At 60.7% G+C, this 42,743-nt stretch carries 39 protein-coding genes; 27 read left to right on the top strand and 12 right to left on the bottom strand.

Going from position 1 to position 42,743, the window contains the following annotated elements; all coding sequences use genetic code 11:
• Positions 1-226: 226 nt before the first annotated feature.
• On the bottom strand, positions 227-1,114 hold the full coding sequence (locus ACPZMI_RS18180; protein ID WP_186670214.1) for a lysophospholipid acyltransferase: 888 nt from the start codon (positions 1,112-1,114) through the stop codon (positions 227-229).
• Positions 1,115-1,155: 41 nt separating this feature from the next.
• Complete coding sequence (locus ACPZMI_RS18175; protein WP_054893031.1) at positions 1,156-1,707, bottom strand: DNA-3-methyladenine glycosylase I; 552 nt, start codon at positions 1,705-1,707, stop codon at positions 1,156-1,158.
• A gap of 84 nt (positions 1,708-1,791) precedes the next feature.
• Here ACPZMI_RS18175 and glyQ point away from each other — a divergent pair, with 84 nt between their 5' ends.
• From glyQ to ACPZMI_RS18155, 4 genes are all read left to right on the top strand, one after another.
• On the top strand, positions 1,792-2,739 hold the full coding sequence (gene glyQ / locus ACPZMI_RS18170; protein WP_025337182.1) for a glycine--tRNA ligase subunit alpha: 948 nt from the start codon (positions 1,792-1,794) through the stop codon (positions 2,737-2,739).
• The gene (gene glyS / locus ACPZMI_RS18165) at positions 2,736-4,790 is read left to right on the top strand and encodes a glycine--tRNA ligase subunit beta (protein WP_186670212.1); all 2,055 of its coding nucleotides are present in this window, start codon (positions 2,736-2,738) and stop codon (positions 4,788-4,790) included. The genes glyQ and glyS overlap by 4 nt, the downstream gene beginning before the upstream one ends.
• 3 nt (positions 4,791-4,793) lie before the next feature.
• Positions 4,794-5,321, top strand: coding sequence for a D-glycero-beta-D-manno-heptose 1,7-bisphosphate 7-phosphatase (gene gmhB, locus ACPZMI_RS18160; RefSeq protein WP_186721127.1), 528 nt, complete (start codon positions 4,794-4,796; stop codon positions 5,319-5,321).
• A gap of 61 nt (positions 5,322-5,382) precedes the next feature.
• Positions 5,383-6,153: a lysophospholipid acyltransferase family protein gene (locus tag ACPZMI_RS18155; protein ID WP_186670208.1), complete on the top strand. Its 771-nt coding sequence runs from the start codon at positions 5,383-5,385 to the stop codon at positions 6,151-6,153.
• Positions 6,154-6,356: 203 nt separating this feature from the next.
• Here ACPZMI_RS18155 and ACPZMI_RS18150 read toward each other — a convergent pair whose 3' ends face one another.
• Together ACPZMI_RS18150 and ACPZMI_RS18145 are read right to left on the bottom strand one after the other, a co-directional pair.
• Positions 6,357-7,976: an MFS transporter gene (locus ACPZMI_RS18150; protein WP_426352762.1), complete on the bottom strand. Its 1,620-nt coding sequence runs from the start codon at positions 7,974-7,976 to the stop codon at positions 6,357-6,359.
• Between the two features lie 96 nt (positions 7,977-8,072).
• Positions 8,073-9,722 carry a GMC family oxidoreductase gene (locus ACPZMI_RS18145; RefSeq protein ID WP_186721129.1) on the bottom strand — a complete coding sequence of 550 codons (1,650 nt, stop codon included), beginning with the start codon at positions 9,720-9,722 and terminating at the stop codon, positions 8,073-8,075.
• A gap of 147 nt (positions 9,723-9,869) precedes the next feature.
• Here ACPZMI_RS18145 and ACPZMI_RS18140 point away from each other — a divergent pair, with 147 nt between their 5' ends.
• Positions 9,870-10,757, top strand: coding sequence for a LysR family transcriptional regulator (locus ACPZMI_RS18140; RefSeq protein WP_186670202.1), 888 nt, complete (start codon positions 9,870-9,872; stop codon positions 10,755-10,757).
• On the opposite strand, the gene ACPZMI_RS18135 is transcribed toward ACPZMI_RS18140, so the two are convergent.
• The 3 genes from ACPZMI_RS18135 to ACPZMI_RS18125 are packed head-to-tail and all read right to left on the bottom strand — an operon-like array spanning position 10,746 to position 13,765.
• The gene (locus ACPZMI_RS18135) at positions 10,746-11,564 is read right to left on the bottom strand and encodes a sulfite exporter TauE/SafE family protein (protein ID WP_186670200.1); all 819 of its coding nucleotides are present in this window, start codon (positions 11,562-11,564) and stop codon (positions 10,746-10,748) included. The genes ACPZMI_RS18140 and ACPZMI_RS18135 overlap by 12 nt on opposite strands.
• Positions 11,561-12,841 carry an NAD(P)/FAD-dependent oxidoreductase gene (locus tag ACPZMI_RS18130; protein WP_426352761.1) on the bottom strand — a complete coding sequence of 427 codons (1,281 nt, stop codon included), beginning with the start codon at positions 12,839-12,841 and terminating at the stop codon, positions 11,561-11,563. Before ACPZMI_RS18130 ends, ACPZMI_RS18135 begins: the two co-directional genes overlap by 4 nt.
• 39 nt (positions 12,842-12,880) lie before the next feature.
• On the bottom strand, positions 12,881-13,765 hold the full coding sequence (locus ACPZMI_RS18125) for an MBL fold metallo-hydrolase (protein WP_186670196.1): 885 nt from the start codon (positions 13,763-13,765) through the stop codon (positions 12,881-12,883).
• 225 nt (positions 13,766-13,990) lie between these two features.
• Here ACPZMI_RS18125 and ACPZMI_RS18120 point away from each other — a divergent pair, with 225 nt between their 5' ends.
• Positions 13,991-15,295: a sigma-54 interaction domain-containing protein gene (locus tag ACPZMI_RS18120; protein WP_426352760.1), complete on the top strand. Its 1,305-nt coding sequence runs from the start codon at positions 13,991-13,993 to the stop codon at positions 15,293-15,295.
• A gap of 102 nt (positions 15,296-15,397) precedes the next feature.
• Here the strand turns inward: ACPZMI_RS18120 and gyrB are convergent, their stop codons facing one another.
• The 4 genes from gyrB to dnaA are packed head-to-tail and all read right to left on the bottom strand — an operon-like array spanning position 15,398 to position 21,615.
• Positions 15,398-17,818, bottom strand: coding sequence for a DNA topoisomerase (ATP-hydrolyzing) subunit B (gyrB, locus tag ACPZMI_RS18115; protein WP_411383521.1), 2,421 nt, complete (start codon positions 17,816-17,818; stop codon positions 15,398-15,400).
• Between the two features lie 4 nt (positions 17,819-17,822).
• On the bottom strand, positions 17,823-18,926 hold the full coding sequence (recF, locus tag ACPZMI_RS18110) for a DNA replication/repair protein RecF (RefSeq protein ID WP_186709462.1): 1,104 nt from the start codon (positions 18,924-18,926) through the stop codon (positions 17,823-17,825).
• A 15-nt stretch (positions 18,927-18,941) separates the two neighbouring features.
• Positions 18,942-20,045, bottom strand: coding sequence for a DNA polymerase III subunit beta (gene dnaN, locus ACPZMI_RS18105; RefSeq protein ID WP_186709464.1), 1,104 nt, complete (start codon positions 20,043-20,045; stop codon positions 18,942-18,944).
• A 40-nt stretch (positions 20,046-20,085) separates the two neighbouring features.
• The gene (gene dnaA / locus ACPZMI_RS18100; RefSeq protein WP_186670186.1) at positions 20,086-21,615 is read right to left on the bottom strand and encodes a chromosomal replication initiator protein DnaA; all 1,530 of its coding nucleotides are present in this window, start codon (positions 21,613-21,615) and stop codon (positions 20,086-20,088) included.
• Positions 21,616-22,194: 579 nt separating this feature from the next.
• Here dnaA and rpmH point away from each other — a divergent pair.
• The 21 genes from rpmH (at position 22,195) to glmS (ending at position 42,417) form a co-directional block, all read left to right on the top strand.
• On the top strand, positions 22,195-22,329 hold the full coding sequence (gene rpmH / locus ACPZMI_RS18095; protein WP_003253163.1) for a 50S ribosomal protein L34: 135 nt from the start codon (positions 22,195-22,197) through the stop codon (positions 22,327-22,329).
• Between the two features lie 13 nt (positions 22,330-22,342).
• The gene (gene rnpA / locus ACPZMI_RS18090; RefSeq protein WP_411384517.1) at positions 22,343-22,747 is read left to right on the top strand and encodes a ribonuclease P protein component; all 405 of its coding nucleotides are present in this window, start codon (positions 22,343-22,345) and stop codon (positions 22,745-22,747) included.
• Positions 22,740-22,985 (top strand): membrane protein insertion efficiency factor YidD, encoded by a 246-nt coding sequence (yidD, locus tag ACPZMI_RS18085; RefSeq protein WP_011536514.1) that lies wholly within the window; start codon positions 22,740-22,742, stop codon positions 22,983-22,985. Before rnpA ends, yidD begins: the two co-directional genes overlap by 8 nt.
• Positions 22,986-22,987: 2 nt before the next feature.
• Positions 22,988-24,670: a membrane protein insertase YidC gene (yidC, locus tag ACPZMI_RS18080; RefSeq protein ID WP_426352759.1), complete on the top strand. Its 1,683-nt coding sequence runs from the start codon at positions 22,988-22,990 to the stop codon at positions 24,668-24,670.
• An 86-nt stretch (positions 24,671-24,756) separates the two neighbouring features.
• Positions 24,757-26,127 carry a tRNA uridine-5-carboxymethylaminomethyl(34) synthesis GTPase MnmE gene (gene mnmE / locus ACPZMI_RS18075; protein WP_186670182.1) on the top strand — a complete coding sequence of 457 codons (1,371 nt, stop codon included), beginning with the start codon at positions 24,757-24,759 and terminating at the stop codon, positions 26,125-26,127.
• 509 nt (positions 26,128-26,636) lie between these two features.
• Complete coding sequence (gene mnmG, locus ACPZMI_RS18070; RefSeq protein ID WP_065864648.1) at positions 26,637-28,529, top strand: tRNA uridine-5-carboxymethylaminomethyl(34) synthesis enzyme MnmG; 1,893 nt, start codon at positions 26,637-26,639, stop codon at positions 28,527-28,529.
• Positions 28,526-29,176, top strand: coding sequence for a 16S rRNA (guanine(527)-N(7))-methyltransferase RsmG (gene rsmG, locus ACPZMI_RS18065; RefSeq protein WP_186670178.1), 651 nt, complete (start codon positions 28,526-28,528; stop codon positions 29,174-29,176). Before mnmG ends, rsmG begins: the two co-directional genes overlap by 4 nt.
• A gap of 18 nt (positions 29,177-29,194) precedes the next feature.
• On the top strand, positions 29,195-29,986 hold the full coding sequence (locus tag ACPZMI_RS18060; RefSeq protein ID WP_063541904.1) for a ParA family protein: 792 nt from the start codon (positions 29,195-29,197) through the stop codon (positions 29,984-29,986).
• Positions 29,987-29,995: 9 nt separating this feature from the next.
• The gene (locus tag ACPZMI_RS18055; RefSeq protein ID WP_054893011.1) at positions 29,996-30,868 is read left to right on the top strand and encodes a ParB/RepB/Spo0J family partition protein; all 873 of its coding nucleotides are present in this window, start codon (positions 29,996-29,998) and stop codon (positions 30,866-30,868) included.
• A gap of 149 nt (positions 30,869-31,017) precedes the next feature.
• A complete protein-coding gene (locus ACPZMI_RS18050; protein WP_054893010.1) occupies positions 31,018-31,425 on the top strand; it encodes a F0F1 ATP synthase subunit I in 408 nt (135 codons plus the stop codon).
• A 16-nt stretch (positions 31,426-31,441) separates the two neighbouring features.
• Complete coding sequence (atpB, locus tag ACPZMI_RS18045) at positions 31,442-32,311, top strand: F0F1 ATP synthase subunit A (RefSeq protein WP_054893009.1); 870 nt, start codon at positions 31,442-31,444, stop codon at positions 32,309-32,311.
• Positions 32,312-32,454: 143 nt separating this feature from the next.
• Positions 32,455-32,712 (top strand): F0F1 ATP synthase subunit C, encoded by a 258-nt coding sequence (gene atpE, locus ACPZMI_RS18040; RefSeq protein WP_003097235.1) that lies wholly within the window; start codon positions 32,455-32,457, stop codon positions 32,710-32,712.
• A 57-nt stretch (positions 32,713-32,769) separates the two neighbouring features.
• The gene (locus ACPZMI_RS18035; RefSeq protein WP_054893008.1) at positions 32,770-33,240 is read left to right on the top strand and encodes a F0F1 ATP synthase subunit B; all 471 of its coding nucleotides are present in this window, start codon (positions 32,770-32,772) and stop codon (positions 33,238-33,240) included.
• Positions 33,241-33,252: 12 nt separating this feature from the next.
• Positions 33,253-33,789 (top strand): F0F1 ATP synthase subunit delta, encoded by a 537-nt coding sequence (locus tag ACPZMI_RS18030; protein WP_054893007.1) that lies wholly within the window; start codon positions 33,253-33,255, stop codon positions 33,787-33,789.
• Between the two features lie 21 nt (positions 33,790-33,810).
• The gene (gene atpA / locus ACPZMI_RS18025) at positions 33,811-35,355 is read left to right on the top strand and encodes a F0F1 ATP synthase subunit alpha (protein ID WP_054893006.1); all 1,545 of its coding nucleotides are present in this window, start codon (positions 33,811-33,813) and stop codon (positions 35,353-35,355) included.
• Positions 35,356-35,403: 48 nt separating this feature from the next.
• Positions 35,404-36,264 carry a F0F1 ATP synthase subunit gamma gene (atpG, locus tag ACPZMI_RS18020; protein WP_003253195.1) on the top strand — a complete coding sequence of 287 codons (861 nt, stop codon included), beginning with the start codon at positions 35,404-35,406 and terminating at the stop codon, positions 36,262-36,264.
• Positions 36,265-36,291: 27 nt separating this feature from the next.
• Positions 36,292-37,668 carry a F0F1 ATP synthase subunit beta gene (gene atpD / locus ACPZMI_RS18015; protein ID WP_186670175.1) on the top strand — a complete coding sequence of 459 codons (1,377 nt, stop codon included), beginning with the start codon at positions 36,292-36,294 and terminating at the stop codon, positions 37,666-37,668.
• Between the two features lie 44 nt (positions 37,669-37,712).
• Positions 37,713-38,132: a F0F1 ATP synthase subunit epsilon gene (locus tag ACPZMI_RS18010; RefSeq protein WP_054893003.1), complete on the top strand. Its 420-nt coding sequence runs from the start codon at positions 37,713-37,715 to the stop codon at positions 38,130-38,132.
• A 121-nt stretch (positions 38,133-38,253) separates the two neighbouring features.
• Positions 38,254-39,621: a bifunctional UDP-N-acetylglucosamine diphosphorylase/glucosamine-1-phosphate N-acetyltransferase GlmU gene (gene glmU / locus ACPZMI_RS18005; protein ID WP_186670173.1), complete on the top strand. Its 1,368-nt coding sequence runs from the start codon at positions 38,254-38,256 to the stop codon at positions 39,619-39,621.
• A 181-nt stretch (positions 39,622-39,802) separates the two neighbouring features.
• Positions 39,803-40,579, top strand: a complete 777-nt coding sequence (locus tag ACPZMI_RS18000; RefSeq protein ID WP_063541896.1) for a DeoR/GlpR family DNA-binding transcription regulator — start codon at positions 39,803-39,805, stop codon at positions 40,577-40,579.
• Between the two features lie 2 nt (positions 40,580-40,581).
• Positions 40,582-42,417 (top strand): glutamine--fructose-6-phosphate transaminase (isomerizing), encoded by a 1,836-nt coding sequence (glmS, locus tag ACPZMI_RS17995; protein WP_186670171.1) that lies wholly within the window; start codon positions 40,582-40,584, stop codon positions 42,415-42,417.
• A gap of 140 nt (positions 42,418-42,557) precedes the next feature.
• On the opposite strand, the gene ACPZMI_RS17990 is transcribed toward glmS, so the two are convergent.
• Positions 42,558-42,743, bottom strand: a 186-nt coding sequence (locus tag ACPZMI_RS17990) for a hypothetical protein (protein ID WP_426352758.1), incomplete at its 5' end; no start/stop codon positions are given.

The raw sequence follows: 42,743 nt of genomic DNA, 5'->3' as shown, positions 1-42,743 counted from the left end.
CAAGGCACATGCGGCATGCAGCTTGCCATTCACCGCTCTCACTCCAGATTCTAATCCCCTATCAAGACACAAGCGGCGGTTCGCCGCTGCGACTTGTCCCGCGATCGGGCGCGAAGCGGCCGCAAACTCGGCAACCGAGATTTTCCTGATAGATCTCGGCGTCTGGTTTTACGGCCGCTTCGCGCCCGATCGCGGGACAAGCCCGCTCCTACAGAGTGTGGATAACTCAGTACCAGCGCGGCTCGCCGGCCGGACGCTTCTTGAAGCGCTTCATGCTCCACATGTACTGACTCGGGTACTCGCGCACATAGCGCTCGACCACCTTGCTCATGGCTGCCGCAGCCACCGCCACATCCTCGCTGTACATCGCTTCGGGCGCCGCTTCGAGGAACACCTTGAACCCGGACCCGTCCGGCAGGCGCAGGGCATGCAGGAACACCCCCACCGCCTTGCCGCCAGCCAGCATGTTCGGCACGAACTTGCTGGTCAGCGCCTGGGTGCCGAGGAAAGGCACGAATACCCCCGCCGACTCGGCCGGCTCAGGGTCGGCAGGAATGCCCACCTGCCCGCCGCGACGCACTTCCTTGATCACGCTGAGAATGCCTTCCTTGGTCGAAGGCGCCACGCGGTTGCCCATCTGCACCCGCTGCTCGCGCAGCAGGTCATCCACCGCCTTCAGCTTGGGCGGACGGTAGAAGATGATCGGCTTGCACTGGTTGCAATAGAAGTGGTTCAGCACCTCCCAGTTGCCCAGGTGGCTGGTGATGCCGACCACCCCTTTGCCAGAGGCCAGGGCTTGCTCGAGCACTTCCAGGCCGTGCACTTCCTTGACCAGCTCCAGCGACTGCTGAGGCGGGCGGATCCAGGCCCAGGCGCTTTCGACGAAGGACTTGCCGATATCCTTCAGCGCACGCCCCACCAACTGCTCACGCTCGGCAGGGTTCATCTCGGGGAAGCACTTGGCGAGGTTGATGCGCACCACGTTGCGCGAACCGTTGGGGATTTTCCACATCAGCCAGCCGATACCGGCACCGACGCGCTGCACCGCGCCCCAGGGCAGTTTGGCGAACAGGCGCAGCACCCCGACCATCAGGGCGCCCTTGAACTTTTCCACAGGCCAATTCCTTATTTCTGCAAGGCGCGCATTGTAACGCCTCAGCGCACCAGCGCGGCGTAGCGATCGCAATCGGTGGTGTGGTCCATGACCATGCCGGTGGCCTGCATGAAGGCGTAGCAAATGGTCGGACCGACGAAGGTGAAGCCTTTTTTCTGCAGGGCCTTGCTCATCGCCTTGGCTTCATCGGTGATCGCCGGGATATCGGCGCGCCCCTGGTAATGGTTGATCTTCGGCTCGCCGCCGACGAACGACCACAGCCACTCGCCGGGGTTTTCCAGCGCCAGCCAGGCGCGCGCGTTGCGGCGCACGGCATTGAGCTTGAGGCGGTTGCGAATGATGCCGGGATCGAGCATCAGTTCTTCTATGCGCTCGTCGCTCATCTCGGCCAGTTGCACTGGGTCGAAGCCTTGCAGCACCTGGCGATAGCGCTCGCGTTTCTTCAGCACGGTGATCCACGAAAGGCCCGCCTGGAACCCTTCGAGCAAAAGCATCTCGAAGAGCAACGCCGGGTCGCGCTGCGGGGTTCCCCATTCCTGGTCATGGTAGGCCTGGTACAAGGGATCGTCGGTACACCAAAAGCAGCGTGGCATAAGGCTCCAATTACGTAGAGGGCGAGGCGAATCGGGTTATACTCCCGCTCTTTACATCCGCATCCCCAGATACAGGTGAATTTCGTGAGCCAGCCTACGCCAGCCGTGCGTACCTTCCAAGACCTGATCCTCGCCCTGCAGAACTACTGGGCCGAGCAAGGTTGTGTGGTACTTCAGCCCTACGATATGGAAGTAGGCGCCGGCACTTTCCACACCGCCACCTTCCTGCGCGCCGTCGGCCCGGAGACCTGGAACGCTGCCTACGTGCAGCCTAGCCGTCGCCCCGCCGACGGACGGTATGGCGAAAACCCCAACCGCCTGCAGCACTACTACCAGTTCCAGGTGGTACTCAAGCCGAACCCGGCCAACTTCCAGGAGCTGTACCTGGGCTCGCTGAAGGCCATCGGCCTGGACCCGCTGGTCCACGACATCCGCTTCGTCGAAGACAACTGGGAATCGCCGACCCTGGGTGCCTGGGGCCTGGGTTGGGAAATCTGGCTGAACGGCATGGAAGTGACCCAGTTCACCTACTTCCAGCAGGTCGGTGGCATCGAGTGCTATCCGGTCACCGGCGAGATCACCTATGGCCTGGAGCGTCTGGCCATGTACATCCAGGGTGTCGATTCGGTGTACGACCTGGTCTGGGCCGACGGCCCGTTCGGCAAGGTCACCTATGGCGATGTGTTCCACCAGAACGAAGTGGAGCAATCGACCTACAACTTCGAGCACGCCAACGTCGAGAAACTGTTCGAGCTGTTCGACTTCTACGAAAGCGAAGCCAACCGCCTGATCAAGCTGGACCTGCCGCTGCCGACCTACGAAATGGTCCTGAAGGCTTCGCACACCTTCAACCTGCTCGACGCCCGCCGCGCCATCTCGGTGACCGAGCGCCAGCGCTACATCCTGCGCGTGCGCACCCTGGCCCGCGACGTGGCGCAAAGCTATCTGCAAGCCCGCGCACGCCTGGGCTTCCCGATGGCCACCCCCGAACTGCGTGATGAAGTACTGGCCAAGCTGGAGGCTGCACAATGAGTGCGCAAGATTTCCTGGTTGAACTGGGCACCGAAGAGCTGCCCCCAAAAGCCCTGGCCTCGCTGGGCGACGCATTCCTGGCCGGTATCGAGAAAGGCCTGCAGGCCGCCGGCCTGAACTACGCCGGCAAGTCGGTCTATGCCGCGCCACGCCGCCTGGCCGTACTGATCCGCCAACTGGACGTACAGCAACCTGATCGCAGCATCAATATCGACGGCCCGCCCCGCCAGGCCGCATTCGATGCCGACGGCAATCCGACCCAGGCCGCCCTCGGCTTCGCCAAGAAGTGCGGCGTCGAGCTGTCCGAGATCGACCAGAGCGGTGCCAAGCTGCGCTTCTCCCAGCACATCCCGGGCAAAGCCACTGCCAGCCTGCTGCCAACCATCGTCGAAGACTCGCTCAACGACCTGCCGATCCCCAAGCGCATGCGCTGGGCGGCCAGCCGTGAAGAGTTCGTGCGCCCCACTCAGTGGCTGGTGATGCTGCTGGGCGACCAGGTCGTCGACTGCACCATCCTCTCGCAGAAAGCCGGTCGCGAATCGCGCGGGCACCGCTTCCACCACCCGGAAAACGTGCTGATCACCACCCCGGCCAACTACGTCGAGGACCTGCGCAAGGCCCACGTACTGGCCGACTTCGCCGAGCGCCGCGAGCTGATCGCCAAGCGCACCGCAGAGCTGGCCCTGCAGCAGGAAGGCAGCGCCATCGTACCGCCGGCGCTGCTGGACGAAGTGACTGCGCTGGTCGAATGGCCGGTGCCGCTGGTGTGCTCGTTCGAGGAGCGCTTCCTGGAAGTGCCGCAGGAAGCCCTGATCACCACCATGCAGGACAACCAGAAGTACTTCTGCCTGCTCGACAGCGAAGGCAAGTTGCTGCCGCGCTTCATCACCGTGGCCAACGTCGAGAGCCTCGATCCGAAGCAAATCGTCGAGGGTAACGAGAAGGTCGTGCGTCCGCGCCTGACCGACGCCGAGTTCTTCTTCAAGCAAGACAAGAAGCAGCCTCTGGAAACCTTCAACGAACGCCTGAAGAACGTGGTGTTCCAGGCCCAGCTGGGTACGGTGTTCGACAAGGCCGAGCGTGTCTCCAGGCTGGCCGCCTACATCGCCCCGTTCATCGGCGGCAGTGCAGCCAACGCCGGCCGCGCCGGCCTGCTGTCCAAGTGCGATTTGGCCACCGAAATGGTCGGCGAATTCCCTGAAATGCAGGGCATCGCGGGCTACTACTACGCCGTCAACGATGGCGAGCCACAAGATGTCGCCCTGGCACTCAACGAGCAGTACATGCCGCGCGGTGCTGGCGCTGAGTTGCCGGAAACCCTCACCGGCGCCGCCGTGGCCATCGCCGACAAGCTCGACACCCTGGTCGGCATCTTCGGCATCGGCATGCTGCCAACCGGCAGCAAGGATCCCTACGCCCTGCGTCGCGCCGCCCTCGGCGTGCTGCGCATCCTGATCGAGAAGCAGCTGGACCTGGACCTGACCGCTGCGGTCGAGTTCGCGGTCAAGCAGTACGGCGCCAAGGTCAAGGCTGCAGGCCTGGCTGACCAGGTGCTGGAGTTCATCTTCGATCGCCTGCGTGCACGCTACGAAGACGAAGGCGTCGATGTGGCCACCTACCTGTCGGTACGTGCCCTGAAGCCGGCTTCGGCCCTGGATTTCGATCAGCGCGTGCAGGCCGTGCAGGCCTTCCGCAAGCTGCCGGAAGCCGAGGCCCTGGCCGCGGTGAACAAGCGCGTTTCGAACCTGCTGAGCAAGGCCGAAGGCGCCATCGCCGACCAGGTCGAGCCGAAGTACTTCGACAACGCCAACGAGTTCTCCCTGTACTCGGCGATCCAGCAGGCCGACCAGGCTGTGCAGCCAATGGCTGCCGCACGCCAGTACAGCGAATCGCTGGCACGTCTGGCTGCGCTGCGCGATCCGGTCGATGCGTTCTTCGAGGCGGTCATGGTCAACGCCGAAGACGCCAAGGTACGCGCCAACCGTTATGCCCTGCTCAGCCGCCTGCGCGGTCTGTTCCTGGGCGTGGCCGACATCTCGCTGCTGGGGTAAGCCTTGAAACTGCTGATTCTCGATCGAGACGGGGTGATCAATCACGACTCCGACGCCTACATCAAGTCGCTGGAGGAGTGGATCCCCATTCCCGGCTCGATCGAGGCCATTGCGCAGTTGAGCAAGGCGGGCTGGACGGTGGCAGTGGCCACCAACCAGTCCGGCATTGCCCGTGGCTACTACCCGCTGTCCACGCTGGAGGCCATGCACGCGCGTCTGCGCGAGCTGGTCGCCGAGCAGGGCGGCGAGGTCGGGCATATCGTCTATTGCCCGCATGGGCCGGACGAAGGCTGCGAGTGCCGCAAGCCCAAGCCCGGAATGCTGCGGGCGATTGCCGAGTATTACCAAGTCGACCTGCGCGGTGTATGGTTCGTCGGCGATAGCACAGGTGACCTGGAGGCCGCCCTGGCCGTCGGAGCACAACCGGTGCTGGTGAAAACCGGCAAAGGGGAGAAGACCCTGAAAAAGGGCATCCCTGAAAACACATTGATTTTCGACGATCTGGCAGCCATCGCCAGAGAACTTATTTAAAGAGTGCGCCTGTTCGGCGCACTTCCTCAGGCGGGCGAGCCCCGCAACGGTACATGCCACTATGTCGATCCTGCAGGCGATCAGAATCTTTCTTTTTTACCTGCTGTTGGGCACCAGTTCGCTGCTGTGGTGCTCGCTTAGCTTCTTCATCGCGCCCTTCCTGTCGTTTCCGCGACGCTATCGCTTCATCAACGTCTACTGGTGCCGCTGTGCGGTGTTCCTGACACGGGTGATCCTGGGTATCGACTACAAGATCATCGGCGCCGAGAACGTGCCCAAAGAGCCCTGCGTGATACTGTCCAACCACCAGAGCACCTGGGAAACCTTCTTCCTCTCGGCATACTTCTCGCCCCTGAGCCAGGTGCTCAAGCGTGAGCTGTTGTACGTGCCGTTCTTCGGCTGGGCAATGGCGATGCTGCGGCCGATCGCCATCGACCGCAACAACCCCAAGGAAGCCCTGCGCCATGTGGCGAGCAAGGGCGACGAACTGCTCAAGCAGGGCGTCTGGGTGCTGATTTTCCCCGAGGGTACGCGCGTGCCCTATGGTCAGGTCGGCAAGTTCTCCCGCGGTGGCACCGCCCTGGCGGTGAACGCCGGCCTGCCGGTGCTGCCGATCGCGCACAACGCTGGCAAGTTCTGGCCAAAGACTGGCTGGGGCAAGCGCTCTGGCACCATCGAGGTGGTGATTGGCGAGCCGATGTACGCCAACGGCACCGGGCCACGTGCCATCGCCGAGCTCAACGATCGTGCCCAGGCGTGGAACGAGGCGACACAGCGGGCCATGGGGTCGCTGCCGCCGGCAGAAGAAAACGTCACCGAATCAATCGCCTGACGATCTGTGGATAACGTGTTAGCAATTTTTGGATTAATGCTTTCGGATCGTATCTAAGTAGTTGAATTAGCTATTTATTTCTCTGTATGACGTTTTTTCGAAAATCGTGCATAAGTTTTTTCGAGGCATAAAAAAACCGGCTTTTACGCCGGTTTTTTCATACCTGGGCAACGCAGGTGTCTGCGTCGCGGGTTAACCCGCTCCTACACCTTGTCGATGTCCACATCCTTGGTCTCTTTCAGGCAGAAGAGTCCCACCACCAGGCTGACGCCGGTGATCAATACCGGGTACCACAACCCATAGAAGATATCCCCGGTGTACACCACCAGCGCGAACGATACCGTCGGCAGGAAGCCACCGAACCAGCCGTTGCCGATGTGATAGGGCAGCGACATCGAGGTGTAGCGGATACGTGTGGGGAACAGCTCGACCATCACCGCTGCCAGTGGCCCGTAGGTCATGGTCGCGATCAGGATCATCGCCACGATCAGCACCACCACCATCACCTGGTTCACATGGGCAGGATCGGCCTTGGCCGGATAGCCCGCCTGCTCGATGGCCGTGCGCATCGCCACTTCATCGAAACCGTTGATGGTCTTGTCGCCGATGCTCACCGAAACGTCGCTGCCCGTCGCCGCAACCGAGCTGTAAGGCAGGCCCTGCTTGACCAGGAAGGTCTTGACCTTGTCACAAGGGCTGTCGAAGCGTGCCTTGCCCACCGGGTCGAACTGGAAGGTGCAGCCTTGCGGGTCGGCACTGACCACGATCGGCGACTGCCGGCTGGCGGCGTCGATCTGCGGATTGGCGTAGTGGCTGAGCGCCTTGAACATCGGGAAGTAGCACAGGGTCGCCAGCAGCAGGCCAATCATCAGGATCGGTTTGCGCCCCACGCGATCCGACAGCCAACCAAAGAACACGAAGAACGGCGCACCTATCACCACGCTGATGATCAGCAGGGTATTGGCCTGGGCCGGGTCCATCTTGAGCATCTGGGTCATGAAGAACAGCACGTAGAACTGCGCGGTGTAGAAGGTCACGGCCTGGCCGGCGTTGATGCTGAACAGGGCGGTGAGCACCACCTTGAGGTTGGGCCAGGAGGTGAACGACTCGCGGATCGGCGACTTGCTGATCTTGCCCTGGGCCTTCATTTTCACAAAGGCTGGCGACTCGTGCATGCTCATGCGAATCCAGGTGGAGATGCCCAACAGCACGATCGACAGCAGGAACGGCAGGCGCCAGCCCCAGGTCTCGAACTGGTCGCCACTGATGTACCGGCTGCCCAGCACCACGATCAGCGACAGTAGCAGACCGAGGGTGGCAGTGGACTGGATGAAGCCGGTGTGGAACCCGCGCTTGCCGGGCGGGGCATGCTCGGCCACGTAGGTGGCCGCCCCACCGTATTCGCCGCCCAAGGCCAAGCCCTGGAGCATGCGCAGGATCACCAGGATGATCGGTGCGGCGATGCCGATGCTGGCGTAGGTGGGCAACAGGCCGACCGCGAAGGTCGACAGGCCCATCAGCACAATGGTCACCAGGAAGGTGTACTTGCGCCCGATCATGTCGCCCAGGCGTCCGAATACCAATGCACCGAAAGGCCGCACGAGGAAGCCTGCGGCAAAGGCCATCAAGGCGAAGATGAAAGCGGTGGTGTCGTTGACGCCGGCAAAGAACTGCTTGCTGATCACCGCTGCCAGCGCGCCATAGAGAAAGAAGTCATACCACTCGAACACCGTCCCGAGGGATGACGCGAAAATGATCTTGCGTTCCTCACGTCGGCTGCCGCTGGTGGCCGCCGCGCCCTGCTCTTGAATGTAATCCGACATCGTTGCTGTCCTCGGCCCGCAGGCCACAGTGATTATTTTTCTTGTTCCACTGTCGGCAGCCATCGACCGCAAGCTGCCGGTGTTGCACGCACCCGGTCAGGGCGTCGGTATCGCGCTGGTATCGCTGAGGTTGCTGTGGCTTGGGGCCCCCTTGAGAATCAGTTGTGCCGCCTTCTCGGCGATCATCAATGTCGGTGAACAGGTATTGCCGGAGACGATCTGCGGCATGATCGAGGCATCGGCGACGCGCAGGCCAGGTATGCCATGGACGCGCAGCTGGTTATCCACAACGTCCAGCGGCCCATTGCCCATACGGCAGGTGCCGACCGGATGGAAGATGGTGGTGCCGATCTTGCCGGCGGCCTCGTGCAGTTGCTCCTCGGTTTGCAGCGCGGGGCCTGGCAGATACTCCTTGGGATCGAACGCAGCCAGGGCAGGGGCCTGGACGATGCGTCGGGTGATGCGGATAGCGTCAGCGGCGACCTGCAGGTCCTGTGGGTCGCTGAGGTAGTTGGGGTCGATCAGCGGCGCTGCGTTCATGTCTGCCGAGCGGATGTCGATGCGTCCACGGCTGGCCGGGCGCAGGTTGCACACCGAAGCCGTGAAGGCAGGGAAGCGGTGCAACGGTTCGCCGAAACGCTCGAGCGACAGCGGCTGCACGTGATACTGCAGGTTGGCGGTGGCCTGCTCCGGGCTCGAGCGCACGAATGCGCCCAACTGGCTCGGCGCCATGGCCAGCGGCCCGCTGCGGTCGTAGAGGTAGCGCAGGCCCATGCCCAGCTTGCCCCACAGGCTGTTAGCCATCTGGTTGAGCGTGCGGGTGTTCTGGATCTGGTAGATCAGGCGCAGTTGCAGGTGGTCCTGCAGATTGCCGCCCACGCCCGGTAATTCGTGACGCACCGTTATCCCCAGGTCTTCGAGCAGCTTGCGCGGCCCAATGCCTGAACGCTGCAGGATGCCAGGCGAACCGACGGAGCCTGCGCACAGGACGATCTCGCGGCGGGCACGAAACTCATGCCAGGCCCCTTGCCAGCGCGCCTTCACCGCAGTGGCACGGGCGTTGTCCAGCACGACCTGATCAACCTGCACATCGGTGAGCACGGTAAGGTTCGGGCGGGACTGGACGGGCCGCAAGAAGGCCTTCGAGGCATTCCAGCGCACACCGCTGCGCTGGTTGACCTGAAAGTATCCACAGCCCTGGTTGTCGCCGGTGTTGAAGTCTCCGACCTTGCCGATACCGCTCTGCTCGGCGGCATCGCGGAACGCATCGAGGATCGGCCAGCTGTAGCGTTGCTGCTCTACCCGCCACTCACCATCGGCGCCATGGCTTTGGCTGGCGCCAGCGAAGTGGTTTTCACTGGCCTTGAACAACGGCAGTACATCGTTCCAGCTCCAGCCGTCGTTGCCTTGTTCGGCCCAGCGGTCGTAGTCTGCGGCCTGGCCGCGCATGTAGATCATGCCGTTGATGGAGGAACAGCCGCCCAGCACCTTGCCCCGCGGATAGCCGAGGCTGCGACCATCCAGCCCAGGCTGGGCTTCGGTCTTGAAGCACCAGTCGGTGCGGGGGTTGCCGATGCAGTAGAGGTAACCGACGGGGACGTGAATCCACGGGTAGTTGTCGCGCCCGCCCGCCTCGAGCAGCAGGACGCGGCAGGCAGGGTCTGCGGACAATCGATTGGCCAGCAGGCATCCGGCGGGACCGGCCCCTACGACCACGTAGTCGAAGACAGAATCGGCTGATGGCATGTGCAACCTCGCGCCTGATTATTATTCTTGTCCCCACCCATCTTATTGATTAATTTCGCCGAGGAAACACGAGATTTTGCGCAGCCGTTGTGCGTTTTTTCACAACGGCTCCTGCACGGGCCGGAAAGGATATTCACAGGGATCAGCATGTTCGACTGGAACGATCTGCGGTTTTTCCTCGAGTTGCAGCGCAGCGGCCGTCTGCTCACGGCGGCCAAGCGCCTCAACACCACCCACAGCACCGTCGCCCGCCATATCGAGAATATCGAGAAGAACCTGGGCACCGCGCTGTTCGTCCAGCATGCCCAGGGGTACGAGCTGACACCTTCGGGCCAGGCGCTGCTCAAGCACGCCGAAGCCATGGAGAACGTCGCCCTGCTGGCGCAGGAGGAAATCACCCAGGCCATCACGCCATTGGGCAAGATCCGCCTGGGGGTCACCGAAGGCATCGGCATCATGTTCTTCACCCCGCGCCTGGGGGCCCTGTTCGAGCGCTACCCCGGGCTTGAAGTCGAACTGGTCGCGGTGCCGCGCTTCGTCAGCATCCTCAACCGCGAAGCCGAAATCAGCATTCACCTGGAACGCCCCAATGCCGACCTGCTGATCACCCGCAAACTCACCGACTACCGCCTGGCCCTCTACGCCAGCCAGGACTATCTCGACCGCGCACCGCCGCTGCGCAACCGCGACGATCTGGCCCGGCACAGCTGGATCGGCTACGTGGACGACCTGATCTTCAGCCAGGAGCTGTTGTTCCTCAACAGCTTCTGCCGCGCGCCGAACGTGATATTCCGCAGCACCAGCGTGATCGCCCAGCAGCAGGCCGCACGCGCGGGCCTGGGCATCGCCGTGTTGCCCAACTACATGGGCCGCCACGACCCGAGCCTGGTGCGCGTGCTGCCCAGCGAAACCATCCAGCGCAGCTACTGGATCTGTACGCGTCGCGAGCTGCACAAGTCGGTACGCCTGCGGGTGGTCTGGGACTACCTGCTCAAGCTCTGCGCCGAGCAGCAGCACGAGTTGCTAGCCGAGTAGCGCCTTGCCTGCCAGCGAGACCGCAGCCCCGATTCCCACCACCACGAACAGTTGCTGCAGGCGTGGCCCGGCCAGCTTGGCGGCCAGCGGGCGGGCCACCAGCAAGCCCAGCACCGCACCAAAGGCGAAGGGCGCGCCAACCTGCCAGTGCATGACTCCACCAAGGCTCGCACTCACCACACTGCCAGTGGAAACCAGTGCGATCACCGCCAGGGACGTGGCGACGATGCTTTTCATGTCCAGGTTGGTATAGCGGTTCAAGGCCGGGATGATGACGAAGCCGCCGCCGACGCCCAACAGGCCGGATAGCAGGCCGGACAACATGCCGGTGAACGCCAGCGCGCGGGCGCAGGGGAGGGTCCAGCGCAGACGTCCCTGCAAGGGATTGAGCACGCAGGGCATGATCTGCCGCTCACCGCATGGCGATTCGCCGCGTAGCTCGCGAGCTGCCTTGCGCCAGATGCGCAGGCAGGCATACACCAGCACGCAGGCGAAGACCAACGCCAGCGGTGTGTTCGGTAAACGGTGCGCCAGCATCAGACCGAAAGGTGCGCAGACGATACCGATTGCCGCAATGAACAATGCTGCGCGATAACGCACCAGCCCTTGCCGCAGGCCGAGCCCGGCGCCCACGGCAGCGGCCAGGCCGACCGCCAGCAACCCAATCGGCGCCGCCTCGACCATCGACAGCCCCAGGCCGAAAACCAGCAACGGCACCGCAAGGATCCCGCCTCCAGCCCCGGTCAGCGCCAGCACCGCACCAATGATCGCGCCCAGTCCGGCGCCAAGAAGCTGATGCTCGATCACTTCGACGCCTCGACGGCCATAGGCTGCGGCCGCGCCAGCCACTCCCGCCCCTTGAGCATCGCCTGCCAGTAAAGCGGCGGCAGTACCCGTGCCTTGAGCAACCAGGCCAGCCGCGTAGGCTTGCGTCCATCGAGCAACCAACGCGGAAAACTTGGTGCCAGCTTGCCGCCATAGGTGAACTCGGCCAGCACGATCTTGCCGCGCTCCACGGTCAGCGGGCAGGAGCCGTAGCCGTCGTAGGCGACCTGTGTCGGCAAGCGCCCGAGCGCCACCAGCACATTGTTGGCCACAACCGGTGCCTGCTTGCGTGCGGCCGCTGCGGTCTTGGCATTGCTGGTGTTGATCACGTCACCCAGGGCATGAACGTTGGCGAACTGACGGTGGCGCAAGCTGTGCGGATCGACATCCACCCAGCCGGCGGCATCTGCCAGCGGGCTCTGCCGGATGAAGTCCGGGGCAACCTGGGGCGGCACCACGTGCAGCATGTCGAACGCTTCGGTACGCGTTTCGCTGCTGCCGTCGGCGAGCGTACGCACGAAGGTCGCCTGTTGATTCGGGCCATCGACCGCCACCAGGCGCTGGCTGTAGTTGAGGTCGACACCGTACTTGTCGATGTAGCTCATCAGGGCCGGCACGTAGTCGGCAACACCGAACAGCACGGCACCGGCGTTGAAGAACGCGGGCTTTATCGCGCCCAGCCGGCCTTCACGCAGCCAGTGATCGCAGGACAGGTACAAGGCTTTCTGTGGGGCGCCGGCACATTTGATCGGCATCGGCGGTTGGCTGAACAGCGCGCGGCCCTGCTTGAGCGTCTGTACCAGCTTCCAGGTGTAGGGTGCCAGGTCGTAGCGGTAGTTGGAGGTCACGCCGTTGCGCCCAAGCGTATCTTCCAAGCCATCGATGGCTGCCCAGTCCAGCTTGAGGCCGGGGCAGACCACCAACTGCTCGTAGCTGATGGCGCGCCCGTCTTCGAGCATGACCAATTGGGCATGAGGCTCGAAACTCGTCACCCGTGCCTGAATCCAGCGCGCGCCGCTTGGCAGGGTCGCGGCTGTGGATCGCGCAGTTGAGGAGGCGCGAAACACCCCGGCGCCGACCATGGTCCAGCCGGGCTGGTAGTAATGAACGTCCGACGGATCGATCAGGGCGATGTCCAGCGACGGATCACGTTTGATCAGGCTGGATGCCGTGGCGATACCAGCGGCACCGGCGCCCACGATCAACACCTTGTGGTGTTCGGTACTGGGCGCAACGGCAGGGGACTGCAAGGCAGGCATGGTGTTTCCTTTGAATACTTATCAGGTGTGCTGAGCCGCTCAAATCGCGTTCAGCGGGATCTTCAGGTAGCGCACGCCATTGTCTTCCGGCTCGGGCAACTGCCCGCTGCGCATGTTGACTTGCACCGAAGGCAGGATCAGCACCGGCATGTCGAGGGTCTTGTCACGGGCTTCGCGCATCTCGACGAAGCTGTCTTCGCTGACACCCTGGTGAATATGGATATTGCTGGCGCGCTGCTCGGCCACCGTGGTCACGTAGCGCAACTCACGGCCACCGGGCAGGTAGTCATGGCACATGAACAGCCGGGTCTGGTCAGGGAAGGCCAGCAGGCGACGGATCGAGCGATACAGCGTGCGAGCGCTGGCGCCGGGGAAATCGCAACGGGCGGTGCCGTAGTCGGGCATGAACAACGTGTCGCCGACAAACACGGCTATCTCGCCCGCATCCTCGATCATGTAGCTCATGCACGCGGGGGTATGCCCTGGCGTGTGCAGCGCGCGGGCATGCAGGTTGCCGATACGGAAACCTTCCTCGTCCACGAACAGCACATCGAACTGACTACCATCCCGGGCAAAACCAGGCTCGGCGTTGAACAGCGAACCGAAGGTTTTCTGCACCTGGGTGATGTGGGCGCCAATGGCAATCTGGCCGCCCAGCCGTTGCTTGAGGTAGGCCGCTGCCGAGAGGTGGTCCGCATGCACGTGGGTTTCAAGAATCCACTGCACCTTGGCGCCCAATGCCTCGACCTGCGCGATCAGCCGGTCGGCAGAGGCGTGGCTGGTACGGCCTGACTTCGGATCGTAATCCAGCACGCTGTCGATCAATGCGCAGTGCTTTGTTTCGCGGTCCATGAGCAGGTAGCTGATGGTCGAGGTCGCCGGGTCGAACAGGGCTTCCACATGAAGGTTGTTGCCAATGATCATCACAGTCTCCAAAGCGCTGCCGCACCTGAATAGAGGCGGCGGCAGGAACAGACGCTTTATCAAGATGCATGCCAGGTCATTTCTCGCGGATATGTCCTGCATTTGCAGGTGTTGTATCAACACGATAGTTAAAGACTGCCAAGAAGACTGGCAGTCATCTGTCAGCTGCTGGCAGTGATTGGCAGTCCTTGTTAACCTCGCCGGGTAGTTTTTGCCGGTGCCCCCATGTCCGAGCTTCCTGCTGCAAACCATCCTGCCATCCTCGCGCTGGTGTCCTACCTCGAACACGATGTGTTGCCCGCCATCGTGCTCGATACCGACTACAACATTCTTGCGGCCAACGCGGCGTATCGACGCCAGTTCGCCACGCAGGATCGCGCCCCTCTGGGAGAAAAGTGTCACAGGGTTTCGCACCACTACGCCGTGCCCTGCGATCAGGCTGGGGAGCACTGTCCGCTGCGCAAGGCATGGGGCAGCAAGATGCCGGAGCGCGTGTTGCACATTCATCACACCCCGCGCGGGCCGGAACATGTGGACGTCGAACTGCGGCCGATCCTCGACGAGCAGGGCAGGGTGGTGGCATTCGTCGAACGGCTGACCAGCATCACCCTGGCGTCCGCACAACCGCAGCAGCAGGGGCTGGTCGGGCAGTCACCGGCGTTCAAGTCGGCACTCGCCAGCCTGCGACGGGCTGCTCCGGCTCAGATTCCGGTGCTGCTCCAAGGTGAGTCAGGAACAGGCAAGGAGCTGTTCGCCCGCGCCCTGCACCTGGGTAGCCCTCGGGCCAACGGCCCGCTGGTGGTGGTCGACTGCACCGGCCTCACCGAATCACTGTTCGAGAGTGAGCTGTTTGGTTACGAGAAAGGCGCGTTCACAGGCGCGACACAACGCAAGATCGGCTTGGCCGAGGCGGCGCATGGCGGCACCCTGTTCCTGGACGAGATCGGTGAAGTGCCGCTGGCCATGCAGGTCAAACTGCTGCGCCTGATCGAGACCGGCAGTTTTCGCCCGGTGGGCAGCCTGCGCACCGTGCACTCGGATTTCCGCCTGGTGTCGGCGACACACAAGCCGCTCAAGGCGATGGTCGCGCAGGGCGCCTTCCGTGAAGACCTGTATTACCGCATCAGTGGATTTCCGATTCGTCTGCCGGCGCTGCGTGAGCGTGTCGAAGATTTGCCGCTACTGATTGAAAGCCTGCTGCAACGTATCGCGGGCAAAGGCGCACCTCGAATCAGCCATGACGCACTCGAGCGTCTCAACCTGCATCCGTTTCCGGGAAATATTCGTGAGCTGCGGAACATGCTGGAGAGGGCCTGGCTGTTTGCCGATGATGGTTTGATTCGCAGTGAACATCTGGTCGAAGACACCGATCCGGACTCAGCGGCGAGACATCAGTCACGCGAGCAGCATGAACTGAAGGCGCTCGCTCAAGCACTGGACAGCTTCCAGGGATCGCGACGCGAGCTGGCCAAGCAGCTGGGGATGAGTGAACGCACCTTGTACAGAAGGCTCAAGGACCTCGAATCCTGACGCCCGTTGAACAGTGTTTCACGTGGAACATTCGTGTTTCGTGCTCCAGAAAACGAAAAAGCCAAGGTCTAGACCTTGGCTTTTCGTAGCTGAAGCTCGTAATCAGAAGTCCAGGTTGGACACCGACAACGCGTTGCTTTCGATGAAGTCACGACGCGGTTCTACCGCGTCACCCATCAAGGTGTTGAACAGCTGGTCGGCCGCAATCGCATCCTCGATGGTGACTTTGAGCATGCGGCGCACGGTCGGGTCCATGGTGGTTTCCCACAGCTGATCCGGGTTCATCTCACCCAGTCCTTTGTATCGCTGGATGGTGTGGCGCTTGGTGGTTTCGTTCATCAGCCAATCGAGGGCTTCTTTGAACTCGGTGACTGCCTTGCGACGCTCACCACGCTGAACATAGGCACCCTCGCCAAGCAGGGTCGCCAACTTGGCGCCCAGCACGACCACCGTACGGTAGTCGTTGCTGCCGAAGAACTCGCGGTTGAAGGTGACGTAACTGGCCAGACCGTGGGAAGTAACTTCGACTTCCGGCAACCAGATGTTGCGTTCCTTGTCTTCGCGCAGGCTGGCCCGGTAGGTCAGCCCAGACTTCTGGCTGTTGTTCAGGCGCTCCTGGAATTTGCCCAACCAGGCTTGCATGGTCGTGTGATCGGCCAACTGCGCCTGAGTGACTTCCGGCAAGTAGATGAAGTGCTCGGTCAGCTCTTCCGGGTACAGGCGCGACAGACGCTTGAGCGTCTTCATCACACCGCGGAACTCGTTGACCAGCGCCTCAAGCTGAACACCCGACACGGGAGGCGCCGATTCGTCCAGGTGCAGGCTGGCATCTTCCAGGGCCGACTGGGTCATGTACTCTTCCATGGCCTCGTCGTCCTTGATGTACTGCTCCTGCTTGCCTTTCTTCACTTTGTACAGCGGCGGCTGGGCAATGTAGATGTAACCGCGCTCGACCAGCTCCGGCAACTGACGGAAGAAGAAGGTCAGCAGCAGGGTACGGATGTGCGAACCGTCAACGTCAGCATCGGTCATGATGATGATGTTGTGATAGCGCAGCTTGTCGATGTTGTACTCTTCACGGCCGATGCCGCAGCCCAAGGCGGTAATCAGCGTGCCGACTTCCTGGGACGAGATCATCTTGTCGAAACGCGCTTTCTCGACGTTGAGGATCTTGCCCTTCAACGGCAGGATTGCCTGGGTGCGGCGGTTACGACCTTGCTTGGCCGAACCACCGGCGGAGTCACCCTCCACCAGGTACAGTTCGGAAAGGGCAGGGTCTTTTTCCTGGCAGTCGGCAAGCTTGCCCGGCAGACCAGCGATATCCAGAGCACCTTTGCGGCGGGTCATTTCCCGCGCCTTGCGCGCTGCTTCACGAGCACGCGCAGCGTCGATCATCTTGCCAACAACCGCCTTGGCTTCGTTGGGGTTTTCCAACAGGAAGTCGGCGAAGTACTTATTCATCTCCTGCTCCACGGCGGTCTTCACCTCCGAGGAAACCAGCTTGTCCTTGGTCTGCGAGCTGAACTTTGGATCCGGCACCTTCACCGAGATGATCGCGGTCAGGCCTTCACGGGCATCGTCGCCCGTGGTCGCGACCTTGTTCTTCTTGGCCAGGCCTTCTTGCTCGATGTAGCTGTTGAGGCTACGAGTCAGCGAGGAGCGGAAGCCCACCAGGTGAGTACCACCGTCGCGCTGCGGAATGTTGTTGGTGAAGCACAGCAGGTTTTCGTTGAAGCTGTCGTTCCATTGCAGGGCGACTTCGACACCCACGCCATCGTCACGCTGGACGTTGAAGTGGAAGACCTGGGAGTTCACCGGGGTCTTGTTGGTGTTGAGGTACTCGACGAAAGCACGCAGACCACCTTCATACTTGAAGAACTCTTCCTTGCCGGAGCGCTCGTCCTTCAGCAGGATGCCAACGCCCGAGTTGAGGAACGACAGCTCACGAATCCGCTTGGCCAGGATGTCCCAGCTGAAGTGGATATTCTTGAAGGTCTCGGCGGAAGGCTTGAAGTGAATGTGGGTACCGGTGGTTTCGCTTTCACCGACCACAGCCATCGGAGCTTGTGGCACACCGTGGACGTAGGTTTGTTCCCAGATTTTGCCGCTACGGCGAACGGTCAGAACCAGCTTCTCCGAGAGGGCGTTTACCACCGAGACGCCGACGCCGTGCAGACCGCCAGAAACCTTGTAGGAGTTGTCATCGAACTTACCGCCAGCGTGCAGTACGGTCATGATGACCTCGGCGGCGGAAACGCCTTCCTCTTTATGCACGTCGACGGGAATGCCACGACCGTTGTCGCGAACACTGATGGATTCGTCCGGATGGATGATGACGGTAATGTCATCGCAATGACCGGCGAGCGCTTCGTCGATCGAGTTGTCGACCACTTCGAAGACCATGTGGTGCAGGCCGCTACCATCATCGGTGTCGCCAATGTACATGCCGGGACGCTTGCGCACGGCATCCAGCCCTTTCAGCACCTTGATGCTGGAGGAGTCGTACGTTTGATTTTCGCTCATGCCTTCACTCCCGATGGTCGTGGGTCTGGGTGATACGGCCTTGTTCCACGTGGAACAAAGCAACTGGCGTATCCGTCTGCCAGCCTTCCCTCAGTAATTCGTGATCTACACAGGTGATAAAAACCTGGCAGTGTAATTCTTCAAGCAAGCGACACAGCGCGCGTCGATGCTGCTCGTCCAACTCGGACGGCAAGTCATCCACCAGATAAATACACTGACCGCGACGAACCTGACTGACGAGGTGCCCTTGGGCAATTCGCAGGGCACAAACGACCAGCTTTTGCTGACCACGAGACAGGATATCGGCCGCGTTATTGGCGCCCAATCTCAGGCGTAGGTCAGCACGCTGCGGACCGGCCTGGGTATGGCCCATCTGCTGATCGCGAAGGAGAGAGGTGGCGAGGACTTCACTGAGGTCCCGATCCTTGTCCCAGCCTCGATAGTAGCTAAGGGTCAATCCGTCCAGCTCGACCAGTTCGCTCAGGGTTCGCTCGAAGACGGGCTTCAAGGCCTTGATATAGTTGCGACGGTATTCATCTATTTCCGCGCTGGCGAGACACAGCTCCCGGTCCCAGGCGGCTTGCGAAGCAGCGTCAAGTGTACCATGTCGCAGCCATGAGTTCCGCTGCCGCAGGGCCTTCTGCAAGCGTTGCCAGGTCGCCATGAATCGAGGTTCCACGTGGAACACTCCCCAATCCAGGAACTGGCGACGCACCTTGGGAGCACCTTCGAGCAAACGGAAGCTGTCCGGGTTGATCAGCTGCAACGGCAGCATCTCCGCCAGTTGCGCAGCGCTGCGCGCATTCTGACCGTCAATGCGAATGGTGAAATCCCCTTGTCGCTCGCGCGAAACCCCAAGATTGCTCGTCGCACCATCGCTGATTTCAACCTGGCCGAACACCGTACAGGTTGGCTGTTCGTACTGGATGACGGGGTTCAATCGGGTACTGCGAAATGAGCGTGCCAGCCCCAGAAGATGCACGGCCTCGAGCACACTGGTCTTGCCGCTGCCGTTAGCGCCGTAGAGGATGTTGATACGAGGGGAGGGGGAGAGGGTCACCGGGTGCAGATTGCGCACCGCGGTGACCGAAAGACGTCGAAGGGACATTTGGCCTGCTACGGGTTACAGACGCATCGGCATGACAACGTAGGACGAGTCGTCATTGCCGGCTTCCTGCAGCAAGGCGCTGCTGTTGGAGTCGGCGAGAATCAGACGAACCTGCTCAGTGGTCATGACCCCCAGAACGTCCAGCAAGTAGCTGACGTTGAAGCCGATCTCCAGCGAACTGCCTTCGTAGTCAACGCTGATCTCTTCTTCAGCTTCTTCCTGCTCGGGGTTGTTGGCCTGAATTTTCAGCTGACCGGAGGCCAGTTGTAGACGAATGCCACGGTACTTCTCGTTGGACAGGATCGCAGTACGGCTGAACGCTTCACGCAGCGCCTGACGGTCACCGATCACCAGCTTGTCACCACCCTTGGGCAATACGCGCTCGTAATCCGGGAACTTGCCGTCGACCAGTTTCGAGGTAAAGGTGAACTCACCGGTGGTGGCGCGAATGTGGTGCTGGCCCAGGACAATGCTGACCATGCCTTCCGGATCGGTCAGCAGGCGCGCCAGTTCCAGGATACCTTTGCGCGGCACAATGACCTGGTGACGCTCGGCCTGGCCAATGGGCGCCTGCATGGCGCACAGTGCCAGACGGTGACCGTCAGTGGCGACAGCACGCAGCGTGTCGGTGGAGACCTCCAGCAGCATGCCGTTGAGGTAGTAGCGAACGTCCTGCTGGGCCATGGCGAAGCTGGTGCGCTCGATCAGGCGACGCAGCTTGCTCTGCTCCAGGTTGCAGGTGAGCGAACCTGGGCCTTCTTCCACAGTGGGGAAGTCGTTGGCCGGCAAGGTCGACAGGGTGAAGCGGCTACGACCAGCCTTGACCAGCAGCTTCTGCTCATCGACCTTGATATCGATCAGCACGTCGCTGGGCAGGCTCTTGCAGATGTCCATCAGCTTGCGCGCCGGGACGGTGATCTCGCCAGGCTCAGCCGGCTCTTCCAGTTGCACGCGGCCAACCAGTTCGACTTCCAGGTCGGTACCGGTCAACGACAGCTGCTGGCCTTGAACGACCAGCAGTACGTTGGACAGGACCGGCAAGGTCTGGCGGCGCTCGACGACGCCTGCGACCAGTTGCAGGGGTTTCAACAGGGCTTCGCGTTGAATGGTGAAATGCATGGTCTAGTCCCTTGCCTTCAAAGAGCTGCGCCGGCACCCATCAGGTGGTCAGCGTGCGCAGCAGGTTCTTGTAGTCCTCGCGGATGTCCGCGTCGGATTCCTTCAATTCGTTGATCTTGCGGCAAGCGTGCAGCACGGTGGTGTGGTCCCGACCGCCGAACATGTCGCCGATCTCCGGCAGACTGTGGTTGGTCAGCTCCTTGGACAACGCCATGGCCACCTGCCGCGGGCGCGCGACAGAGCGCGAGCGGCGCTTGGACAACAGATCGGAGATCTTGATCTTGTAGTACTCGGCGACCGTGCGCTGGATGTTATCCACACTGACCAGTTTGTCTTGCAGCGCCAGCAGATCCTTGAGCGATTCGCGAATCAACTCGATGGTGATATCTCGCCCCATGAAGTGCGAGTGAGCAATGACCCGCTTCAACGCACCTTCCAGTTCACGCACGTTGGAGCGGATGCGCTGGGCAATAAAGAACGCAGCATCGTGCGGCAGTTCGACTTTGGCCTGGTCGGCCTTCTTCATGAGGATCGCCACGCGGGTTTCAAGCTCCGGTGGCTCGACAGCCACCGTCAGGCCCCAACCGAAACGCGACTTCAGGCGCTCTTCCAGGCCTTCGATCTCTTTAGGGTAGCGGTCACTGGTGAGGATGACCTGCTGTCCACCCTCAAGCAGGGCATTGAAGGTGTGGAAGAACTCTTCTTGGGAACGCTCTTTGCGGGCGAAGAACTGGATATCGTCGATCAACAGCGCGTCCACCGAACGGTAGAAGCGCTTGAATTCGTTGATTGCGTTCAACTGCAACGCCTTGACCATATCGGCGACGAAGCGCTCCGAGTGCAGGTAGACGACCTTGGCATTCGGGTTCTTCTTCAGCAGGTGGTTACCCACAGCGTGCATCAAGTGCGTCTTACCCAGGCCCACGCCACCATAAAGGAAGAGCGGGTTGTAACCATGCTTGGGGTTGTCGGCAACCTGCCAGGCCGCAGCGCGCGCCAGCTGGTTGGACTTACCCTCCACGAAGGTCTCGAAGGTGAAGGTTCGGTTCAGGTAGCTGGTGTGCTTGAGCGCACCTTCGACCTGGACGGTCCGTTGCTCGGTACGGGTGGTTGCCGCAGGCGCAGGCGTCGAATCACCCACCCCATCGAAACCATCGTGGGACGTAGATTCCTGCACCTCACTGACCAACTCAGGCTCGAGCGCCGTGACCGGTGCACTGGCAACCGCTGTTGGCTGAACAGCCGGCTTGGCCTGGCTCTGGGCCAGGGATGCGGCGACCGCAGCACTGACCGGTGCGTTAGGTGCCGCTCGTGGAGCGGAGCTGCGGCGGCTGCCTATTAATAAGGAGAGGGCAGGTGCAAGGCCGTTTCCTTGTTCACCCAGCAGTTCGAGCAGGCGGCCGAGGTACTTTTCATTGACCCAATCGAGAACGAAACGGTTAGGCGCATAGACGCGCAACTCGTCGCCTTCGGCTTCGACCTGTAGCGGACGGATCCAGGTGTTGAATTGCTGGGCAGGCAGTTCGTCGCGCAGAAGCTCCACGCACTGCTGCCAAAGTTCCACTGACACGGATATCCCCTGAGTTGAAAGCCGGATGAGGCAAAAACAAACCGCCATTGTACCGGGCGAGCAGTCACTTATCCACATGTCGTGGTGTGTTGAGCTGTGCCAAATCAGTCATTTAGCGGCAAAAACGACCTTTCAAGCGGAAAATAAGCCCTGTGGATAACCGCACATGAGGGCTATGCACAACCCTGGGCTCAGCCCTGTGGATAATTCAGCTGTGGATAAATGCCTGTTCCATCCACAGCTTTTCCGCGGGTCCGGCACAGCCAGAGCACCTGTTACCGACATACTTATGATTCTCTGTACAGTCGATGGATTGTGGCCTGCAATAGGTTATCCACAGATACTTATCCACTTAAGATCTATAAGTTCTTCAAAAAAGCTTTCTATATGTCTCTCTTTTTTTACATGTTGAGCATCTGTTCCGTATGAATCAACCGGTCCTCAGGCTGGCAGAGGGGAAAGGCCGTCTATAAGGAATGCTGGTTGGAAATTGACCTATCGGCTTGCTTTCTCTAGAATCGCCGGTCTCTTAAAAAGGGGGCCATCCCGGCCCGTTGTCGACAACCCAGGTAACACGCCATGAAACGTACTTTCCAACCAAGCACCATCAAGCGCGCGCGCACCCACGGTTTCCGTGCCCGTATGGCCACCAAGAACGGCCGCGCTGTTCTGTCGCGTCGTCGTGCCAAAGGCCGTAAGCGTCTGGCAATTTGATTTTTCGGCACAGGTGGTGAGTCAGGACTTCAGTCGGGATAAGCGACTGCTTACACCCCGGCATTTCAAAGCAGTCTTCGACTCCCCAACCGGCAAGGTTCCAGGGAAAAGCCTGCTCATCCTTGCCCGCGAGAACGGCCTCGATCATCCACGCCTCGGCCTGGTGATCGGCAAGAAGAGCGTCAAGCTCGCCGTTCAACGCAACCGCCTTAAACGCCTGATGCGCGACTCATTCCGTCTGAACCAGCAAAGTCTGGCCGGGCTGGATATCGTGATCGTCGCGCGCAAGGGGTTGGGTGAGATAGAAAACCCAGAATTGCACCAACACTTTGGCAAACTCTGGAAGCGCCTGGCCCGCAGTCGGCCCTCTCCAGCGGTACCTGCCGATTCCGCACGGGTAGACAGTCACAATGCGTAAACTGGCCCTCGTTCCGATCCAGTTCTACCGTTACGCCATTAGTCCTCTGATGGCCAGTCACTGTCGTTTCTACCCCAGTTGCTCCTGTTACGCGTATGAAGCCATAGAAAACCATGGCCTCTTGCGTGGCGGGTGGCTTGCCGTTCGTCGCCTGGGTCGTTGTCATCCGTGGAATGATGGCGGTTTCGATCCCGTCCCGCCTGCTCCTTCCTCCCGAACTTCTTCGATAGCCGAGTAATCATGGATATTAAACGCACGATCCTGATCGTCGCCCTGGCAATCGTGTCCTACGTTCTGGTCCTCAAGTGGAACCAGGACTATGGTCAGGCAGCCCTGCCGACTCAGCATACTGCTGCCAGCAACGCTGCACCGGCTCTGCCGGACACCGTGCCGGCCGGCAATAACGGCGCCAGCGCCGATGTGCCGAGCGCCAATGCCGAAGCCAGCCCCGCTGAAATCGCGCCAGTCGCGCTCAGCAAGGACCTGATCCGGGTCAAGACCGATGTCCTGGACCTGGCTATCGACCCGGTCGGCGGTGACATCGTCCAGCTGACCTTGCCCAAGTACCCACGCCGTCAGGATCATCCGGACATCGCCTTCCAGTTGTTCGACAACGGCGGCGAGCGTGTCTATCTGGCGCAGAGCGGCCTGACCGGCGCGAATGGCCCGGACGCCCGTTCGAGCGGTCGTCCCCTGTACGCTGCCGACCAGAAGAGCTTCCAGCTGACCGACGGTCAGGACCAATTGGTGGTCGACCTCAAGTTCAGCGATAACGGCGTCAACTACATCAAGCGCTTCAGCTTCAAGCGCGGTGAGTACGACCTGACCGTCAGCTACCTGATCGACAACCAGAGCGGTGCAGCCTGGACCGGCAACATGTTTGCCCAGCTCAAGCGTGACGCCAGCTCCGATCCTTCCTCGAGCACCGCGACCGGTACCGCGACTTACCTGGGCGCTGCCCTGTGGACAAGTTCGGAGCCGTACAAGAAGGTGTCGATGAAGGACATCGACAAAGGTAATTTGAAAGAAAATGTGTCTGGCGGCTGGGTAGCATGGCTGCAGCACTACTTCGTGACCGCATGGATTCCGGCCAAGTCGGACAACAACGTGGTCCAGACCCGCAAGGACAGCCAGGGCAACTACATCATCGGCTACACCGGCCCGGCGCTGAACGTTCCTGCCGGCGGCAAGGTCGAGACCAGCGCCGTGCTGTATGCAGGTCCGAAGATCCAGTCCAAGCTCAAAGAGTTGTCCCCAGGCCTGGAGCTGACCGTCGACTACGGCTTCCTGTGGTTCATCGCTCAGCCGATCTTCTGGCTGCTGCAACATATCCACAGCCTGCTGGGTAACTGGGGCTGGTCGATCATCGTTCTGACCATGCTCATCAAGGGTCTGTTCTTCCCGCTGTCGGCTGCCAGCTACCGCTCGATGGCGCGCATGCGTGCCGTGGCGCCGAAACTGGCCCAGCTCAAGGAACGCTTCGGTGACGATCGCCAGAAGATGTCCCAGGCGATGATGGAGCTGTACAAGAAAGAGAAGATCAACCCGCTGGGCGGCTGCCTGCCGATCCTGGTGCAGATGCCGGTGTTCCTGGCCCTGTACTGGGTACTGCTGGAAAGCGTCGAGATGCGCCAGGCCCCTTGGATGCTGTGGATTACCGACCTGTCGATCAAGGATCCATTCTTCATCCTGCCGATCATCATGGGCGCCACCATGTTCATCCAGCAGCGTCTGAACCCGACCCCACCGGATCCGATGCAGGCGAAGGTCATGAAAATGATGCCAATCATCTTCACCTTCTTCTTCCTGTGGTTCCCGGCAGGTCTGGTGCTGTACTGGGTTGTGAACAACTGCCTGTCGATCACTCAGCAGTGGTACATCACCCGCCGTATCGAAGCAGCCACGAAAAAAGCGGCTGCTTGACAGGTTGACCCGTTAGCCTGTGAATAAAAACGCCCCTTCGTGGGGCGTTTTTGCTATCCGTCGTTTTGTCGTAGAGGCTGTCGAGCATGAACACCGTGCGTGAAACCATTGCCGCCATCGCCACCGCCCAGGGCCGCGGTGGCGTCGGTATCGTCCGCTTGTCCGGGCCACTGGCCAGCCAGGCCGGGCAGGCCATCACCGGCCGCACACTGACTCCGCGCCATGCCCACTACGGGCCATTTCGTGCCGACGGTGGTTTGGTCCTGGATGAAGGCATTGCGCTGTTCTTCCCTGGCCCCAACTCGTTCACTGGTGAAGACGTCCTGGAACTGCAGGGGCATGGAGGGCCGGTGGTGCTCGACATGCTGTTGCAGCGCTGTGTCGAGTTGGGTTGTCGTCTCGCCCGTCCTGGCGAGTTCAGCGAGCGGGCGTTCCTCAACGATAAACTCGACCTGGCCCAGGCCGAAGCGATCGCCGACCTGATCGAAGCCAGTTCCACCCAAGCCGCACGCAATGCGTTGCGCTCGCTGCAGGGGGCGTTTTCCAAGCGGGTGCATGCATTGACCGAAGCGCTGATCGCCCTGCGCATCTACGTTGAAGCGGCGATCGACTTCCCGGAGGAGGAAATCGACTTTCTCGCCGATGGCCATGTGCTGAAGATGCTGGAAGCCGTCCGGGACGACTTGTCCACAGTTCAGCGTGAGGCGGGGCAGGGGGCGTTGCTGCGTGACGGCATGACGGTGGTGATTGCAGGCCGTCCGAATGCCGGCAAGTCGAGCCTGCTGAACCAATTGGCCGGACGCGAGGCGGCGATCGTCACCGACATCGCTGGCACCACCCGGGACATCCTGCGCGAACATATCCACATCGATGGCATGCCGTTGCACGTGGTGGATACCGCAGGTCTGCGCGACACCGACGATCATGTGGAAAAGATTGGCGTGGAACGCGCACTCAAGGCGATTGGCGAGGCAGACCGGGTACTGCTGGTGGTGGATTCCACTGCGCCCGAGGCCAACGATCCGTTCGCCTTGTGGCCGGAGTTCCTCGATCAGCGGCCGGACCCTGCAAAAGTCACGCTGATTCGCAACAAGGCCGACCTGAGCGGCGAGAGCGTCGGTATCGAGCAGAGTGATGATGGCCACGTGACGATCACCCTCAGTGCGAAGGGCGACGCTACAGGCCTGGATCTGCTGCGTGATCACCTCAAGGCCTGCATGGGTTACGAACAGACTGCGGAAAGCAGCTTCAGTGCGCGCAGGCGGCATCTGGATGCACTGCGCCAGGCCAGCGCCCACCTCGATCATGGTCATGCCCAACTGACGCTCGCTGGTGCCGGTGAGTTGCTGGCAGAGGACCTGCGCCATGCTCAACAGGCCCTGGGAGAGATCACCGGCGCATTCAGCTCGGATGACTTGTTGGGAAGGATCTTCTCGAGCTTCTGTATCGGTAAATAATCCACAGCTCAGTAACACCAAGGCCGCTCCAGCCAGGAGCGGCTTTTTTTTGCCTGTCAGAAACGTGGGCTTGCCCGCGAATCGATTACCCACTGTAGATCTCATCCACAGACCGAAAACCATCACCAGAAGCCCTGTGGAAAACTGGCCTTCAGGTCCGTTGATAACCAGGCTTTTTTTCTGAGGACAATCCCGCCTGTGGGTAACACGTACTTTAATCCACAGGTTAAACGCCGTTATCCAGAACCCTCAACCCCCCTTCGACACAGGGTTATGATTCTCTGAAGGCGGCATGGATACTGGCCTCAATTCACTTATCCACATGTGGATAGCCGCCTAAGAATAAACATAAAAACAAAGCTTTTATAAATTTTTCCTTTTTGATTTCTATTGCCGCCATTCATCCACAGACTGGTCAAAATTTGCTCAGACGGTTTCACTAGAGCGGGTGAAGTCCCTATACTTGTCGGCTTACCTTCTCTATTCGCAAAACAGGCACGAGGTGCGTGGTGGATTTCCCTTCCCGTTTTGAAGTGATCGTCATCGGCGGCGGCCATGCCGGTACCGAGGCTGCGCTTGCGTCCGCACGCATGGGTGTGAAAACCCTGCTGCTGACCCATAACGTGGAAACCCTCGGTCACATGAGTTGCAACCCGGCCATCGGTGGTATCGGCAAGAGCCACCTGGTCAAGGAAATCGATGCACTCGGCGGCGCCATGGCGCTTGCCACCGACAAGAGCGGCATCCAGTTCCGCATCCTGAACAACCGCAAGGGCCCGGCTGTGCGCGCCACTCGTGCACAGGCCGACCGCGCCATCTACAAGGCCGTGGTCCGCGAGATCCTGGAAAACCAGCCGAACCTGTGGATATTCCAACAGTCCTGCGATGACCTGATCGTCGAGCAGGACCAGGTCAAGGGCGTGGTGACACAGATGGGCCTGCGCTTCTTCGCCGACTCTGTGGTGCTGACTACCGGCACCTTCCTCGGTGGACTTATCCACATCGGCCTGCAGAACTACTCCGGTGGTCGCGCCGGTGATCCTCCCGCCATTGCCCTGGCTCATCGTCTGCGTGAACTGCCGCTGCGCGTTGGCCGTTTGAAAACCGGCACGCCGCCCCGTATCGATGGCCGCTCGGTAGACTTCTCGGTGATGGGCGAACAACCCGGCGATACCCCGATCCCGGTGATGTCGTTCATGGGCAATGCGCAGATGCACCCGCGCCAGGTCAGCTGCTGGATTACCCACACCAACGCCCGCACCCACGAGATCATCGCCTCAAACCTCGACCGCTCGCCGATGTACTCCGGTGTGATCGAAGGCATCGGCCCGCGCTACTGCCCGTCGATCGAGGACAAGATCCATCGCTTCGCCGACAAGGAAAGCCATCAGGTATTCATCGAGCCGGAAGGCCTGAATACCCATGAGCTGTATCCCAACGGCATCTCGACTTCGCTGCCATTCGATGTGCAGTTGCAGATCGTCCGTTCGATCCGCGGCATGGAGAACGCGCACATCGTGCGTCCGGGTTACGCCATCGAGTACGACTACTTCGACCCGCGTGACCTCAAGTACAGTCTCGAGACCAAGGTCATCGGCGGCCTGTTCTTCGCTGGCCAGATCAACGGCACCACCGGCTACGAAGAAGCCGGCGCCCAGGGCCTGCTGGCCGGTACCAACGCCGCACTGCGTGCGCAGGGCCGCGAAAGCTGGTGCCCGCGCCGTGACGAGGCGTACATCGGCGTACTGGTCGACGACCTGATTACCCTGGGCACCCAGGAGCCTTACCGCATGTTCACCTCGCGTGCCGAATACCGGCTGATCCTGCGCGAAGACAACGCTGATCTGCGCCTGACCGAGAAAGGCCGCGAGCTGGGGTTGGTCGACGATGAGCGCTGGGCCGCCTTCACCGCCAAGCGCGAAGGCATCGAGCGCGAGGAACAGCGCATGAAGAGCACCTGGATCCGCCCGGGCACGCCGCAAGGCCAAGCCGTTGTGGATAAGTTCGGTACACCGCTGGCCCACGAGTACAACCTGCTCAACCTGCTGGCGCGCCCCGAGATCGACTACGCCGGGCTGATCGAAGCCACGGGCGGTGATGTCATCGATCCCCAGGTGGCCGAACAGGTCGAGATCAAGACCAAGTACGCCGGCTACATCGATCGCCAGCAGGACGAGATCGCCCGTCTGCGCGCCAGCGAAGACACTCGCCTGCCTGTGGATATCGACTACGCTGGCATTTCCGGGTTGTCCAAGGAAATCCAGAGCAAGCTCGGCCAGACCCGTCCGGAAACCCTCGGCCAGGCTTCCCGTATTCCCGGCGTTACCCCGGCGGCAATTTCTCTGTTGCTGATTCACCTGAAAAAACGCGGCGCTGGCCGCGAATTGGAGCAAAGCGCTTGAGTTCCCTGGTCACCCCGCAACATGCCGAAGAGTTGTCCACAGGTGCGCGCCAGCTCGGAGTCGAGCTGAGTGCGCAGCAGCACGAACTGCTGCTTGGGTACCTGGCCCTGTTGATCAAATGGAACAAGGCCTACAACCTGACCGCAGTGCGCGATCCGGACGAGATGGTATCGCGTCATCTGCTCGACAGCCTCAGCGTCATGCCGTTTATCCACAGCGACACGCAACGCTGGCTGGATGTTGGCAGCGGCGGCGGCATGCCGGGTATCCCGCTGGCTATCCTGCATCCGCACAAGCAGGTGACGGTACTGGACAGCAACGGCAAGAAGACCCGCTTCCTGACGCAGGTGAAGATGGAGCTGAAACTCGACAACCTGACGGTTATCCACAGCCGTGTGGAAGAGGTTCAGCCCGAGCAACCGTTCTGCGGCATCATCTCCCGGGCGTTCAGCAGCATGGAGAATTTCACCAACTGGACCCGCCATCTGGGTGACGCCCGTACGCAATGGCTTGCAATGAAGGGGCTGCATCCTGCCGATGAACTGGTAGCATTGCCCGCAGACTTCACAGTGGAAAGCGAGCAGGCCCTGACCGTTCCAGGTTGCCAGGGCCAGCGCCATCTGCTGATACTGCGCCGCAAGGCTTGACTGGGAACACACGCAACAATGGCTAAGGTATTCGCAATCGCGAACCAGAAGGGTGGTGTCGGCAAGACCACCACCTGCATCAATCTCGCCGCATCGCTGGCCGCGACCAAGCGTCGCGTGCTGCTGATCGACCTCGATCCACAGGGCAATGCCACCATGGGCAGCGGTGTGGACAAGCACGAGCTCGAGCACTCGGTGTACGACCTGTTGATCGGGGAATGCGACCTGGCCCAGGCCATGCAGTACTCCGAGCACGGCGGCTTCCAGCTGTTGCCCGCCAACCGTGACCTCACCGCCGCAGAGGTGGTGCTGCTGGAAATGCAGATGAAGGAGAGCCGCCTGCGCAACGCGCTGGCGCCTATCCGCGACAACTACGACTACATCCTCATCGACTGCCCGCCTTCGTTGTCGATGCTGACGCTGAACGCCTTGGTCGCTTCCGATGGCGTGATCATCCCCATGCAGTGCGAGTACTACGCGCTGGAAGGCCTGAGCGACCTTGTGGATAACATCAAGCGCATCGCTGCCCGGTTGAACCCGGAGCTGAAGATCGAAGGCCTGCTGCGGACCATGTACGACCCGCGCCTGAGCCTGAACAACGATGTTTCGGCCCAGCTCAAGGAGCATTTCGGCGATCAGCTCTACGACACCGTGATACCGCGCAACATTCGCCTGGCCGAGGCTCCGAGCTTCGGTATGCCGGCGCTGGCCTACGACAAGCAATCACGTGGTGCGCTCGCCTACCTGGCCCTGGCTGGGGAACTGGTGCGCCGTCAGCGCCGTCAATCCCGCACTGCACAAACAACTTAAGGAATCCGCATGGCCATCAAGAAACGCGGTCTCGGACGTGGGTTGGATGCACTGCTCAGTGGTCCTTCCGTCAGCGCGCTCGAAGAGCAGGCTGTCACGGTCGACCAGAAGGAACTGCAGCGCCTGCCGGTCGAACTGATCCAGCGTGGCAAGTACCAACCTCGCCGTGACATGGACCCGGAGGCGCTGGAGGAGCTGGCGCATTCGATCCGCAATCATGGCGTGATGCAGCCGATCGTGGTTCGCCCGATTGGCGAAGGCCGCTACGAAATCATCGCCGGTGAGCGTCGCTGGCGCGCCACCCAGCAGGCAGGCCTGGACACTATCCCGGCCATGGTCCGCGAGGTGCCGGACGAAGCCGCCATCGCCATGGCGCTGATCGAAAACATCCAGCGCGAGGATCTCAACCCGCTGGAAGAAGCCCTTGCCCTGCAGCGGTTGCAGCAGGAGTTCGAGCTGACCCAGCAACAGGTGGCCGATGCCGTGGGCAAGTCGCGTGTCACCGTGGCCAACCTGCTGCGCCTGATCAGCCTTCCTGAGGCGATCAAGACCATGCTCGCCCACGGCGACCTGGAAATGGGCCATGCGCGCGCCTTGCTGGGGCTCGAGGAGAGCCGGCAGGAAGAAGGGGCGCGACATGTTGTCGCACGAGGCCTCACCGTGCGCCAAACCGAGGCACTGGTCCGTCAGTGGCTCAACGGCAAGCCTGAGCCGGTGGAATCGAGCAAACCTGATCCGGATATCGCCCGGCTGGAACAGCGGCTGGCAGAGCGCCTGGGCTCATCGGTGCAGATTCGCCATGGCGACAAGGGCAAGGGCCAGCTGGTCATCCGCTACAACTCCCTCGACGAGCTTCAGGGTGTACTTGCTCACATCCGCTGAAACAATTCCCGTTGTAGCGCGCAGTCGGAAATCACTACCCAAGAGTTGAATAGGGGTTAATCCACCCCTATACTCTGCGCGCATTTTGTCGGCACAAATTATGCCAAGTCATAGCTGACTGGGCAGTCGACTTTCGAGGAGCAGTTTTGATGGAAATCCGCACGCCAAACCGCCTGCCTTTCCATCGCTGGGCGGTTTTCCCGGTACTGCTGGCTCAATTTGGGGTGTTATTGCTGGCAACGTTGGTGTTGTGGCAGTGGCAGGGCAAGGTCAGCGGTTATTCGGGCCTCTGTGGAGGTTTGATCGGCTGGCTGCCCAACGTGTATTTCGCCTGGAAGGCTTTTCGCTTCAGCGGAGCCCGGGCGGCGCAGGCCATCGTCAAGTCGTTCTACGCAGGCGAGGCAGGCAAATTGATTTTGACGGCAGTGCTGTTCGCACTGACCTTTGCAGGAGTGAAGCCACTGGCGCCGTTAGCAGTATTCGGCGTCTTCCTGCTGACTCTCACGGTCAGCTGGTTCGCGCCACTGCTGATGAATAAAAGACTTTCGAGACCTTAGGGCGTTTGAGGCAACCATGGCAGCAGAAACCGCTTCGGGCTATATCCAGCACCACTTGCAGAACCTGACCTACGGTCAACTACCAGACGGCAGCTGGGGCCTGGCCCATTCGGCTGCCGAAGCCAAGGCAATGGGCTTCTGGGCATTCCACCTGGACACCCTGGGCTGGTCCGTTGCACTGGGTCTGATCTTCCTGTTCATCTTCCGCATGGCGGCCAAGAAGGCGACCTCCGGTCAGCCCGGTGCCCTGCAGAACTTCGTCGAAGTACTGGTCGACTTCGTTCACGGCAGCGTGAAGGACTCGTTCCACGGTCGTAGCCCGGTCATCGCACCGCTGGCCCTGACCATCTTCGTCTGGGTGTTCCTGATGAACGCCATCGACCTGGTACCGGTCGACTGGATTCCGCAGCTGGCGATCCTGATCTCGGGCGATCCGCACATTCCGTTCCGTGCTGTATCGACCACCGACCCGAACGCCACCCTGGGCATGGCCCTGAGCGTGTTCGCGCTGATCATCTTCTACAGCATCAAGGTCAAGGGCATCGGCGGCTTCATCGGCGAGCTCACGCTCCACCCGTTCGGTAGCAAGAACATCTTCGTGCAGATCCTGCTGATCCCGGTGAACTTCCTGCTGGAATTCGTCACCCTGATCGCCAAACCGATCTCCCTGGCACTGCGACTGTTCGGCAACATGTATGCCGGCGAGCTGGTGTTCATCCTGATCGCCGTGATGTTCGGCACCGGCATCCTCTGGCTGAGCGGCCTGGGTGTGGTGCTGCAGTGGGCGTGGGCCGTGTTCCACATCCTGATCATCACTCTGCAAGCATTCATCTTCATGATGCTCACCATCGTCTACCTGTCGATGGCGCACGAAGATAACCATTAAGACCGCCTGGCGTGTCTGATAGTCTTCCCCGCCTGTTCGGGGGGAAGACTGAAAAAGTCCGCAAGGGCAGTTGTTTCAAACGATTTGTTTTACCGCTTCAATTAAAAAACCTAACCAATACGACGTAAAAGTCGGGAGGAAAGATGGAAACTGTAGTTGGTCTGACCGCTATCGCTGTTGCTCTGCTGATCGGCCTGGGTGCTCTGGGTACCGCCATTGGTTTCGGCCTGCTGGGCGGCAAGTTCCTGGAAGGCGCTGCTCGTCAGCCTGAGATGGTTCCGATGCTGCAGGTCAAAATGTTCATCGTTGCCGGTCTGCTCGACGCCGTAACCATGATCGGTGTTGGTATCGCTCTGTTCTTCACCTTCGCGAATCCCTTCGTTGGTCAGATCGCCGGCTAATCACTCGTTCCTACGAGTTGATTGGTGTGATGGACAAAGACCGAGCGAGGTGTTGGCGTGAACATTAATGCAACCCTGATTGGCCAATCCGTTGCTTTTCTGATTTTTGTGCTGTTCTGCATGAAGTATGTATGGCCTCCGGTCATCACTGCTCTGCACGAGCGCCAAAAGAAGATTGCCGACGGCTTGGACGCTGCCAACCGCGCAGCTCGCGACCTGGAGCTGGCCCAAGAGAAAGCGGGTCAGCAACTGCGTGAAGCAAAAGCACAGGCAGCCGAAATCATTGAGCAAAGCAAGAAACGCGCTGCTCAGCTTGTCGAGGAAGCCCGTGATCAGGCTCGCGTCGAAGCTGACCGTGTGAAGGCTCAGGCTCAAGCCGAGATCGAACAGGAACTCAACAGCATCAAAGACGCCCTGCGTGCCCAAGTGGGTGCCCTGGCCGTTGGCGGCGCTGAAAAGATCCTTGGCGCCACAATCGATCAAAACGCGCATGCGGAGCTGGTTAACAAACTGGCCGCTGAAATTTAAGCGAGGGCGATCATGGCAGAACTGACCACGTTGGCCCGACCTTACGCTAAGGCAGCTTTCGAGCACGCCCAGGCCCAGCAGCAACTGGCCAATTGGTCAGCCATGCTCGGCCTGGCTGCTGCGGTGTCGGAAGACGGCACCATGCAGCGCCTGCTCAAGGCCCCGCAACTGACTAGCGCAGAAAAGGCCGCCGCATTCATTGAAGTGTGCGGTGACAAGTTCGATGTACAGGCACAGAATTTCATTCATGTTGCCGCGGAAAACGACCGTCTCCTGCTTCTGCCGGAGATCGCCGCTCTGTTCGACCTGTACAAGGCCGAGCAAGAGAAATCCGTGGACGTGGAAGTCACCAGTGCTTTTGCGTTGAACCAAGAACAGCAAGACAAACTCGCCAAGGTTCTCAGTGCACGGCTCAGCCGGGAAGTGCGCCTGCACGCGTCGGAGGATGCCAGCCTGATCGGCGGCGTCGTCATCCGCGCCGGCGACCTGGTAATCGATGGCTCGGTTCGCGGCAAGATCGCGAAACTGGCCGAAGCATTGAAATCTTGAGTTTGAAGGGGCAGCAGAGCAATGCAGCAACTCAATCCTTCCGAAATTAGTGAAATCATCAAGGGTCGCATCGAGAAACTCGATGTCGGCTCCCAAGCCCGTAACGAAGGTACCGTTGTTTCGGTATCCGACGGTATCGTGCGGATCCACGGTCTGGCCGACGTCATGTACGGCGAAATGATCGAGTTCCCTGGCAGCGTATTCGGCATGGCACTGAACCTGGAGCAAGACTCCGTAGGTGCAGTGATCCTGGGTGCCTATGACACCCTCGCCGAAGGCATGAGCGCCAAGTGCACCGGCCGCATCCTGGAAGTTCCGGTTGGTAAGGAACTGCTGGGTCGCGTCGTTGACGCACTGGGCAACCCGATCGACGGTAAAGGTCCTCTGGGCAACACTCAGACCGACGCGGTCGAGAAAGTGGCTCCAGGCGTGATCTGGCGTAAGTCGGTAGACCAGCCTGTACAGACTGGCTACAAGTCCGTCGACGCCATGATCCCAGTCGGCCGTGGCCAGCGTGAGCTGATCATCGGTGACCGCCAGATCGGCAAGACCGCCATGGCCATCGACGCCATCATCAACCAGAAAGACTCCGGTATTTTCTGTGTTTATGTTGCTGTCGGCCAAAAGCGTTCCACCGTTGCCAACATCGTTCGCAAGCTGGAAGAAGCCGGCGCCCTGGCCAACACCATCGTGGTCGTTGCCAGTGCTTCGGAATCCGCCGCACTGCAGTTCCTGGCGCCATACGCCGGCTGCACCATGGGCGAGTTCTTCCGTGACCGCGGTGAAGACGCCCTGATCGTCTACGATGACCTGTCCAAGCAGGCTGTTGCCTACCGTCAGATCTCCCTGCTGCTGCGCCGTCCACCAGGACGTGAAGCGTACCCAGGCGACGTGTTCTATCTCCACTCCCGTCTGCTGGAGCGTGCATCGCGCGTTTCGGAAGAGTATGTCGAGAAGTTCACCAACGGCGCAGTGACTGGCAAGACCGGTTCCCTGACCGCCCTGCCGATCATCGAAACCCAGGCTGGCGACGTTTCCGCGTTCGTTCCGACCAACGTGATCTCGATCACCGACGGTCAGATCTTCCTGGAATCGGCCATGTTCAACTCGGGCATCCGTCCTGCAGTGAACGCCGGTGTTTCGGTATCCCGTGTAGGTGGTGCCGCTCAGACCAAGATCATCAAGAAGCTGTCCGGCGGTATCCGTACCGCACTGGCTCAGTACCGTGAACTGGCTGCATTCGCCCAGTTCGCTTCGGATCTGGACGAGGCTACCCGCAAGCAGCTGGAGCATGGTCAGCGCGTTACCGAGCTGATGAAGCAGAAGCAGTACGCGCCAATGTCGATCGCCGACATGGCCCTGTCGCTGTACGCCGCTGAGCGTGGTTTCCTGACTGACGTAGAAGTCTCCAAGGTCGGCAGCTTCGAGCAAGCGCTGATCGCCTACTTCCACCGTGATCACGCCGAGCTGTTGGCCAAGATCAACGTGAAAGGTGACTTCAACGACGAAATCGACGCTGGCATGAAAGCCGGTATCGAGAAGTTCAAGGCCACCCAGACCTGGTAAGCCGCAGCGGGGGCTCCGGCCCCCGCTTGCTAACCTGATAGGTGATACATGGCAGGCGCAAAAGAGATTCGCAGTAAGATTGCGAGCATCAAAAGCACGCAAAAAATTACCAGCGCCATGGAGAAAGTGGCGGTCAGCAAAATGCGCAAGGCACAAATGCGCATGGCTGCTAGCCGTCCTTACGCGGAGCGTATCCGCCAGGTGATCGGTCATCTGGCCAACGCCAACCCGGAATACCGCCACCCGTTCATGATCGAGCGCCCTGTAAAGCGTGCCGGTTATATCGTGGTGAGCAGTGACCGTGGTCTGTGCGGTGGCTTGAATACCAACCTGTTCAAGGCCCTGGTCAAGGACATGAGCGCAAACCGCGAACAGGGCGTGGAAATCGACCTGTGCGTGATCGGCAGCAAGGGTGCGACTTTCTTCCGCATCTTTGGCGGCAACGTCGTAGCCGCGATCAGCCACCTGGGCGAAGAGCCATCGATCAACGATCTGATCGGCTCCGTCAAAGTGATGCTGGACGCCTACCTCGATGGCCGTATCGATCGCCTCTCGGTGGTTTCGAACAAGTTCATCAACACCATGACCCAAAAACCGACGGTCGAGCAATTGGTACCGTTGGTGGCAACCCCGGATCAGGATCTCAAGCATCACTGGGATTACCTGTACGAACCCGACGCAAAAGAGCTGCTGGACGGCTTGATGGTGCGTTACGTGGAGTCGCAGGTGTACCAGGCGGTGGTCGAGAACAACGCTGCTGAACAAGCGGCCCGGATGATCGCCATGAAGAACGCCACAGACAACGCCGGTGATTTGATCAAAGAGCTGCAATTGATCTACAACAAGGCGCGTCAGGCTGCGATCACCCAGGAGATCTCGGAAATCGTCGGCGGCGCTGCCGCGGTTTAACGGTTCAAAAATTCAGAGGATCCAGCTATGAGTAGCGGACGTATCGTTCAAATCATCGGCGCCGTCATCGACGTGGAATTCCCACGTGACGTCGTGCCGAGTGTTTACAACGCGCTGAAAGTACAAGGCGCGGAAACCACCCTGGAAGTTCAGCAGCAGCTGGGCGACGGCGTGGTTCGTACCATTGCGATGGGCTCGACCGAAGGCCTGAAGCGCGGTCTGGACGTCGTCGATACCGGCGCGGCCATCTCCGTTCCAGTTGGTAAGGCCACTCTGGGCCGTATCATGGACGTCCTCGGCAACCCGATCGACGAAGCCGGCCCGATCGGCGAAGAAGAGCGTCGCGGTATCCACCAGCCAGCGCCTTCCTTCGCTGACCAGGCAGGCGGCAACGACCTGCTGGAAACCGGCATCAAGGTTATCGACCTGGTTTGCCCGTTCGCCAAGGGTGGTAAGGTTGGTCTGTTCGGTGGTGCCGGTGTCGGCAAGACCGTAAACATGATGGAACTGATCCGTAACATCGCCATGGAACACAGCGGTTACTCCGTGTTCGCTGGTGTGGGTGAGCGTACTCGTGAGGGTAACGACTTCTACCACGAGATGAAGGACTCCAACGTTCTCGACAAGGTAGCGCTGGTCTACGGTCAGATGAACGAGCCACCAGGAAACCGTCTGCGCGTTGCGCTGACCGGCCTGACCATGGCTGAGAAGTTCCGTGACGAAGGTAACGACGTTCTGCTGTTCGTCGACAACATCTATCGTTACACCCTGGCCGGTACTGAAGTATCCGCACTGCTGGGCCGTATGCCTTCGGCAGTAGGTTACCAGCCGACCCTGGCTGAAGAGATGGGCGTTCTGCAAGAGCGCATCACTTCGACCAAGGAAGGTTCGATCACCTCCGTTCAGGCCGTATACGTACCTGCGGACGACCTGACCGACCCGTCGCCAGCGACCACCTTCGCCCACTTGGACGCCACCGTCGTTCTGTCCCGTGACATCGCCTCCCTGGGTATCTACCCAGCGGTCGACCCACTGGATTCGACTTCGCGCCAGCTGGACCCGAACGTGATCGGCACCGAGCACTACGAGACCGCTCGTGGCGTTCAGTATGTTCTGCAGCGCTACAAAGAGCTGAAGGACATCATCGCGATCCTGGGTATGGACGAACTGTCCGAAGCCGACAAGCAACTGGTTGCCCGCGCTCGTAAGATCCAGCGCTTCCTGTCGCAGCCGTTCTTCGTGGCCGAAGTCTTCACCGGCTCGCCAGGCAAGTACGTTCCGCTCAAGGACACCATCGCTGGCTTCAGCGGCATCCTCAAAGGTGACTACGACCACCTGCCAGAACAAGCGTTCTACATGGTCGGCAGCATCGACGAAGCGATCGAGAAAGCCAAGAAACTGTAATCCCGGCGCCCCGCAAGGGGCGCTAATCAGGTTGAGGCAAGCAGATGGCTATGACAGTCCATTGCGACATCGTCAGCGCAGAGGGAGAGATCTTCTCCGGCCTGGTCGAGATGGTAGTAGCGCACGGCAACCTGGGCGATCTGGGTATCGCTCCAGGCCACGCGCCGCTGATCACCAATCTCAAGCCGGGTCCGATCACGCTGACCAAGCAGGGTGGCACTCAAGAGGTGTTCTACATCTCCGGTGGCTTCCTCGAAGTGCAGCCGAACATGGTCAAGGTTCTCGCCGACACCGTGCAACGTGCTGCCGACCTGGACGAAGCTCAGGCTCAGGAAGCCCTCAAGGCTGCCGAGAACGCGCTGAACACTAAAGGCTCGGACTTCGACTACGGCGCTGCTGCCGCACGTCTGGCCGAGGCTGCAGCTCAGCTGCGTACTGTCCAGCAATTGCGCAAGGGCAAGTGATCCGGTCCTCCCGGTAACCTGCGTTGCGATTGAGTTAAAGGGTAGCCTCGGCTACCCTTTTTCTTTTCCGAATTTTCGCCTTCGGTCACATCCCTGACCGCCCAGGATTGGTAGCCAGTCAATGTCCCTCGATATCGTTATTCTCGCCGCAGGCCAAGGCACTCGCATGCGCTCCTCGCTGCCCAAGGTGCTGCACCCGGTTGCTGGTAATTCCATGCTTGGCCATGTTATCCACAGCGCGCGACAGTTGCAGCCAAAGGGCATCCATGTGGTCATCGGCCATGGTGCAGAGCTGGTGCGTGAACGCTTGGCGGCTGACGACCTGAATTTCGTCATGCAGGACAAGCAGCTTGGCACCGGCCATGCCGTCGCCCAGGCACTGCCGGCGATCACCGCCGATACCGTGCTGGTGCTCTATGGCGACGTGCCATTGATCGAGGTGGGCACGCTCGAGCGGCTTCTGGCCAAGGTCAATGAACAGCAACTCGGCCTGCTGACCGTCACCCTGCAGGATCCAACCGGTTACGGCCGCATCGTGCGTGATGCCCAAGGTCAGGTTGCGGCCATCGTCGAGCACAAGGACGCCAGTGATGCACAGCGAGCGATCAAGGAAGGCAACACGGGCATCCTCGCGATGCCGGCCGCGCGTCTGGCAGACTGGATGGGGCGTCTGTCCAACAACAACGCCCAGGGCGAGTACTACCTCACCGACGTGATCGCCATGGCCGTGGCCGATGGCCTGGTGGTTGCCACCGAACAGCCCCATGACGCGATGGAAGTGCAGGGCGCCAACGACCGTCTGCAACTGTCCGAGCTCGAGCGTCATTACCAGTTGCGCGAAGGACGCCGACTGATGGCCCAGGGCGTGACCCTGCGTGATCCCGCGCGCTTCGACGTGCGTGGCGAGGTGATCGTGGGGCGCGATGTGCTGATCGACATCAACGTCATTCTCGAAGGCAAGGTGGTCATCGAAGACGATGTGCAGATCGGCCCGAACTGCGTGATCAAGAACAGCACCCTGCGCAAGGGCGCCGTGATCAAGGCCAACAGCCACATCGAAGGTGCGGTGATGGGCGAGGGCAGCGATGCCGGCCCGTTCGCTCGCCTGCGCCCAGGCAGCGTACTGGAAGCCAAGGCCCATGTGGGTAACTTCGTCGAGCTGAAGAACGCCCGTCTGGGCGAAGGCGCCAAGGCCGGTCACCTGACTTATCTGGGCGACGCCGAGATCGGTGCGCGCACCAATATCGGCGCGGGTACCATCACCTGCAACTACGATGGCGCGAACAAGTTCAAGACCGTCCTAGGCGAAGATGTGTTCATCGGCTCGAACAACTCGCTGGTTGCGCCTGTGGAAATCAAGGATGGCGCCACCACTGCGGCGGGCTCGACCATCAACCAGTCGGTCGAAGCCGCTCAGTTGGCAGTAGCCCGCGCGCGTCAGCGCAACATCGATGGCTGGAAACGGCCAGAGAAGATCAAGAAAAGCTGAGTTATCCACAGACGTTTCGATCGAAAGCCGACTTATGTGAGTAAGTCGGCTTTTTTATTGCCGGACAAGCCCGCTCCCACAGGGAGTAGCGTTACCAGGTAAGTCTATTCGCTGCTTGACGAATCCTTCATCTTAGGTTTTGATTGCAACCATTATCTTTCGAACCGAAACTTACAAGCTCATGTCGAAACGAAATACCCCCCAGCGCCGCCACAATATCCTGGCCTTGCTCGCCGAGCAGGGCGAGGTGAGTGTGGACGCGTTGGCCAAGCGTTTCGAAACTTCGGAAGTGACCATCCGCAAGGATCTCGCCGCACTGGAAGCCAACGGCCTGCTGCTGCGTCGCTACGGCGGCGCGGTGCCCGTCCCGCAGGAGATGCTTGGCGAAGCCGCTCAGCCCGTTTCCAGCTACAAGAAAGCCATCGCCCGAGCCGCTGTCGGACGCATCCGTGAGCACGCACGCATCATCATCGACAGTGGCAGTACCACCGCCGCGATGATCCCGGAACTGGGCCGCCAGCCCGGTCTGGTCGTGATGACCAACTCCCTGAACGTGGCCCGTGCCATCAGCGAGCTGGAGCACGAACCGGTGCTGCTGATGACCGGCGGCACCTGGGACCCGCATTCCGAGTCGTTCCAGGGCCAGGTCGCCGAGCAGGTACTACGCTCATACGATTTCGACCAGTTGTTCATCGGTGCCGACGGCATCGACCTGAACCGCGGCACCACCACTTTCAACGAACTGCTCGGCCTGAGCCGGGTGATGGCGGAAGTGGCCCGGGAAGTGATCGTGATGGTCGAATCGGACAAGGTCGGACGCAAGATCCCCAACCTCGAGCTGCCCTGGAGCAGCGTTACCACCCTTATTACAGATGATCGCCTGCCCGCAGCGGCACGCGAACAGATTCAAGCCCGCGGCATCAACCTGATCTGCGCCGCGATCAGCCAGGAGCAATGACCATGTGTGGAATCGTCGGTGCAGTCGCCGAGCGCAATATCACCTCCATCCTCATCGAGGGCCTCAAGCGCCTGGAATACCGCGGTTACGACAGCGCGGGCCTGGCCGTCATCACCCAGCAGGGCGAGCTCGATCGTCGTCGCCGCATCGGCAAGGTGAGCGAGCTGGAAGCCGCGGTGACTGCCGAGCCGCTCAACGGTCACCTGGGCATCGCCCACACCCGTTGGGCAACCCACGGCGCGCCGACCGAGCACAATGCCCACCCGCACTTCTCCGGCCAGGAAGTGGCCGTGGTGCACAACGGCATCATCGAGAACCACGAGGAACTGCGTGAAGAGCTCAAGGGCCTGGGCTATGTATTCACCTCGCAGACCGACACCGAGGTGATCGTTCACCTGATCCACCACACCCTCAAGAGCATTCCCGACCTGACCGATGCGTTCAAGGCGGTGGTCAAGCGCCTGCACGGTGCCTATGGCTTGTCGGTGATCAGCGTCAAGCAGCCCGACCGCCTGGTGGCCGCGCGCAGCGGCAGCCCGTTGGTGATCGGTCTTGGCCATGGCGAGAACTTCCTCGCCTCCGACCAGTTGGCCCTGCGCCAGGTCACCGACCGTTTCATGTACCTGGAAGAAGGCGATATCGCCGAAATCCGCCGCGACCAGGTGAGCATCTGGGACCAGGCCGGCAGCAAGGTGCAACGCGAGACCGTGCAGTACCACGAAGGCGCCGAGGCGGCCGACAAGGGCGCCTATCGCCACTTCATGCTCAAGGAAATCCACGAGCAGCCGTCGGTGGTGCAGCGTACCCTCGAAGGCCGTCTGGGCAAGGATCACGTGATGGTCCAGGCGTTCGGTCCACAGGCTGCCGAGCTGTTCGCCAAGGTGCGCAATGTACAGATCGTCGCCTGCGGCACCAGCTATCATGCGGGCATGGTCGCCCGTTACTGGCTGGAAAGCCTGGCGGGTATTCCGTGCCAGGTCGAAGTCGCCAGTGAGTTCCGCTATCGCAAGGTGGTGGTGCAGCCGGACACCTTGTTCGTTTCCATCTCCCAGTCGGGCGAAACCGCCGACACCCTGGCCGCGCTGCGCAACGCCAAGGAGCTGGGTTTCCTTGGCAGCCTGGCGATCTGCAACGTTGGCATCAGCTCGCTGGTGCGTGAATCCGACCTGACCCTGCTGACCCTGGCCGGCCCGGAAATCGGCGTTGCTTCGACCAAGGCCTTCACCACCCAGCTGGTCTCGCTGATGCTGCTGACCCTCGCCCTGGGTCAGGTACGCGGTAGCCTCGAAGCGGGCGTCGAAGCCGAGCTGGTCGAGGAACTGCGCCGCCTGCCGACGCGTCTGGGCGAAGCCCTGGCGATGGACAGCGTGGTCGAGAAGACCGCCGAACTGTTCGCCGACAAGCACCACACCCTGTTCCTCGGCCGTGGCGCCCAGTACCCGGTGGCGATGGAAGGTGCGCTCAAGCTCAAGGAGATCTCCTACATCCACGCCGAGGCGTACCCCGCTGGCGAGCTCAAGCACGGCCCGCTGGCGCTGGTCGATGCCGACATGCCGGTGGTCACTGTTGCGCCGAACAACGAGCTGCTGGAAAAGCTCAAGTCGAACCTGCAGGAAGTCCGCGCGCGTGGCGGCGAGCTGGTGGTGTTCGCCGATGAGCAGTCGGGCATGGGCAACGGCGAAGGCACCCACGTGATCAAGGTGCCGCACATCATCGATGCCTTGGCACCGATCCTGTACACCATCCCGCTGCAGCTGCTGTCGTACTACGTGGCCGTGCTCAAAGGCACTGACGTCGACCAGCCGCGTAACCTGGCCAAGTCGGTGACGGTGGAGTAAGCGGTTGCGCTGAGCAAAGGGTGTGGTTTTAGAGAATTAAAACTGTCGCAGGAGTCGATGAGGCCCAGCCTCTCGCCTCCTGCGAGGCTTCTCGGCCCCTTGCCCTTCTACCGACCTAGCCTCACCATCAACGAGCCGTTTCATGCTGTTGAGAATTCAACCCGATGAGTCGCTGCGGTCATTTGTGGAGCGAAATCTTTTTCTACAACGGCATACCCATGCGGTAGAAATTTTTGGGGTGAATCGCCCCTGGTTTCGTAGACACCTCCAAGCCTCATAATGAGGCCCAAATAGGAGGTGCCATGAGTCGTCAGCGTTACCCCGAA

This window comes from Pseudomonas wayambapalatensis (genome assembly GCF_049942315.1).
Classification (GTDB): domain Bacteria; phylum Pseudomonadota; class Gammaproteobacteria; order Pseudomonadales; family Pseudomonadaceae; genus Aquipseudomonas; species Aquipseudomonas wayambapalatensis.
Note: the sequence above shows the minus strand (reverse complement) of the source record. Positions and strands in the feature narration are given on the sequence as shown.

Coding starts and splice junctions, on each gene's coding strand:
- ACPZMI_RS18000 (WP_063541896.1), top strand. CDS start 39,803: ATGTCGAAACGAAATACCCCCCAGCGCCGCCACAATATCCTGGCCTTG.
- ACPZMI_RS18055 (WP_054893011.1), top strand. CDS start 29,996: ATGGCCATCAAGAAACGCGGTCTCGGACGTGGGTTGGATGCACTGCTC.
- ACPZMI_RS18125 (WP_186670196.1), bottom strand. CDS start 13,765: ATGATCATTGGCAACAACCTTCATGTGGAAGCCCTGTTCGACCCGGCG.
- glmU (WP_186670173.1), top strand. CDS start 38,254: ATGTCCCTCGATATCGTTATTCTCGCCGCAGGCCAAGGCACTCGCATG.
- atpE (WP_003097235.1), top strand. CDS start 32,455: ATGGAAACTGTAGTTGGTCTGACCGCTATCGCTGTTGCTCTGCTGATC.
- ACPZMI_RS18175 (WP_054893031.1), bottom strand. CDS start 1,707: ATGCCACGCTGCTTTTGGTGTACCGACGATCCCTTGTACCAGGCCTAC.
- recF (WP_186709462.1), bottom strand. CDS start 18,926: ATGTCCCTTCGACGTCTTTCGGTCACCGCGGTGCGCAATCTGCACCCG.
- gyrB (WP_411383521.1), bottom strand. CDS start 17,818: ATGAGCGAAAATCAAACGTACGACTCCTCCAGCATCAAGGTGCTGAAA.
- ACPZMI_RS18145 (WP_186721129.1), bottom strand. CDS start 9,722: ATGCCATCAGCCGATTCTGTCTTCGACTACGTGGTCGTAGGGGCCGGT.
- atpB (WP_054893009.1), top strand. CDS start 31,442: ATGGCAGCAGAAACCGCTTCGGGCTATATCCAGCACCACTTGCAGAAC.
- mnmE (WP_186670182.1), top strand. CDS start 24,757: ATGAACACCGTGCGTGAAACCATTGCCGCCATCGCCACCGCCCAGGGC.
- atpA (WP_054893006.1), top strand. CDS start 33,811: ATGCAGCAACTCAATCCTTCCGAAATTAGTGAAATCATCAAGGGTCGC.
- ACPZMI_RS18030 (WP_054893007.1), top strand. CDS start 33,253: ATGGCAGAACTGACCACGTTGGCCCGACCTTACGCTAAGGCAGCTTTC.
- ACPZMI_RS18120 (WP_426352760.1), top strand. CDS start 13,991: ATGTCCGAGCTTCCTGCTGCAAACCATCCTGCCATCCTCGCGCTGGTG.
- ACPZMI_RS18150 (WP_426352762.1), bottom strand. CDS start 7,976: ATGTCGGATTACATTCAAGAGCAGGGCGCGGCGGCCACCAGCGGCAGC.
- glyS (WP_186670212.1), top strand. CDS start 2,736: ATGAGTGCGCAAGATTTCCTGGTTGAACTGGGCACCGAAGAGCTGCCC.
- atpG (WP_003253195.1), top strand. CDS start 35,404: ATGGCAGGCGCAAAAGAGATTCGCAGTAAGATTGCGAGCATCAAAAGC.
- dnaN (WP_186709464.1), bottom strand. CDS start 20,045: ATGCATTTCACCATTCAACGCGAAGCCCTGTTGAAACCCCTGCAACTG.
- ACPZMI_RS18140 (WP_186670202.1), top strand. CDS start 9,870: ATGTTCGACTGGAACGATCTGCGGTTTTTCCTCGAGTTGCAGCGCAGC.
- ACPZMI_RS18155 (WP_186670208.1), top strand. CDS start 5,383: ATGTCGATCCTGCAGGCGATCAGAATCTTTCTTTTTTACCTGCTGTTG.
- atpD (WP_186670175.1), top strand. CDS start 36,292: ATGAGTAGCGGACGTATCGTTCAAATCATCGGCGCCGTCATCGACGTG.
- yidC (WP_426352759.1), top strand. CDS start 22,988: ATGGATATTAAACGCACGATCCTGATCGTCGCCCTGGCAATCGTGTCC.
- ACPZMI_RS18130 (WP_426352761.1), bottom strand. CDS start 12,841: ATGCCTGCCTTGCAGTCCCCTGCCGTTGCGCCCAGTACCGAACACCAC.
- ACPZMI_RS18060 (WP_063541904.1), top strand. CDS start 29,195: ATGGCTAAGGTATTCGCAATCGCGAACCAGAAGGGTGGTGTCGGCAAG.
- rpmH (WP_003253163.1), top strand. CDS start 22,195: ATGAAACGTACTTTCCAACCAAGCACCATCAAGCGCGCGCGCACCCAC.
- ACPZMI_RS18010 (WP_054893003.1), top strand. CDS start 37,713: ATGGCTATGACAGTCCATTGCGACATCGTCAGCGCAGAGGGAGAGATC.
- ACPZMI_RS18050 (WP_054893010.1), top strand. CDS start 31,018: ATGGAAATCCGCACGCCAAACCGCCTGCCTTTCCATCGCTGGGCGGTT.
- yidD (WP_011536514.1), top strand. CDS start 22,740: ATGCGTAAACTGGCCCTCGTTCCGATCCAGTTCTACCGTTACGCCATT.
- glmS (WP_186670171.1), top strand. CDS start 40,582: ATGTGTGGAATCGTCGGTGCAGTCGCCGAGCGCAATATCACCTCCATC.